This window comes from Shinella sp. GW821-FHT10F02, from assembly GCF_058809275.1.
Genome location: NZ_JBXASL010000002.1, coordinates 171,293 through 228,025, shown reverse-complemented (window position 1 = coordinate 228,025; position 56,733 = coordinate 171,293). Strand labels below are relative to the sequence as shown.

The 56,733-nt window shown below is 62.1% G+C and carries 49 protein-coding genes and 6 pseudogenes (2 of these 55 only partly in view); 33 read left to right on the top strand and 22 right to left on the bottom strand.

Annotated elements, in window-relative coordinates; all coding sequences use genetic code 11:
- The 4 genes from AC1RWL_RS07035 to AC1RWL_RS07020 form a co-directional block, all read left to right on the top strand.
- Positions 1–326 carry the 3' portion of an NAD(P)/FAD-dependent oxidoreductase gene (locus AC1RWL_RS07035; protein WP_493094033.1) on the top strand. The gene continues 964 nt to the left of window position 1, outside the view, so 326 of the gene's 1,290 nt are visible here — the last part of the coding sequence; the start codon falls outside the window, past its left edge; it ends in the stop codon at positions 324–326.
- Entirely contained in the window at positions 298–1,299 is a 1,002-nt protein-coding gene (locus AC1RWL_RS07030; RefSeq protein WP_493094032.1) for a 4-hydroxyproline epimerase, read from the top strand. Before AC1RWL_RS07035 ends, AC1RWL_RS07030 begins: the two co-directional genes overlap by 29 nt.
- Positions 1,296–2,603, top strand: a complete 1,308-nt coding sequence (locus tag AC1RWL_RS07025; protein WP_493094031.1) for a glucoamylase family protein — start codon at positions 1,296–1,298, stop codon at positions 2,601–2,603. The genes AC1RWL_RS07030 and AC1RWL_RS07025 overlap by 4 nt, the downstream gene beginning before the upstream one ends.
- A 215-nt stretch (positions 2,604–2,818) precedes the next feature.
- Positions 2,819–4,465: a choline dehydrogenase gene (locus AC1RWL_RS07020; RefSeq protein WP_493094030.1), complete on the top strand. Its 1,647-nt coding sequence runs from the start codon at positions 2,819–2,821 to the stop codon at positions 4,463–4,465.
- Positions 4,466–4,523: 58 nt separating this feature from the next.
- Here AC1RWL_RS07020 and AC1RWL_RS07015 read toward each other — a convergent pair whose 3' ends face one another.
- The 12 genes from AC1RWL_RS07015 to AC1RWL_RS06960 all read right to left on the bottom strand — a co-directional run bounded on the left by AC1RWL_RS07015 (position 4,524) and on the right by AC1RWL_RS06960 (position 16,701).
- Positions 4,524–5,207, bottom strand: coding sequence for a GntR family transcriptional regulator (locus tag AC1RWL_RS07015; protein WP_492649768.1), 684 nt, complete (start codon positions 5,205–5,207; stop codon positions 4,524–4,526).
- Between the two features lie 203 nt (positions 5,208–5,410).
- Entirely contained in the window at positions 5,411–6,439 is a 1,029-nt protein-coding gene (locus AC1RWL_RS07010) for a proline racemase family protein (protein ID WP_493094029.1), read from the bottom strand.
- 54 nt (positions 6,440–6,493) lie between these two features.
- Positions 6,494–7,174, bottom strand: a complete 681-nt coding sequence (locus AC1RWL_RS07005) for a GntR family transcriptional regulator (protein WP_493094028.1) — start codon at positions 7,172–7,174, stop codon at positions 6,494–6,496.
- 11 nt (positions 7,175–7,185) lie between these two features.
- Positions 7,186–8,271, bottom strand: coding sequence for an ABC transporter ATP-binding protein (locus AC1RWL_RS07000; protein WP_493094027.1), 1,086 nt, complete (start codon positions 8,269–8,271; stop codon positions 7,186–7,188).
- Between the two features lie 12 nt (positions 8,272–8,283).
- Positions 8,284–9,072, bottom strand: a complete 789-nt coding sequence (locus tag AC1RWL_RS06995) for an ABC transporter permease (RefSeq protein ID WP_256119972.1) — start codon at positions 9,070–9,072, stop codon at positions 8,284–8,286.
- Positions 9,073–9,900, bottom strand: coding sequence for an ABC transporter permease (locus tag AC1RWL_RS06990; protein WP_493158298.1), 828 nt, complete (start codon positions 9,898–9,900; stop codon positions 9,073–9,075).
- A gap of 123 nt (positions 9,901–10,023) precedes the next feature.
- Complete coding sequence (locus tag AC1RWL_RS06985) at positions 10,024–11,163, bottom strand: ABC transporter substrate-binding protein (RefSeq protein ID WP_493094025.1); 1,140 nt, start codon at positions 11,161–11,163, stop codon at positions 10,024–10,026.
- A gap of 265 nt (positions 11,164–11,428) precedes the next feature.
- Complete coding sequence (locus AC1RWL_RS06980) at positions 11,429–11,995, bottom strand: DUF1349 domain-containing protein (RefSeq protein ID WP_493094466.1); 567 nt, start codon at positions 11,993–11,995, stop codon at positions 11,429–11,431.
- Between the two features lie 68 nt (positions 11,996–12,063).
- Complete coding sequence (locus AC1RWL_RS06975; protein WP_493158296.1) at positions 12,064–13,029, bottom strand: ABC transporter permease; 966 nt, start codon at positions 13,027–13,029, stop codon at positions 12,064–12,066.
- The gene (locus AC1RWL_RS06970) at positions 13,029–13,994 is read right to left on the bottom strand and encodes an ABC transporter permease (protein WP_493094023.1); all 966 of its coding nucleotides are present in this window, start codon (positions 13,992–13,994) and stop codon (positions 13,029–13,031) included. Before AC1RWL_RS06970 ends, AC1RWL_RS06975 begins: the two co-directional genes overlap by 1 nt.
- The gene (locus AC1RWL_RS06965) at positions 13,991–15,541 is read right to left on the bottom strand and encodes a sugar ABC transporter ATP-binding protein (RefSeq protein ID WP_493094022.1); all 1,551 of its coding nucleotides are present in this window, start codon (positions 15,539–15,541) and stop codon (positions 13,991–13,993) included. The genes AC1RWL_RS06970 and AC1RWL_RS06965 overlap by 4 nt, the downstream gene beginning before the upstream one ends.
- A gap of 65 nt (positions 15,542–15,606) precedes the next feature.
- Positions 15,607–16,701 (bottom strand): substrate-binding domain-containing protein, encoded by a 1,095-nt coding sequence (locus AC1RWL_RS06960; protein WP_493094021.1) that lies wholly within the window; start codon positions 16,699–16,701, stop codon positions 15,607–15,609.
- Between the two features lie 233 nt (positions 16,702–16,934).
- Here AC1RWL_RS06960 and AC1RWL_RS06955 point away from each other — a divergent pair, with 233 nt between their 5' ends.
- The 9 genes and pseudogenes from AC1RWL_RS06955 to AC1RWL_RS06915 form a co-directional block, all read left to right on the top strand.
- The gene (locus AC1RWL_RS06955; RefSeq protein ID WP_493158294.1) at positions 16,935–17,885 is read left to right on the top strand and encodes a substrate-binding domain-containing protein; all 951 of its coding nucleotides are present in this window, start codon (positions 16,935–16,937) and stop codon (positions 17,883–17,885) included.
- A 72-nt stretch (positions 17,886–17,957) separates the two neighbouring features.
- On the top strand, positions 17,958–19,547 hold the full coding sequence (locus tag AC1RWL_RS06950; RefSeq protein WP_493094019.1) for a sugar ABC transporter ATP-binding protein: 1,590 nt from the start codon (positions 17,958–17,960) through the stop codon (positions 19,545–19,547).
- The gene (locus AC1RWL_RS06945; RefSeq protein WP_493094018.1) at positions 19,544–20,506 is read left to right on the top strand and encodes an ABC transporter permease; all 963 of its coding nucleotides are present in this window, start codon (positions 19,544–19,546) and stop codon (positions 20,504–20,506) included. The genes AC1RWL_RS06950 and AC1RWL_RS06945 overlap by 4 nt, the downstream gene beginning before the upstream one ends.
- Positions 20,507–20,552: 46 nt before the next feature.
- A complete protein-coding gene (locus tag AC1RWL_RS06940) occupies positions 20,553–21,410 on the top strand; it encodes a tetratricopeptide repeat protein (protein WP_493094017.1) in 858 nt (285 codons plus the stop codon).
- Between the two features lie 2 nt (positions 21,411–21,412).
- Positions 21,413–22,408, top strand: coding sequence for an ABC transporter permease (locus AC1RWL_RS06935; RefSeq protein WP_493094016.1), 996 nt, complete (start codon positions 21,413–21,415; stop codon positions 22,406–22,408).
- A 36-nt stretch (positions 22,409–22,444) separates the two neighbouring features.
- A complete protein-coding gene (locus AC1RWL_RS06930) occupies positions 22,445–23,908 on the top strand; it encodes an aldehyde dehydrogenase family protein (RefSeq protein WP_493094015.1) in 1,464 nt (487 codons plus the stop codon).
- Between the two features lie 28 nt (positions 23,909–23,936).
- On the top strand, positions 23,937–24,956 hold the full coding sequence (locus AC1RWL_RS06925; RefSeq protein WP_493094014.1) for a Gfo/Idh/MocA family protein: 1,020 nt from the start codon (positions 23,937–23,939) through the stop codon (positions 24,954–24,956).
- A 55-nt stretch (positions 24,957–25,011) separates the two neighbouring features.
- Entirely contained in the window at positions 25,012–25,479 is a 468-nt protein-coding gene (locus AC1RWL_RS06920; RefSeq protein ID WP_493094013.1) for a GFA family protein, read from the top strand.
- Between the two features lie 13 nt (positions 25,480–25,492).
- Positions 25,493–25,594 (top strand): annotated as a pseudogene (locus tag AC1RWL_RS06915) (LysR family transcriptional regulator); the annotation flags it as partial.
- A 98-nt stretch (positions 25,595–25,692) separates the two neighbouring features.
- On the opposite strand, the gene AC1RWL_RS06910 reads toward AC1RWL_RS06915, so the two are convergent.
- A complete protein-coding gene (locus AC1RWL_RS06910; RefSeq protein ID WP_493094465.1) occupies positions 25,693–25,929 on the bottom strand; it encodes a hypothetical protein in 237 nt (78 codons plus the stop codon).
- Positions 25,930–26,123: 194 nt separating this feature from the next.
- On the opposite strand from AC1RWL_RS06910, the gene AC1RWL_RS06905 reads away from it, so the two are divergent.
- Positions 26,124–26,627, top strand: coding sequence for a hypothetical protein (locus tag AC1RWL_RS06905; protein ID WP_493094012.1), 504 nt, complete (start codon positions 26,124–26,126; stop codon positions 26,625–26,627).
- Positions 26,628–26,856: 229 nt separating this feature from the next.
- Here AC1RWL_RS06905 and AC1RWL_RS06900 read toward each other — a convergent pair whose 3' ends face one another.
- Entirely contained in the window at positions 26,857–27,750 is an 894-nt protein-coding gene (locus tag AC1RWL_RS06900) for a LysR family transcriptional regulator (RefSeq protein WP_493094011.1), read from the bottom strand.
- Positions 27,751–27,903: 153 nt separating this feature from the next.
- Here AC1RWL_RS06900 and AC1RWL_RS06895 point away from each other — a divergent pair, with 153 nt between their 5' ends.
- Positions 27,904–28,557 carry a hydrolase gene (locus AC1RWL_RS06895; protein ID WP_493094010.1) on the top strand — a complete coding sequence of 218 codons (654 nt, stop codon included), beginning with the start codon at positions 27,904–27,906 and terminating at the stop codon, positions 28,555–28,557.
- Positions 28,558–28,655: 98 nt separating this feature from the next.
- Here AC1RWL_RS06895 and AC1RWL_RS06890 read toward each other — a convergent pair whose 3' ends face one another.
- Positions 28,656–29,555 carry an SDR family oxidoreductase gene (locus tag AC1RWL_RS06890; RefSeq protein ID WP_493094009.1) on the bottom strand — a complete coding sequence of 300 codons (900 nt, stop codon included), beginning with the start codon at positions 29,553–29,555 and terminating at the stop codon, positions 28,656–28,658.
- A 100-nt stretch (positions 29,556–29,655) separates the two neighbouring features.
- Between AC1RWL_RS06890 and AC1RWL_RS06885 the strand changes: the two are divergent.
- Positions 29,656–30,468, top strand: a pseudogene (locus tag AC1RWL_RS06885) (helix-turn-helix transcriptional regulator); the annotation flags it as partial.
- 448 nt (positions 30,469–30,916) lie between these two features.
- Here AC1RWL_RS06885 and AC1RWL_RS06880 read toward each other — a convergent pair.
- Positions 30,917–31,936 carry a GlxA family transcriptional regulator gene (locus tag AC1RWL_RS06880; protein WP_493094008.1) on the bottom strand — a complete coding sequence of 340 codons (1,020 nt, stop codon included), beginning with the start codon at positions 31,934–31,936 and terminating at the stop codon, positions 30,917–30,919.
- A gap of 239 nt (positions 31,937–32,175) precedes the next feature.
- Here AC1RWL_RS06880 and AC1RWL_RS06875 point away from each other — a divergent pair, with 239 nt between their 5' ends.
- The 6 genes from AC1RWL_RS06875 to AC1RWL_RS06850 all read left to right on the top strand — a co-directional run bounded on the left by AC1RWL_RS06875 (position 32,176) and on the right by AC1RWL_RS06850 (position 39,003).
- Positions 32,176–33,312 carry an aromatic ring-hydroxylating oxygenase subunit alpha gene (locus AC1RWL_RS06875; protein WP_493094007.1) on the top strand — a complete coding sequence of 379 codons (1,137 nt, stop codon included), beginning with the start codon at positions 32,176–32,178 and terminating at the stop codon, positions 33,310–33,312.
- Entirely contained in the window at positions 33,309–34,976 is a 1,668-nt protein-coding gene (locus AC1RWL_RS06870) for a choline dehydrogenase (RefSeq protein ID WP_493094006.1), read from the top strand. The genes AC1RWL_RS06875 and AC1RWL_RS06870 overlap by 4 nt, the downstream gene beginning before the upstream one ends.
- A 65-nt stretch (positions 34,977–35,041) precedes the next feature.
- The gene (locus AC1RWL_RS06865) at positions 35,042–35,752 is read left to right on the top strand and encodes a class II aldolase and adducin N-terminal domain-containing protein (RefSeq protein WP_493094464.1); all 711 of its coding nucleotides are present in this window, start codon (positions 35,042–35,044) and stop codon (positions 35,750–35,752) included.
- Between the two features lie 200 nt (positions 35,753–35,952).
- Positions 35,953–37,206, top strand: a complete 1,254-nt coding sequence (locus AC1RWL_RS06860) for an NAD(P)/FAD-dependent oxidoreductase (protein WP_493094005.1) — start codon at positions 35,953–35,955, stop codon at positions 37,204–37,206.
- Positions 37,203–38,006 (top strand): SDR family NAD(P)-dependent oxidoreductase, encoded by an 804-nt coding sequence (locus AC1RWL_RS06855; RefSeq protein WP_493094004.1) that lies wholly within the window; start codon positions 37,203–37,205, stop codon positions 38,004–38,006. The genes AC1RWL_RS06860 and AC1RWL_RS06855 overlap by 4 nt, the downstream gene beginning before the upstream one ends.
- Before the next feature lie 58 nt (positions 38,007–38,064).
- Entirely contained in the window at positions 38,065–39,003 is a 939-nt protein-coding gene (locus AC1RWL_RS06850; protein WP_493094003.1) for a choline ABC transporter substrate-binding protein, read from the top strand.
- 415 nt (positions 39,004–39,418) lie between these two features.
- Here the strand turns inward: AC1RWL_RS06850 and AC1RWL_RS06845 are convergent, their stop codons facing one another.
- Positions 39,419–42,487: a sensor domain-containing protein gene (locus AC1RWL_RS06845; RefSeq protein ID WP_493094002.1), complete on the bottom strand. Its 3,069-nt coding sequence runs from the start codon at positions 42,485–42,487 to the stop codon at positions 39,419–39,421.
- A gap of 342 nt (positions 42,488–42,829) precedes the next feature.
- Between AC1RWL_RS06845 and AC1RWL_RS06840 the strand changes: the two are divergent.
- Together AC1RWL_RS06840 and AC1RWL_RS06835 are read left to right on the top strand one after the other, a co-directional pair.
- Positions 42,830–43,467 (top strand): annotated as a pseudogene (locus AC1RWL_RS06840) (Mu transposase domain-containing protein); the annotation flags it as partial.
- Positions 43,460–43,875: pseudogene (locus AC1RWL_RS06835) on the top strand (ATP-binding protein); the annotation flags it as partial. The pseudogenes AC1RWL_RS06840 and AC1RWL_RS06835, both read left to right, overlap by 8 nt.
- 36 nt (positions 43,876–43,911) lie before the next feature.
- Here AC1RWL_RS06835 and AC1RWL_RS06830 read toward each other — a convergent pair.
- A complete protein-coding gene (locus tag AC1RWL_RS06830; protein ID WP_493094001.1) occupies positions 43,912–44,376 on the bottom strand; it encodes a MarR family winged helix-turn-helix transcriptional regulator in 465 nt (154 codons plus the stop codon).
- Positions 44,377–44,612: 236 nt separating this feature from the next.
- Between AC1RWL_RS06830 and AC1RWL_RS06825 the strand changes: the two genes are divergently transcribed.
- Positions 44,613–44,750 carry a hypothetical protein gene (locus tag AC1RWL_RS06825; RefSeq protein ID WP_493094000.1) on the top strand — a complete coding sequence of 46 codons (138 nt, stop codon included), beginning with the start codon at positions 44,613–44,615 and terminating at the stop codon, positions 44,748–44,750.
- A 261-nt stretch (positions 44,751–45,011) separates the two neighbouring features.
- Positions 45,012–45,772, top strand: a pseudogene (locus AC1RWL_RS06820) (M55 family metallopeptidase); the annotation flags it as partial.
- A 113-nt stretch (positions 45,773–45,885) separates the two neighbouring features.
- Here AC1RWL_RS06820 and AC1RWL_RS06815 read toward each other — a convergent pair.
- Positions 45,886–46,000, bottom strand: a pseudogene (locus AC1RWL_RS06815) (LysR family transcriptional regulator); the annotation flags it as partial.
- A 184-nt stretch (positions 46,001–46,184) separates the two neighbouring features.
- Between AC1RWL_RS06815 and AC1RWL_RS06810 the strand changes: the two are divergent.
- Positions 46,185–47,810, top strand: coding sequence for an amidohydrolase (locus tag AC1RWL_RS06810; protein ID WP_493093999.1), 1,626 nt, complete (start codon positions 46,185–46,187; stop codon positions 47,808–47,810).
- A gap of 75 nt (positions 47,811–47,885) precedes the next feature.
- Here the strand turns inward: AC1RWL_RS06810 and AC1RWL_RS06805 are convergent, their stop codons facing one another.
- The 3 genes from AC1RWL_RS06805 to AC1RWL_RS06795 form a co-directional block, all read right to left on the bottom strand.
- Positions 47,886–48,353 carry a MarR family winged helix-turn-helix transcriptional regulator gene (locus tag AC1RWL_RS06805; RefSeq protein ID WP_493093998.1) on the bottom strand — a complete coding sequence of 156 codons (468 nt, stop codon included), beginning with the start codon at positions 48,351–48,353 and terminating at the stop codon, positions 47,886–47,888.
- 223 nt (positions 48,354–48,576) lie between these two features.
- On the bottom strand, positions 48,577–49,749 hold the full coding sequence (locus AC1RWL_RS06800) for an aminotransferase (RefSeq protein WP_493093997.1): 1,173 nt from the start codon (positions 49,747–49,749) through the stop codon (positions 48,577–48,579).
- A gap of 31 nt (positions 49,750–49,780) precedes the next feature.
- The gene (locus AC1RWL_RS06795; RefSeq protein ID WP_493093996.1) at positions 49,781–50,800 is read right to left on the bottom strand and encodes a LysR substrate-binding domain-containing protein; all 1,020 of its coding nucleotides are present in this window, start codon (positions 50,798–50,800) and stop codon (positions 49,781–49,783) included.
- A gap of 178 nt (positions 50,801–50,978) precedes the next feature.
- Between AC1RWL_RS06795 and speB the strand changes: the two genes are divergently transcribed.
- From speB to AC1RWL_RS06765, 6 genes are all read left to right on the top strand, one after another.
- Positions 50,979–52,031, top strand: coding sequence for an agmatinase (gene speB, locus AC1RWL_RS06790; protein ID WP_493093995.1), 1,053 nt, complete (start codon positions 50,979–50,981; stop codon positions 52,029–52,031).
- Positions 52,032–52,202: 171 nt separating this feature from the next.
- Positions 52,203–53,291: an ABC transporter substrate-binding protein gene (locus tag AC1RWL_RS06785; RefSeq protein ID WP_305111061.1), complete on the top strand. Its 1,089-nt coding sequence runs from the start codon at positions 52,203–52,205 to the stop codon at positions 53,289–53,291.
- A 79-nt stretch (positions 53,292–53,370) separates the two neighbouring features.
- Positions 53,371–54,405 carry an ABC transporter ATP-binding protein gene (locus AC1RWL_RS06780; RefSeq protein WP_493093994.1) on the top strand — a complete coding sequence of 345 codons (1,035 nt, stop codon included), beginning with the start codon at positions 53,371–53,373 and terminating at the stop codon, positions 54,403–54,405.
- Positions 54,402–55,256: an ABC transporter permease gene (locus AC1RWL_RS06775; RefSeq protein ID WP_256116514.1), complete on the top strand. Its 855-nt coding sequence runs from the start codon at positions 54,402–54,404 to the stop codon at positions 55,254–55,256. Before AC1RWL_RS06780 ends, AC1RWL_RS06775 begins: the two co-directional genes overlap by 4 nt.
- Positions 55,253–56,050, top strand: a complete 798-nt coding sequence (locus tag AC1RWL_RS06770; protein WP_256116516.1) for an ABC transporter permease — start codon at positions 55,253–55,255, stop codon at positions 56,048–56,050. The genes AC1RWL_RS06775 and AC1RWL_RS06770 overlap by 4 nt, the downstream gene beginning before the upstream one ends.
- A gap of 8 nt (positions 56,051–56,058) precedes the next feature.
- Positions 56,059–56,733, top strand: partial view of a carbon-nitrogen hydrolase family protein gene (locus AC1RWL_RS06765; RefSeq protein ID WP_493093993.1) — the 5' portion only. The gene runs 108 nt beyond the window's last position; 675 of the gene's 783 nt are visible here — the first part of the coding sequence; the start codon lies at positions 56,059–56,061; its stop codon lies off the right edge, out of view.

Below are 56,733 nucleotides of genomic sequence, written 5' to 3'. Positions count from 1 at the left end.
TGAAACGATGCCAGGCTCTCCTTACGCTCGCGGCGAAATATCTGCCGGGCATCAAGGGGTGCACGGGGTCGGAGTGGAGTGGGCATAGGCCGGCCACGCCGGATTCTCTGCCTGTGATCGGTCGATCCTACAGGTCGTCGCGTGTGATCTACGCGTTCGGTCACGGGCATCTGGGGCTCACCCAAGCTGCCACCACCGGCAAGCTCGTTTCGCAACTTGTTTCGGGATTGGCGCCATCCATCGATCTTGCGCCGTTTTCTGCCAATCGCTTCGCCATACAAGGGGATCCGCGCCTCAATGACTCGCCATACGTTTTTCTGCATTGATGCCCACACCTGCGGCAACCCTGTGCGCGTTGTCGCCGGGGGAGCGCCCTTTCTTCCGAATGTCTCGATGGCGGAGAAACGGGAGCTTTTCCTTCGTGATCACGACTGGGTCCGTCGCGCGCTGATGTTTGAGCCGAGGGGACATGACGTGATGTCCGGGACGATCCTCTATCCGTCCTCCCGCCCCGACTGCGACGTCGGCGTGCTCTTCATAGAAGTGAGCGGCTGCCTTCCGATGTGCGGCCACGGCACGATCGGAACAGTCACCGCCGCGCTGGAAACCGGTGTGGTTACGCCCAAGCGAAACGGCAAGCTGTCACTCGAAACTCCGGCCGGGCGCGTCGACATCGAATATTCGAAGTCAGGCGGCAAGGTCGAGCAGGTGCGGCTTTTCAACGTCGCCAGTTATCTGCATGCGCAAGATGTCGAAATCGACGTCGAAGGCCTTGGAACGTTGACGGTCGATCTGTCCTATGGCGGCAATTATTATGTCATCGTCGAGCCTCAGGCGACCTGGCCGGGACTTGACCGAATGAGTGCAGGCGAGATCGTCGAGCTCAGCCCGAAGGTTCGCGCCGCAGCGCAGGCAAAGCTCAGCCCGACCCACCCGGACGATCAGCGTATCGCGGGCGTTTCGCATGTCATGTGGTGCGACAAGCCGCGTGATGCCAAAGCGAATGCGCGCAATGCCGTCTTTTACGGGGAGAAGGCGATTGATCGGTCACCGTGCGGAACGGGATCGTCCGCACGAATGGCTCAACTGGTGGCGCGCCAGCGCCTCAATGTCGGCGAAACGTTCGTCCATGAAAGCATCATCGGCACGATGTTCAATTGCCGCGTCGAGGCTGCGGCGAATGTGGGATCTTTCTCTGGCATTCTTCCGAGTGTATCTGGTTGGGCGCGTGTGACGGGGCATAACACGATCTTTGTCGACGACCACGACCCGCTTCGCCATGGCTTCCAGATCGCATGAATCATCATTCTTCCGGTTTTACGTCCCACCAGCCGACTTATCCGGGCGGCTTTCCCGACATTCCAAGGGAAAGCGCGCTTTCGGATGTGCTGGACATTGTCCAGTTGGCGCATGCAAATTACTTCGTCGAAGGCGCCAACGACGCGACATCGCTGCCCTACGATCGCCGGCCGGTGAAGCAGGGAGACCCATATGACCTTGTTTCCATTGGCGCCGTCGGTTTCGGAATTCTGGCAATCCTGGTCATGGCCTTCAGGCAATGGATCGCGCACCCGGAAGCATGCCGCCGTATCGACAGGATCTTGGATAGCCTTGAGCAGATTCCACGGTTTAAAGGCGCTTTCCCACATTTCGTTCGGGCAACGACGCTGAAGGTCGTGCAATGGATTCCGAGGGACGACGGCGCTGATCTTGTCGAGACGAGCTTGCTGATTCAGGGGCTCATCTGTGCCCGCGAGTTCTTTTCCGGTGATACGCCGCTAGAGAGCGATTTACGGGAGCGGATCAATCGCGTCTGCGATGCCGTCGATTGGTCTGGTTTCGTTCGCCCGGGTGCCCGGCCGTCCTTATACTGGCACTGGAGCCCTAAGCACGAATGGCACCTGAACATGCCCATCACGGGCTGGAACGAGGCGCTGATCGCTTACGTGCTGGCGGCAGGTTCCGAATCTTCGCCGATCGATCCGGAAGTTTACCATGTCGGCTGGGCGAACGAAGGCGGGCATCGAAACGGACAGTCCTATTACGGTCATGCCCTTCCGGTCGGCATGCCTTACGGCGGGCCGCTTTTCCTGTCGCAATATTCCTTCTGCACCCTGGACCCTCGAAATCTTGGAGACGACTATGTCGATCATTGGCAGCAGGTCGTCGCGCATGCGCGCATCAATTTCGAGCACTGCAAACGCAATCCGAAAGGTCACGGCGGCTATGGCGTGCACGGATGGGGCCTGACGGCTTCTGATGGGCCGCGCGGCTATCTGGTCAGCTGCCCTGAAAACGATCATGGGGTGCTGTCGCCGACTGCTGCCCTTTCGAGTTTCCCCTTTCTCCCGCTGGAAGCCGAAGCGGCTCTTCGTTCATTTCTTTCGTACGAGGATGGCCGTCTCTGGTCGAAATATGGCTTTGCCGATGCGTTTGCGCCGGGTGAGAACTGGATTTCAGCCTGGCATCTCGCGATCAACCAAGGCCCTATCGTCGCGATGATCGAAAACTATAGATCGGGGCTGCTTTGGCGCCTGTTCATGGGCGCTCCCGATGTGCAGCGCGGCTTGCATCGTCTTGGTTTTCGCGACACGCGCATCTGATCTTTTTTCGGGCTCCATCGCGCTGCGATTTCCCCGCGTCTACACTAGACGCAGCTTTCGGAATATAATAGATTGGATCCAATAATGGCTCATGCTTGTTGGTTTAGCGGGTCGCGCCGTGACAAATAGCGGATGCCACCGGTTTACGACAAAAGGCGACGTCAATCATGCCGGGTACGGCCAGCCTGACCGGAATTGTCAATTGGGGACATGAAATGCCAACTAAAACATACGATTACATCGTGGTGGGTTCGGGTGCTGCCGGGTCGGTCGTGGCTGCCCGCCTCGGTGAGGACCGCAACGTCCGGGTCCTTGTCCTGGAGGCCGGGCCGCATGACAATTCGATCTACGTGCGCATGCCGGCGGCCATGTCCTATCCGCTGACGGACAAGGCCCGCACCTGGGAATTCGATACCGGGCCGGAAGCCGCGCTGAATGGCCGGATGGTGCCCCATATCCGTGGGAAGATGCTCGGCGGTTCCGGATCGCTCAACGGGATGGTCTATGTTCGTGGCAATCCGCGCGATTTCGATCGCTGGGCCGAGGATGGTTTGACCAACTGGTCCTATGCCCACTGCCTGCCCTATTTCAAGAAGCTCGAGAACTACGACAAGGGGGCGAACCAGTATCGTGGCGGCGAAGGGCCAATCGCGATCACCACGCTCAAGGCGGAGCTTGAGCCCTTCCAGGCATTTCTCGAGGCCGGACAGCAGGCCGGCCATCCCCTGAATGCGGACTACAATGCCTTCCGCCAGGAAGGTGTGCATGCCTACCAAGCCAATATCGACAACGGCATCAGGGCAAGCGGGGGACGCGCCTATCTTCGGCCGGCGATCAAGCGCGGGAACGTGGAACTGCAACTCGGTGCGCTGGTTCACAAGGTCCTGTTCGACGGCAAGCGGGCCACCGGCGTGCGCTATGAACAGAAGGGGCAGATTGTCGAAGCGCGCGCGGCGCGGGAGGTCATCCTTGCCGGAGGTGCCTTCAACTCTCCGCAATTGCTTCTTCTGTCCGGCGTCGGCCCCGCCCATGAACTCGCGGAACACGGCATCACGGCGGTGTCGGACCTGCCGGGTGTCGGCAAGAGTCTCCAGGACCATGTCGCCGTATCCATCAAGTACCGGGCGTCGCGCAAGGGCGTTTCGCCGGCCGTGGACATGAACCTGTTCAAGATGGCGATGATCGGCGCGCAATGGATGTTCCTGCGCAGCGGCCTTGGCACGACAAACCTCTGGGAGGTCGGCTCCTTCTTCAAGAGCAGCGATAGCGTCGACTATGCGAACATCCAGCACGAGTTCCTGCCGATGCTGGGTGAACTCATGCATGGCAAGGTCAATATCGAAGAGGGCTTCCAATATCAGGTCTGCCTCGGCCGGCCGAACAGCAAGGGCGCGGTCACACTTCTGAGCGGCGATCCTCGCAAGCATCCGTCGATCGTGCTCAATTATCTTTCGGACCAAGAGGATCGCCGCAATCTGATCGACGGTGTCCGGCATACGGATGAGATCATTCAGCAGCGTGGCTGGGACAAGATCAGGGGCGAAGCGATTTTCCCCGGTCTGCGCAAGTGGAGCGACGAGGACGTGTTCGCCTGGCTGCAGGACAACATGGGCACGCAATATCACCCATGCTCAAGCTGCCGCATGGGCAACGATGACCTGGCCGTCGTCGATGACGAAGGCCGGGTGCATGGTCTTGAAGGCCTTCGCGTCGTCGATGCATCCATCCTGCCGCGCATCACCAACGGCAACCTGCATTGCCCGACGATGATGGTCGCCGAGAAGATTTCGGACCGGATCAAGGGTGTTCCCGCCCTCGCGCCGCAGTCCATCGCCTATGAGGGCCAGAAGCAAGCCGCCTGATCGGTCTCGACAGGAAAGTGTCCGCGCACATGGCGCGGGCACCCGTCGTGACAATGGACTAGGATGCGACCTTCGTGCCGCGGTGTTGAAGGCCGCGGATAACATCATCGCGCGCATCGGCGATGTGCTTCTTGAGAAGCTTTTGCGCGGCGCTGCTGTTGCCATCGGCAAAGTATTGGGCAAGCGCGCTGTGTTCCTCCAGGGCCTTCGTCTGCGCTGCCTTGGCGTCGATCTGGAGTCGGAGATACCGGTCAGCGGAATTGTAGAGCGTGGATAGCACGGACAGAGACCGTGGCCTGTCGGCGGCGTAGGAAAGCGCGATGTGGAATGCCCAGTTCAACTGGCTGAGGATCGCCGGGCTTTCGCCGGCCAGAAGCGCTTTCTCGTAGTCGCGATAGGCGCTCTGGACGCGTTCGACGTCCTCGGGCGTTGCCTTTTCCATCGCTTTGGCGAGGATGAACGGTTCGAAGATCAGGCGCGCCTCGAAAATGTCGACGGCATCTTCCGGCGTCAGCTTCGCGACCACCGCGCCCTTGTGCGTATGGATGACGACGAGCCCTTCCGCCTCAAGCTGAACCAGCGCTTCGCGCACCGGAATGCGGCTGACGCCGACTTCGTCGGCAATCGCCTCCTGGCGGATCTGATGACCACCCTCATAGTAGCCGGATATGATCCGGTCACGAAGCAGGTCCAGGACGGACGAGGTAACGGTGCGGCGCTTGATAGAAGGGGAGGCTTTCATCACGGACTCATTTACGATGCTGACCCGTATATTGAATACAAAGCCCTCGTTAAGCAAGCAACCGGCAGGCGGAATTTAGCGGATAGATCGATTTCAACACCGGATCCACACGCAGGACATGCGAAATGGCGCAGGAGACGCGCTTTCCCGATTGCTCCGGCAAGGCAGCCTGCCGGCGCAATCGGATTCGATTTCGTGGGGCCTCAGGCGAACCATGTGTCCGACAGGCGGTAGCCTTCCGGGAACGGATCCTCCGGATCCACCCCGTAGTGGCTGACACCCGTAAGCCATGCCCGACCGGAGATCTGGGGCGTGACGGCCGGGATTGGGCCGGCCGTGCCGGTTTCGAGGATTTCACAGTCGAATACCGTGTCGAGGATCGAGAGGTGGCGGAATGTCTCGCCGACCGCCAGGTCTCCGCGGGCATGAAGCAGGGCCATGCGGGCCGATGTGCCGGTGCCGCACGGGCAGCGGTCGAGCCGACCGGGCGAGACCACCACTGCGTTCTTCGAGGTTTTCACGCCGCCCAAGACCTGAAGCGGGCCGGCGAACTCGACCTGGTTTATCGTATGGATTTGCGGGTTTTCGGGGTGGATGGACGGCAACTGGCTTGCCGCCGCTGCCTTGATCTTTTCACCCAGTTCCACGAGCAGGCGGGCTTCGCTGCGATCGAGCGTCAGGTTCAGGTCCTCAGCGTCCACGATGCAATAGATCATGCCGCCGTACGCGACATCCACCCGCAGCGTGCCGAGATCGGGGACATCGATCGTCGCGTCGCGGTGCATCACGAACGAGGGGATGTTGCGGAAGGTGATGCGCTTGCACTTGCCGTTCCTGCATTCCGCGGTGACTTCCACAAGGCCCGCGGGTGTGTCGACCCGGACGATCGTCTGTGGCTCGATCATCGGGATCATGCCGGCTTCAAGTACCACCGTGACCGTGCAGATCAGATTTGAGCCGGACATGGGGACGAAATAGTCTGATTCCATCACGATCATGCCGATATCCGCATCGTCGCGGCATGGGGGCGTGATCAGGTTGACTGCGGCGTTGACGCTGCCGCGCGGATCGAAGAGCAGCATGTTTCGAAGCCAGGCGCCATCGCGTTCGAGGTTCTGCATCCTCTCGAACATGGTCTTGCCTTTGGGTGGCAAGACGCCGCCGGTGATCACGCGGCCAACTTCGCCTTCCGCATGGGCGCCTACGACGGTAATAACGCGATCAAGTTGCATGTCTTTCCTCTATTTCAAATGAATGCCGCCGGCGTGGTGAGTTGTCGGCGTGGATCACGGCGCCTTTTTCAGCATATTCAGGCTTTTCGTCACATCGTCTCGTGCGCCGGAAATATGCCGGGCCAGCAGGCGTTGCGCCAGCGCCGCGTCCTGCTGCACGAATGCGGCCGCGATTGCCCGATGATCCTCAAGCGCGTTTCGCCGGGCCTCGGCGTTGTCGATCTGCAAGCGCAGATATCGGTCTGCCGACTTGTAGAGAGATGATAGGACGGCGAGCGACCGCCAGCGTCCCGACGCGCTGGAAAGCGCCTTGTGAAACGCCCAGTTCAATTGGCTGAGTTGGGCTGGAGACGCGTCGTTGGCGACCCCGCGCTCGTATTCGTGCAGCGCCTTTCGTACCCGGTCGATGTCCTCTGCCGTCGCCTTCGTCACAGCCTGACGAAGAATGCTGGGCTCGAGGACGAGGCGTGCCTCGAAGATGTCGATGGCGTCTTCGACGGTCAGTTGCGCGACGACTGCACCCTTGTGCGTGTGGATCTGTACGAAGCCTTCCGCCTCCAGTTGAACCAGAGCCTCACGGATGGGAATTCGCGACACGCCGAATTCCTCGGCAATGGCCTCCTGGCGGATCTGCTGGCCGCCGGGATAGACCCCTTCGACAATGCGGTCCCTGATCAATTCAAGGACGGTCGCGGTAACCGTGTGGCGTTTTATGATGGAGGAGTTGGGAGTCATGTCGTCAACGCTCAGTGGCTGGGGGATGCTGGCAGCACGACAGACCCGTCGTGGGGCCAGCAGACATGCACACGGTCACCCACATTCGGTCTGTTCAGACCCGGCGTGTTCTGTACCTGGGCACGAAGCGCTTCTCCCCCGTCGCTGACGAGATGGTAGAAGGACCGGCTGCCGGTGAAGAGCACGTCGGTCACGGTTGCCGCAATGGCATTGTCCTGCGCGGGATCTTCGGCGAACAGCGAAATCGCTTCCGGGCGCACTGACATGATGGCAGCGCTCTTCGAGGCGATCTGGTTCGTGGGCTGGTAGTGGAAGCTGCCCTCCGCCGACCTGAACGCCCTTTTGCCGGACGCGTCTTCAACGATGGTTCCATGCAGGATATTGGTCTCACCTAGGAACTTGGCGGAGAAAAGACAATTCGGCCGGTTATACATATCCTGTGGCGTATCGACCTGAACGATCTGCCCGCGGTCGATCAGCACGACGCGGTCCGAAAGGATCATGGCCTCGTCCTGGTCGTGCGTCACATAGATGAAGGTCGCCCCGGTCTCTGCGTGGATGCGCTTCATCTCCGTCAGCATGTGCTGCCGGATCTTCAGGTCGAGTGCGGCGAGCGGCTCGTCGAGAAGGAGAACCTTCGGCCCGTTGACGAGCGCGCGGGCAAGCGCAACACGCTGGCACTGGCCGCCGCTCAGCTCGGTGATGAAACGCTGCTGCAGGTGATCCATCTGCACGATGCGAAGCATATTGCGGACCCGTTCCCGAACTTCGTCCTTGCCTATACCCTTCACCTTGAGGCCGTAGGCAACATTCTCGAAGACGTCCAGATGGGGGAAGAGGGCGTAGCGCTGGAAGACCATGTTGACCGGGCGCTTTTCCGGCGGAAGATTTGAGACGTCTTTTCCGTCGATCTTGAGCGATCCGCTCGTCAGGCTCTCAAAGCCGGCGAAGATGCGCATCAGCGTCGTCTTTCCGCAGCCGCTCGGGCCGAGCAGCGTGACGATCTCGCCCTGGGCGATGGAAAGATTGATGTCCTGAAGCGCCTTGAAGCTGCCGAAGGCCTTGTTGCCATCCGTGATTTCGATGATTGGGGACATGGGCGTTTTCCTTCAAGCGACGTCGCGGCTGGAGAGATTTGTCGCGCGTTTCATCGCGGCAATGGCAAGGGCGATGGAAATGATGGCGATGGTAAAAACCATCGCGAGCGTGGAAATCGCGTTGATGAGCGGCGTGACCGTGCGGCGCATCATCGACCAGATGTACATGGGCAGCGTCGTCTCGGTGCCCGATACGAAGGCCGTGACGACGAACTCGTCGAACGAAAGCGCGAAACTGAGCACGGCACAGGAAATGAGCGTCGGCGCGATGAGGGGGAGGGTGACCCGGCGAAACGTGAGGACCTGGGATGCCCCGAGGTCGCGCGATGCTTCCTCGAGGTTCGGATCGAACAAGGCGAGCCTGGCTCGCATGGCAATCATCAGCATTGGAAGCGCCAGGACCACATGGGAGAGCACGATGGTGATCATCGAGAGCTGCACGCCGACCTGGGAAGCGAGCACCAGCAGCGACACACCGAGGAACAGGCCGGGAAGGGCAATCGGGGTGATGCACAGGATTTCAAGCACGGTGCGGCCCTTGCGCCCCAGCCGCAGCCAGGCCAGCGACGCGGCAGCGCCGAGAAGAAAGGTGATGATCGCCGTCAGCGTCGCGATCCAGAAGCTCTTCCACAAGGCCGAACCGAGCTGCGGGTCCGAGAAGATCTGTGCATACCACCGCATGCTGTAGCCGGTGATGGGGAAGGTGAAGGAGGGGCTGGCGTTGAAGCTGAACAGAACGATCAGCGCCAGCGGGATGAGCAGGAATGCCAGGATCAGGTAAACGGTGATACGGAGGATCATCTACTTGTCCTGCTTTAAGATCGTCGTGCTCTTGCGGGAGCGGGTGAGGCCTGCCGCGCGGGCAAGTGCCGTGATGATCAGGTAGATCAGGATCGACAGGGCAAACATGATGAACGCCTGTGCCGCGCCGAGCGGCCAGTTGCCGGTCTTGCGGAACTGGTCGGCGATGAGGAGGCCGGTGGTCTGGCCCGATGAGCCGCCCACCATCTGCGGCGTCACGTAGTCGCTGGCCGCAAGAATGAAGGTCAGCATGAAGGCCCCGATCAGGCCTTGCGCGGCATTGGGTGCGACGACCCTCATGAAGGCGCCGATCGGGCTTGTCCCGAGGTCGCGGGACGCCTCGATCAGCTCCTTCTTGATTTCGCTCATCGCGGAAATCACCATCAGGACCGCGAAGGGTAGATAGATGTGCACGAGGGTCACGCCCACGGCGAAGGGGCTAAAGAGAAAGGCCTCGATGGGCGTTGAAATTATGCCCAATTGCAGCAGTGCAGCGTTCAGAAGGCCGTTCGTGCCGAGCAGCGTGCGCCACGCATATATCCGCACCAGATAGCTGGAGAACCAAGTGATGAGGATAAGGTAGAAGATCACCTTGGAGCGGGTGACGTAGGTCAGGTAGTAGGCGATTGGCAGCGACAGCAGCACCGAGATCGTCGCGGTGACAAGGCCGATGAGCAGCGCGTTGAGCGTGACCTTGAGAAACAGCAGGGACTGTATCGAAGAGAGATAATTCGTCAGGACGAAGTCCGGCACGATACGGAACGAGCTTGCCGTCCAGAAACTGTATGAAAACAGCAGCAGGCTCGGGGCGACGAAAAAAATCACCATATAGGTGACTGCCGGAGCCGCGAGGAACCCGCCCGATTTTTGTGAACTGACCACCGAAATTTACTCCTGATACCGTTGCATTCCGGGCCGCTTTGCAAGATGCAGCCCGGAATGCCGGTGCGCTTACATGCCGGCCTTGAACTGCTGCCAGGCCTGGATCCAGTCGTCGTAGCTTGCCACCTCGCCCTCCGCCTCGACGGGCGGAATGCCGGGAAGTCCCGCGGAGAAGATCTGGTCGATCTTTGAATAGTCGATGCGTTCCCGAGCGGCTTCGTCGAGGAGCTCGACCGCCTTCTTCGAGACCGGGGCCTGGTGGATGCTCATGCAAACATTTGCCTGCACCTGCGGGTCAAGCGATTGGTTGATAAAGGCATGCGCGGTTTCCACATTGTCCGCCGAGACGGGGATGAACCATGCATCGACCCACAGGACCGGGCCTTCTTCCGGAACCGCCATTTTCAACGGTACGCCCTGCGCGGTGACCTGCTGGATGATCTGCGGATCTGCCACCACCACGGCCAGCACCTCTTTGGAGGCGATGAAGTTCGCGACATCGCCCTGGTTGATGGCGATCAGGCGGGCCTGGTCACGGAAGGCGACGAAACCGTCGAACGCGGTCTTCAGCTCATCCTTCGTGAGGGCAGGGTATTTCTCGCCGAAACCGGCCAGCCGGGCAATCAGCGGCCAGTTGCCCGTGGCGTCGTCCATGATGGCGATCTTGCCCTTGAGCTCCGGCTTCAGCAGGTCCTTGTAGGATTTCGGCTCCTCCATCTCGGCGGAGTTGTAGAGGAGCGTGTTGAAGCCCCAGATGTAGGGGGAGCCATAGAGCGTCCCGTCCTTGAACCATGTCGGCTTGTCGAAGAAGACGCTGAACAGGTTGTCGGCGTTGTAGTTTGGGATTTTCGAAACATCGAGCGGCGAGACGATCTTGATCTGATCGATGTAAAGCTCGCTGTAGGCCTGGTTGTATTCGGCAAGGTCGAGCGGCGGCGGATTGCCGGCGATGAACTTGGTATGCACATCATCCTGCGACGCGATCGACGTGGTTTCGACGGTGACACCGTTTTCCTCGCGCCACGTCTTGAGCTCGTTCGTCAGGTCATAGCCTTCCCACGCCATGACCTGAAGAGTACCGCCCGTTGCGGCGGAGGCCGGCGTGGAAAACAGTCTTCCAAAGCTGACCGTCAGGCCGGCAGCTGCGCCGCCGATCAGAAGTGCCCGGCGGGCTTCGCTGAAGTTTGGAGTTGCGTATTTCGGTCCCATGGTCGTATTCCCCTTGTTTATAGGAGACAATATATTGGATACATTACGAGTGGTGTCAACGGTTTTTTAACGAGACCCTTGCCCCGAAATCTGGCCAGGAACCGATGCGCACGGTGATGTAGTGGCTTGGCGCCGGGCGGTTTCCGGCTCCTCCGAGTATGCGAAAAGTGAAGATTGGATATAATATAACAATAAGGCAATTCGAAATGCAATAGTCCGGCCCCAGCGGCATTGTTGATCCCGCCGGGGCCGGGTTGGTGCTTCTTCAATCGTGCAATTCGCGCGCGATCGGCGGCCCGATAACGAAATCCTTGAACCGGGCGGTGAAGCCGGCGCGCTGCGGCGAGCAGCACATGACGCCCACCTGCACCGTCTTCGTCGGCGGGAAATAGGCGAGGCGGACCGGTGTCCAGGCGCCGTTCTCGCTGTTGAGATATTGGACCCGGATCGCCTCGCGATGGCGGGTCAGCCGGATGCGGATTCCACCGGGATCGACAGGCACCTGGACCAAAGACCAGTCGGATTGGTTGTTGGTAACGACGACGGAGAAAAACATCCGCCCGTCGGTGAATTCGATGCCGGTCTTGATCCAGTGGCTCTCGCTCAGGCGCATCATCAGGCCGGCCTGATCGTAGAGAACCTCGTAGTCGCCTTGAACCGTGACCTCGGCGCTGAAATCGCCCTCGACGACCCGGGACAGGAAATGGCCGTCGTCGCGCCAGAAATCGTAGAAGGTTTCCCGCCAGTAATCCGTCTTGTCTCCGGTGACGACCTCCAAAGTGCCATCCTGGTAAGAGTAGGATGACGGTTCGCTGTACCATTCGAGCTTCATTCCAAACGCATCCATGCGGCTTCTCCTTGTGTTGATGGGGCGGGTAGATGGTTTCGTTCCGGGCAGGTTTATGGGTGGGCCTGTGCCCGCCTGTTGCTGACGAGCAGCATCAGGATGATCGTGCTGCCGTAGGTGATCAGTCGCAGCGCCTCGGGCGCCTGCATCAGGGAAAGCACATTCGAAAGGAGCGTGAGCGCGAGCACGCCCACGACGGTGCCGAGATATCTGCCCTCGCCGCCTGTCACCTTCGTGCCCCCGACGACGACTGCGGCGATGCTCGGCAGCAGCATGGGATCGCCCATGGCCTGAAAGGCCTGTCCCGAATAGCCCGAGAGCAGCACGCCCCCCACGGCGGAGCAGAGCCCGGCCCACAGGAAGGCGAAGAAAACCACGGCGCGCGTTCGGATGCCGGCAAGGTAGGCGACGCGAGGGCTGCGGCCCATCGCATAGATCCAGGCGCCAAGCGGCGTCAGTCGCAGGACGAGGACGAGGATGCCGCCGACGAACATCCAGACCAGCGCGGCCACGGGAACGACGTCGAACACGCGCCCGACGGCGAGGTGGCGCATCAGGGGGGAGGCATTCGTCTGCGGGCTGTAGCCACCCGCATAGACGACGGTCAATCCGAGCAGGATGGCGTTGACGCCGAGCGTCCACACCATGGATGGCGCGCGCAGGATGGCAACGCCGAAAGCGTTGAGGCCGCCGATGGCCAGGCCCAGTAGCAGGGCGACGGAGATTGCGGTGCCGTCGTTGGCCCAGGCCGCACCGCTGCTGAAAACCCCGCAGGCGAGCATGCCGGCCGCGGTTGCAGTCCAGGGCATGGAGAGGTCGATCTCGCCGAGCAGGAGGACCACCATCGCGCCGCTGGCAAGAATGCCCACGAAGGCCGCGATCTGCAGCTGCTGCATGTAGTAATTCACCGAGACGGTCGCCGGATACATGATGCCGATTGCGATGCTCAAAGCGAGTACGAAGAGGCAGGCGATCCAGATCGGTCTCTCCACGCGGAAAGCCACGGAAAACAGGTTCATCATTGGAATGCCTTCAGGCGGTTGGGGTCGCGGACCAGCGTGAGGGATGCGGCCGCCACCGCGGTGATCAGCACCATGCCTTCGAAAAGCGGTTGCGCGAGGGGCGGGGCACCGGTGAAAAGCAGCACGGCGCTGATCGCGCGTAGCGCATGTGCGCCGAAGATCGCGCTGAGCGGCGACCCCGCACCGCCCCGCAGTGACAGCCCGCCGATGACGATCGCGGCGATGGAGTTGATGGTATAGGGCACGCCGATCGTCGCATCGCCCGAAAGGGTCTGAAAGCCGAGATAGAGGCCGGCAAGGGCGGAAAACAGCCCCGAAAGCACGTAGGCGGCGATAATCGATCGCTCGATGCGAAGGCCGGACAGCCGCGCAGCCTGCGGCGCGGATCCGGCGGCGAATATGCCGCGCCCGAGGGATGCCCGCGATATCGCGGCCCAGGTGCAGGCGGCGATGATGGCTATCAGCAGCGTGGAGACCGGCAGGACACCGAACAGGATGGCCGTCATCGCGTAAGCGAGCCCTGTATCCACGTCGCCACCGGGAAAGGGCCTGATGAAGAGGGCGAGGCCGCTGAAGACCGCGCCGGTGGCCAGCGTGCCGATGATCGGCTGGAGACGACCATAGACGATGAGCGCGCCATTGAGCGCGCCGCAAAGCGCGCCCGCGGCAAGCACGGTCAGGACGCCGACGGCAATTTCGACGGGCGAACCCTGCACCAGTTCCGAGGCGAGTGCATTGGTCAGCGCCACCATTCCCCCGACCGAAAGATCAAGCCCGCCGGTCAGAACCGGAAAGGTCTGGGCCAGCGCGACAAGGGCGAGCGGCGCTGCCGAATTGGCGTAGGACTGGATGACGAAGCTGGAAATGCCGCGTGGATGCACAGCGAGATAGACCGCCAGCACGATGATGAAAACCGCCGCGCCAAGCAGGACCGGCATGTGTCGTGATGTCAGGATTTTCATGGCCGGATTTCCGTATCCGCGGGGTTTCGGGCGGTCTCGGGACGCGTCATGTTGAGCGACGCTTCCATGATGTTGACCTCGTTGATGGCTTCGCCTTTGAGTTCCCGCCTGATGGCGCCGCCATAGAGAACGAGCACGCGGTCGCACATGCCGATGAGCTCTTCGAAATCGGTGGTGAGAAAGAGAACGGCCGCACCGCGGTCCGCGAGCTCGCGAATGAGCGCATAGATTTCCTGCTTGGTGCCGACGTCGATGCCTCGCGTCGGATCCATGAGAATGTAGACCGCGGGCTCATTGAGCAGCAGCCGCGCGAGCAGAACCTTTTGCTGGTTGCCGCCGGAAAGCGACGAAACCGGCGCGTCGGGTGATGCAATCTTGATGGCCAGTTTCTGGGTAATCGCACGGCTACAGGCGGTTTCGGCAGCCTGGTCCCGCAGCCCGTATCTGCTGAGCTTCCCCGTCACGGAAAGTAGCATGTTGTCACGGATCGATTCCGCCAGCAGCAAGCCGTCCGTCTTGCGATCCTCCGGAAGAAGCATCACCGGTCGCTGGCCCGCAATGGCCGCCGCGGGGCCGGCCGGCTTGAACGGCTTGCCATCCAGTGTCACCGAGCCTGCCGTCGTGCGAATGGCACCATAGAGGGTTTGCAGGAGTTCCTTCTGGCCCTGTCCTTCGAGACCACCGATCCCGAGCACCTCGCCTTGCCGGAGTGCAAACGAGATGTTGCGCACCTTGTCGACTGCTGAAAGCCCGGAGACGTCCAGCACGATGGGCGCATCGGCCGGCACAGGACGCCGGGGCGGGAAAACCTGAGAGATCTCGCGGCCGGCCAGCATCCGGCATATCTCGTCATGCGAGCGCGCATGCGCGTCGAATGTCTCTATCAACTGGCCATTGCGCAGCACGCTGCACCGGTCGGCAATGCGCTCGATCTCGGTCATCCGGTGCGAGATGTAGATGACCGTGAGGCCCTCGCGCCGCGCGTCGGCGATGATGTTGAAGAGCCGGTCGACATCGTTGCCGGGAAGGGAGGCCGTCGCCTCGTCGAGGAGCAGGATGCGCGGCTTCTTGGCGAGCCCCTTGGCGATTTCCAGCAACTGTTTCTGGGTAAGGGACAACTGACCGACATGGGTGCCCGGATGGATGTCGCCCAATCCGACCAGGTCAAGCCAATGGCGCGATTCCGCACGCTGCCGGCGCAGGTCGATCCAGCCGAATTTCGACCGTGGCGGATTGGACAGAAAGAGATTGTCCTCGACCGAAAGATGCGGGACGAGGGAAAGCTCCTGAAATACTGTTGCAAGCCCGAGTGTCTCGGCAGCTTGCGGGCCGTCATGGTCGAGGCGCTTGTCGAAGAGATCGACAGTGCCCGTATCGGGCGCGAGGACCCCGGTCAAAATCTTGATGAGCGTGCTCTTGCCCGCCCCGTTTTCCCCGAGCACCGCATGCACCGTGCCGGCCTCGATATCGAGGCTGACATCGGCCAGCGCCCGTGTCGGCCCGTAGGATTTGCCGACGCCCCTCAATCGTATCGCATTCACCGTCATTCCTGTCCCTTCTCGTCGGTTCCGGCCAAAGCCGGCGGGCTTAGGCACAGCCCGCCGGCGCCGCTTCACTTGGAGGTCAGTTCATCCGCGGTGAAGAGCAGGTTGCATTCCTTGAAACCCGTCGCGGTGTCGAAGGAGGCCGGGAGTTGCGAGAAATAGGCGACGCCGTCCTTCCAGTCCGTCGATGGCAGCGACGGCGGTGGCAGCTTGATGCGCTGCGGCATCTGCTTTCCTTCGAAGGTCGAGAGGGCCGCGAGAATGGCCACTGCCGAAACCGAAGGCGAGGAGCCGATCGCAACGCCGGTGAAACCGTTTTCGGCGAGCATGCGAACGGCGCCGTTCATCGTGTCCGAACCGAAGGGCACGGCCGGATGCTTGGCGTCGAGCAGCGCCTGGATCGAGCCCATGCTGCCATAGGCATTGGCGACGCCGACAAATTTTCCGTGCGCAGCAACGGCTTCCGCCGTCACGCGCTGCGACGTGCCGACATCCCAGTTGCCGACGACCTCGACCACTTCAAAGGGCGTTCCCTGGAACACCTTCGTGAAGCTTTCGGTCTGCTGCTTCTCCGTTGCATTTCCCTGCAGGCCGCGAACCCAGAGCACCTTGCCCTCGGTGACGTTCTTCGCCTTCAGGTCATCGAGGATGGCCTGTGCCTTTTTGGCGGCGATGTCGCCGTGGTCGATATCGACGATGAGGTGGTTGTCGTTGAAGACGACATTGTCGAAGGAAACGAGAAGCGTGCCTGCCTGGTTGGCACGGCCGATCACGGCATCAAAGGCCTCCGGGTTGACGGCGATGAACAGCACCGCGTCGTAGCCGGCCGCAACGTAATTCTCGATCGCTGCAATCTGCGCCGCGACGTCGTTGCCAACGCTGACAGCCGTGAACTCCTTGATCTTCGCGGCAATCTCGGGCCGCTTAACATAGGACTCCGCAGCGCGGATCATCTGGATGCGCCAGTCGTTGCCGGCAAAGCCGTTGACCAGCGCGATGCGATACGGGCCATCGCGCGGCGTCACGGCAGACAACTGTTTCGTGTCGGCGTCCCAGGCCGCAAAGCATTCCGGAAAATAGCTCTCCGCAGCCTTTGCGCCTGACGCGCCAAGACTGATCGCCAGTATCATCGCTGCCGTCGTCGATTTCCAAATTTTTCCCATCTGAAAGCTCCCTCTTGTTGGTCGGCTCAGCCGTACGGGCGAGAGAATAATATCCAATATATTGATGTCAATATACGAAATTGGCAGAGCAAGGACATCGACGTGGACTGCTCGCAGGCATCACTTCCCCGTGAAATAAATGTCCGGACCGCTTGACATACGATAAAATTGGAGATTGGATGCAATCATACAATCAACAAAAATGAGGTGGAGCAATGAAAAAACTGCTTAAAATGACGACGCTTGCCGTTTCGGCTTTCTTTGCGGCCGTGGCCCCGTCGGCGGCTGCCGACAACCCCTACGGCGCACCGCCGTGGACCATTGGTTTTTCGCAGGACACAATGGACCACCCGTGGCGAGCCTTCATGGTGACCAGCGCCGAGGCGCAGGCGAAAAAATATCCTGAGCTGATCAAGCAATTCATCTACACCGACGCCAAGGGCACCAACGAGAAGCAGATCGCCGATATCGAAGACCTGATCGCCCGCGGCGTGGACCTCATCATGATGAGCCCGCGCGAAGCCCAGGCGCTCGTTCCGGCCGTCGAGGCGATCAAGAAGGCGGGTATTCCGCTCGTCGTGCTCGACCGCGAAATCGTCGGCGAGGACTACAATGTCTTCATCGGTGGCAACAATCTCTCGCTTGCCGAGGGCCTGGGCAAGCATGTGCTCGGCTCCGTCGGGGAGAAGTTCAGCTACCTCGAACTGGAAGGCATTCCAGGCGCCACGCCGACGATCCAGCGTCACCAGGGCTTTGCGGCTCAGCTCGAAGGCAAGGCTGATATCAAGCTGTTGGACGCGCGGCCTGCCAATTACGACCTCGCCCCGGCGATTCCGATCGTTGAAGACTGGCTGACGCGCTATCGCGACCAGTTCCAGGTCATCTATGCCCACAACGATCCCATGATCCTCGGCGCCATCAACGTGCTGAAGGAAGCCGGCTACAAGCCCGGCGACGTCTATCTCATCGGCGTCGACGGACAGCGCGAAGCGTTCCAGGCGATCAAGGACGGCTGGTTGCAGGCAACCTCGATCTACGCCACCGGCGGTGCGATCGGCCTGGACATGGCGGTGCGGGTGCTCAAGGGCGAGCCTGTTCCCAAGCGGATCACCACGGAAACGCCGATCGTCACCAAGGACAATGTCGACGAGTTCTACAACGCCGACCTTCAATACGTGCGCTGAGGATTTCCGCTGGAGGCGCGGGCTGCCGGTTGATACCGGCCGCCCGCGAACTCGCAGGAAGGTGAATTGTTGATGGCAAACAGAACCAACGGTCAGAGCCCGCATCTGAAGGCCGTCCCGAAGGGCGAGCCTGACGTGCTTTTGACGATGGCCGGAATCTCGAAGTCCTATCCGGGTGTGAAGGCGCTGTCGGACGTCGGCTTGCAGGTCCGGGCCGGCGAAATCCTGTCGCTGGTCGGCGAAAACGGGGCCGGCAAATCCACCATGATGAAGATCCTGGCGGGCGCGGTGAAGCCGGATGCGGGCACGATCTCTATCGACGGCAAGCCGGTCGAGCTCAGCGACACCTCGACTGCCCATCGCATGGGCATCAGCACGATCTACCAGGAACTGATGCTCGTCCCCCATCTCAGCGTGGTCGAGAACCTCTTTCTCGGCAATCTGGTCCGCAACCGCTGGGGCCTGCTCGACTGGAAGGGCATGCGCGCACGCGCCGTCGAGATCATGCGTGATCTCGGCTATCCGGGCTCGATCGATGTGGCGATCCGCGATCTGAGCGTCGCCGAGCAGCAACTGGTGGAGATCGGCAAGGCGATAACCCGGCCCTGCCGCCTGCTGATCATGGACGAGCCGACCGCGCCTCTCAACCGCGAGGAGGTCGAGCATTTCTTCAAGATCGTCCGCAAGCTTCAGAAGGCGGGCACCTCCATTATCTTCATCACTCACCACCTCAACGAGATCTTCGAAGTCTGCGATCGCGTCGTCGTGCTGCGCGACGGCCAGATGGTCGGCGAGTCCGACGTTGCGCACCTTTCCGAGTCCCAACTCGTCGAAATGATGCTCGGCCGCAAGCTCAGCCTCGAAAAGCGCGAGTGGGATCGAGGCGTGGCGCCGGATGCCGACGTCGTGCTCGAGGTCGATGGCCTGTCGACCGAGGAACTCCTGAAGAACGTCTCCTTCAGGCTTCGCAAGGGCGAGGTCCTGGGCCTTGCCGGCCTCATGGGCTCCGGCCGCACGGAAATCCTGCGCAACATTTTCGGCGTCGACAAGCCAAGCGCGGGAACGATCCGTGCCGAGGGCAAGCGTGCAATGTTTTCCGGCCCGCGACAGGCGCTGGAGGGCGGCATCGGCCTTGGTCCCGAGGATCGCAAAAGCGATGGCCTCATCCTGTCGATGCCGATACGGCACAATGTGACCCTCTCGTCTCTGGCGCGTTATGTGGGGCCTCTCGCGCTACGGCGGAGCCGCGAAGTGGCTGCGGTCAAGGATCTCTGCCAGCGTCTCCAGGTCAAATACAGCTCGACCGAGGTGCCTGTCGGCAAACTCAGCGGCGGCAATCAGCAGAAGGTCATCCTGGCGCGGCTGCTCGATGCCAAGGTCGATATCTTCCTGCTCGACGAGCCGACCCGCGGCATCGATGTCGGCGCGAAAGGGGCGATCTTCGACCTGATCCGCCAGCTTGCGGCGAGCGGTGCGAGCGTCATCATCGTCTCCTCGGTCATCGAGGAGTTGGTTCACGTCTGCGATCGCATCATCTGCCTCAATCTCGGCCGCGTGACAGGCGAACAGGCGCGCGCCCAGTTCGACATAGCCGAGATCATGATCAATGTTATGGGTGGGCATTCAGAGGCTCCCCAGGCGCGCGTGGGAGATGCGCGATGAAGGAACGTCTTTCCATAAACAGCAATCTCGTGGTCCTGGCCGTTCTGCTTGTCGTGGCAGGGCTTGCCTCGCCCTATTTCTGGACGATCGAGAATATCGTCAACCTGATCCGCGTCACCTCCCTCATCGGCATCATCGCCGTCGGGATGAACGTCGTCATCATTTCGGGCGGCATCGATCTTTCGGTTGGCTCTGTCGTGGCACTCGTCGGCACGCTCGCCGCCTCGCTCGCGACGGCAGGCTATCCGCTCGGCGTCGTCGCGCTTGTGCCCATCGCTGCCGCGCTCGTTGCCGGCCTCGTCAACGGCGCCCTCGTCGCACTGCTTGGCTTCCAGCCCTTCGTTGCCACGCTGGTGACGATGACCGTCTTTCGCGGTTCGGGCCTGGTCTACAGTGCCGGCCAGCCGATCTATGCGGATTATCCGGCCTTCATCGGCTTCCTTGCGCGCGGCACGTTCGGCGGCATCCCCGCGCCAGCCGTCCTGTTCCTCGCGATCGTTCTCGTCACCTGGTACGTGATGCGCTTTCGCGCCATCGGCCGCATGATCTACATGGTCGGGGCCAACGAGAAGGCTGCCTACTATGGCGGCGTGTCGGTATGGCGGGTGAAGCTTTTCACCTATGTCTATTGTGCCGCACTCGCCGGTATTGCGGGCCTTATCCTCACCGCGCGCATGGGATCCGGCGAGCCCGGGCAGGCCGGTGTTCTCTATGAGCTTGACGCGATCGCAGCCGTGGTGATCGGCGGCACGGCCCTTCAGGGCGGCCGCGGCTCGGTCTGGGGCGCGCTTGTCGGCGCGCTCGTCATCGGCGTCATGTCCAATCTCTTCAACCTGCTGGGCGTTGCGCCGGAGTGGCAGAATGTCTCGAAGGGCGCGGTCATCCTCGCCGCCGTCATCATGGCCGGTGCCGGCCCCTTCATCGGCGCGATCTTTGCCAGGAGGGCATCCAATGGCTAGCCCATACGTTATCGCATCTGCGCACGAGTCTTCCCTCCGGCGATGGGTGGCACCGTTTTCCCTGCTGCTGTTCCTTTTTGCCACCATGAACGGCGGCGCCTACCTCCTCGCGCCCGCGCTTTTCCAGGCGGACCAGGCGCGTGGACCCTATACGCTCGCCAACAACTACGAACTGACCCGCGTCTACAGCCGCTCGCTCGAAGGCTACCAGCAGATCGTGCAGCAGTTTCCGGAAAGTGGCTATTACGATGCGGCGCGCATCGGCATCGCCAATTCGCTGATGGGGCTTGGCCGCCGCGAGGAAGCCATCGCGCAGTACCAGCAACTGCTGACGACCCTCAGCGCGGGCGAAACCCTCAAGGCCAATCGCCTCGCTGTGCTGTCCAAGCTCGCTTCAGCACTCGAAGAAGCCGGCGACATGGCGCAATTCCCTGATGTGTACGCGCTTCTTGCGGTAGAATATCCCGATAGTCCCGCGACGGCGGACGCCAAACGATATGCGGACACCATCGCGGCGGCCACGGCAAATGCAACCGACTCACAATCGGTCGGCGGATCCGATCTCGTCGCGATCGACATCGCGCCCGCAGTGGTCGGGCAACCCTTTACGATGTCGGTACGCGTCGATCCCAAGGCAGTGCCCGCCGGCATCTTCTCCATCGCACTCAACAGCAGCTTCGTCTCGGCCTTCGACATCGTGTCTGTGAAGCCTGCCACAGGCGGCACCAGCGACTATTGGGGCAAACGCTTCTTCCAGTTTTCCATGGCCGGCGAGCCGCTTGAGGTGGTCTTCACGCTCAAGGCAAAGGCTGCCGGCAAGCAGCTTCTCGATATCGATCTGGAGAGCAATTTCACGCTGGTCGAACTCAACACGACCATGTCCGTAGACGTGGCGGGGCAATGACCATGGCAAATATGCGCGCATTCATCTCCAGCCAGCCGATCGTCCTGGTGCTCATTGCACTCGTTGCCGTGTTCACAATCGTTGCCGATGGCTTTGCCGACGCCGCCAATATCAGCAATGTGCTGCGCCAGACATCGATGCTCGGCATCGTCGCGATCGGCATGAGCATCGTCGTTCTGACCGGCGGCATCGATCTTTCGGTCGGTGCGGTGGTGGCGCTGGCAACGGTTCTCGTCGCCGGCATCGCCAACACCCATCCGCCGATCCTCGGCATCAATCTCGCGCTTATCGCCGGAGCAGCGGTTGGCTTCATCAACGGCATCCTGATCGCCGGCCTTCGCCTCCAGCCGATCATCGTGACGGTTTCGACAATGGCAATCGTGCGGGGCCTCGCCATGTGGCTGTCGGATTCGCGTCCCATTTTCGGCACGCTGCCAAAAGAGTTCTTTCAGCTTGCCGAAGGCCTGATCGCCGGCATTCCGGTGCCGGTCATCATTTTTGCCGTCCTCGCTGTCGCGACGATGCTTTTCCTGGGAAATACCCGGACCGGGCGTGCCATCTACCAGATCGGTGGCAACGAGGAGGCGGCGGTGCTCAGCGGCATCAAGGTGGGCGCGACCAAGGTGATTGCCTATACGCTCTGCGGCACGTTTGCGGCCGTTGCGGGCATCATCCTGACCGCCCGCATGCAATCGGGCGATGCGGTGCGGACCGGCATGGGCTGGGAGCTGGACGCCATCGCCGCCGTTGCGGTCGGCGGCATCTCGCTGATGGGCGGCCGCGGCCATCTCGTCGGCGCCATCTGCGGCGTGCTGATCATCGGGTTCCTCGCCAATGCCTTCAACCTCATGGGCATCAACCCCTATTGGCAGCGCATCGTGATCGGCCTCGTGCTGGCCGTTGCTGTGGTTGCCTACAACGAGCGCATCCGCGCGTTTCTGCTCTCCCGGCGGCGCGCGCAACCGCCGGCCCGGGGCGTGCCGGCGCCCGCGGAATGATCCTATCGAATTCTTGAAACCAAACAGGTGTTTGCAATGTCTCATCGTCAATACGGGCTCTGGATCAACGGCGCGGTCGAGCGGCCCGCGGAAAACCGGACCTATGACCGATACTCTCCGGCCACGGGCGAACCGGTCGCGAGCGTTTGCCTCGCCACGCCGGAGGATGTCGGCCGTGCGGTCGCGTCCGCCAAGGCAGCGTTCAAGTCGGGTGTCTGGTCGAAAATGCCGGCGATCGAGCGCGGCAAGATCGTCCAGCGCTTTGCCGACCTGGTGATGGCCGAACTCGATCACCTCAGCGTCATCGAGGCAGATGAGGCGGGCAAGACCATGGCGGCTGCCCGCGGCGAGATCGAATGGTCGGTGGAGCTCGCGCGCTTTGCCGCCACGCTTGCCTGGAACATCCCGGGCAGGGTGGTCAACCACGAAGGCGCCGAGAAGCTCGGCCTGGTGACCCATGAGGCACTCCCGGTCGTCGGCATGATCCTTCCCTGGAACTTCCCGACGGTCACGCTTTTCCAGAAGCTGCCCTATGCGGTGGTTGCCGGCTGCTCGGTGGTGATCAAGCCCTCGACCTTCACGCCGGGCACGACGCTGGAATATGCCCGCCTCGCCAAGGAGGCTGGAATCCCCGACGGCGTGATTTCCGTCCTGCCGGGCAATGGCGACGAGGTCGGGCGCACGCTTTGCCTCCATCCCGATATCGACATGATCTCCTTCACGGGCTCCACCAATGTCGGCAAGGAGATAGCCGGGCTCTGCGGGCAGACGCTCAAGAAGGTGGCGCTCGAACTCGGGGGCAAGGGCGCCAACATCGTCTTCGCCGATGCCGATCTCGACGCTGCCGTGGATGGCGCGCTCGCCGCCTTCACGATCAATCAGGGCGAGGAATGCTGCGCCGGCGCCCGCCTTCTCGTCGAGAAGGCGATTGCCGGCGATTTCGTCGAGCGCCTTGCCATCAAGGCCCGCGCCTTGAAGCTCGGTACGTCGAAGGATGCCGATGCGGATCTCGGCCCCATGATCCACGAGCAGCACCACGCCAAGGTGCTCTCCTATATCGAAACATCGAAACGGGAAGGCGCGACGCTCGTGACGGGCGGCGGCCGGCCTGCGGATCCGAGGCTCGATGCGGGATATTTCGTCGAGCCGACCATCTTCACCGGCATTACGCCCGAGATGACCATCTTCAACGAAGAGGTCTTCGGTCCCGTTCTCGGGGTCACGACCTTCGAAAATGAGGCGGAGGCGATCACACTCGCCAATGCCACGCCCTATGGCCTGGCCAACGGGGTCTGGACGAAGGATCTCGACCGCGCCATGCATGTATCCGCCGCTCTCGAAAGCGGCTTCGTCTATGTCAATTGTTATCTCGAAACCGTACCCCAGTTGCCGTTCGGCGGCGCCAAGGCGAGTGGGCTGGGACGCGAGAATGGCACGGAGGGCCTCCTGGAATTTATGCAGACCAAGTCGACCTTCATGCGCCTTCGCGCCACGCGCTGAGCACCATCCGACCTCAAGGACATTATCAATGAAGCCAGTTCGTTTTGGTATCCTCTCGACCGCAAAGATCGCACGGGATTGGGTCATCCCCGCCATGAAGGCGGTGGACGAATGCGAGGTCGTCGCGATTTCCTCGCGCGACCCGGAGCGCGCGGCCTCCGTCGCGTCCACGTTCGACATCCCGCAGCACTATGCGTCGCTCAGCGAGATGCTGCGCGACGATAACGTCGAGGCCGTTTACATTCCGACGCCCAACAACTGCCATGTCGATGAAGCAATCGAAGCGCTGGAGGCGGGTCGGCATGTGCTCTGCGAAAAACCGCTCGGGCTCGATGCAAAGGAGGCCGAACGTCTCCAGGCCGCCCAGCTGGCCACCGGCCTCCAGGTCTCCGAGGCCTTTATGGTGCGCTACCACCCCCGCTGGCTTGCCGCACGCGACATCATTCGCAGCGGCAGGCTCGGCCGCGTCACGCAGATTCACGCCACCTACAGCGTCATGAACGACAATCCGGAAGATATTCGCTTTCGACCGGAACTGGGCGGCGGCGCGCTCGGCGATGTCGGCATCTATCCGATCACGGCCGCGCGCTTTCTGTTCGAAGACGAGCCGTTCGCCGCCACCGCGACCTTCGAACGGCAGTCTCCCGATGGCGTCGACATCGCCGTCGCCGGCATGCTGGAATTTCCGGGCCACCGCAATCTGCTCTTTTCAGGCGCGCTGCTCCAGGCCTGGTCGCATTGGATCATGGTGACGGGCACCGAGGGATGGATGGAGTTGCCGGTGTCCGTCTGGCCGTCCGCACAGCAGGAAACCGTCATCCGCCTGCGCGGCCGCGACGATCTCTATGACCAGAATGTGGAGACGATCCGCTTTCCGCCGACTAACCAGTATGAGCACGAGGTCCGCACCTTCGCGAGAGCCGTGCGCGGTGAAATCGAACAGCCCTGGCCCATCTCGAATGCTGTCTCCGGCATGCGGGTGCTCGATGCAATAAGGCAATCAGCCGCCACGGGCGCGCGAATCCGGATCGATGGCAACTCAGCCTGATCACGGGCTTACGATCCCGCGGCGGCTTCGTTCGAGTGGAAGAGGGGAATGGATCTTGGGCAAACCACTTCGCGGATCATGCCTGTGTGGAAAAGTAGGCATCGAAGTGTCCGAGCCCGCCCTGATAACGATGGCCTGCCATTGCAGGGGATGTCAGAAACTGACATCGAGCGCCTTTTCGCTGTGCGCCTCAATCCCGACCCCCGGTTTTAAGGCAACCGGCATCGAGCCGGTTGTCGGCGCTCTGCACGGCGACACAAGGCACCTCTATTGCCCACACTGCAAGACGTGGCTGTATAGCCTGCCAGCGGGTGTCGAATCCTACGTGAATGTGCATCCGACGTTGTTCGATCATGTCGAATGGCTATTTCCGTTCGTGGAAGTCCACACCGCAGAAAAGCTGGCCTGGGCCACCACGCCGGCAATCCATAGCTTCACGGGTTTCCCGGAGCCCGAGACATTTCGACAACTGGTTGAGGAATTCCAGGCTGCGGCATCCTCAACAAATGTAAATTCCATTTGATGGATTTCTTATTCGGTCACGCAATGCAATCGAGCCAGTCCTTCGCCTTTCCTTGCTTCTTACGATCCGCCATGCCGTCCGGGCGGGTGTCGGCGCCGGACATCTCCCTATATCGGCCGACGAGAGTGCTTCAAATCTCTTCCAACTGCCGCGGTCTGGTTTTAGGGCAATGGAACGTTATCAGATCGGCGGCGATGCCTGACGCCACAAGGCTCAAGATGCCGAATATTTCACCGTTACGCCGCGTTGCCGGAAATAGGCCTGCATTAGCTTCCTGCCGGATCGGTTGTTGTGTGCGAGCCTAGCCGGGTCGAATGTTGCCTCTTTCAAACCCGCCCGCGTCAACGCTGCCTTGAGGGTCGCTATATGCGTGTCGATGTCGGCGTTGTCCGCCTGAAGCGATTCATAGATGCGGTTTGTTGCATCTGCCACGGTCGGTTCGCTCACCAGTACACTCCTGCTATTGTTTGACTGCGCTTACCACATTTTTCCGATTGGCCAAATTGTGAGTTCGGTACACCGCGTCCGGGATTGCAAAAGACCTCCCTCCGGCAGACATTTCAGCACCTAAAGCCTTTTTTCATAGAACGCCTGGGACCGGACTGCTGCAAAGCCGGGGCAGGCTGATTTTCAGAGAACGGAAAATGGCGAGCGAAGAGCACCAGAACAAATCCTTGGCGGCCAAGGCGGCATGGCCGCTGCTCGTTCTCACGGCTGCGCTACAGGTGTATGTGGGTCTGTCGTCCGTAGCCTACGTCTTCATGGGAGTGGCGAACCCGGCCTCTGGGCTCGGTGGGTGGACAACGGCGACCATGGGCGGGCTTCAGTCTATCGTCGCCGTCGCAGCTTTCGTGCTGGCCGCCCGACGCGATCTTCGCGGCACTACCCTTGCAGTGGCCGGCAGCATAGTCCTGGGCTGGCTTTCGACGTTGCCGTCCTTCGTTGAGCAAGGGCTCGACTTTTACGGCGACGACAGAGTTACACCCGTCTACTTCGTCGTATCGCCCCTCTTGGCAATCGTTGCAGCAACGCTTGCATGGCGCAACGTCTATCCGATCGCGGCCGCCCTCATCGTGAGCGCGATGACCTTTTTAGGCATTTTGATCGTCATCGCCTTCGCAATCATCATCGCGGTATACGGCTTCTGAGATCAGCCTGAGGAACAGCAAGGTGTGCAGCATTGTATACGGATGGTGTGGGCGATTTGGCTTGATGGGGCGGGATTTATCGACTTCTGTCGCCTAACATCATCTTGAATCGCGTGACTACAGCCCGACCTTCTCCCGCCGAGACGCATGATGTGAGCCTTCGATTTCAACATCTGCACAGGCAAGAGCGTAAAACGCATTCTGCAATAAGACTTCGCTCTGTTTCTGTTTAACCGTCCCAACCCCAAACGTCCCGGTTTTGGGCGAAATACTCGATCAGCATTTCAATGAGCACCCGGACTTTGCGCGCAGGGTGCTTACCCGGCGGTCGGACGACATAGGCACCTGCTGAAGGTGGGGGGTAGCCTGTCATCACCGGAACGAGCGCGCCGGAGACCACATATTGGTGTGTGATGCAGTCGGGGAGCCAGGCGATGCCCAGTCCTGCTGCCGCGGCGGAAGCAAGCGCAGTCGCATTGTCGGCCTTGAACCTGCCCTGCGGCTGAACCGTGACGATCTTTTCGCCATCCATGAACTGCCAGGCTTCCGTTCCCTGCATGAGGGCCTGATGGTCGGCGAGCTGTTCCACCGTCTCCGGTGAACCGTGCGCTTTGATATAATCCGGGCTTGCGACAAGCTTTCCATAGATCGGCCCGACGCGCTTCGCGATCAAGTTGGAGTCCTGAAGGTAACCAACCCGGATCGCGCAATCGAAACCTTCGGCGACCAGATCGACAAAGCGATCGCTGTAGGCGGCATGGATGTGGAGCTGCGGGTGGCGCTGCGCCATTTCCGCAAGCACGGGGGCGAAGTGGGTCGGGCCGAAAGAGAGCGGCATCGCCACCCTTAGGCGGCCGCGCAGCTCACCGGTCGGCAGGATCGCTTCTCTCGCCGTATCGATCTCGGCGCTGGCCCGGGCCGCATGGTCCCTGAACGTCATTCCCGCTTCGGTGAGCGCCGCGCCGCGGGTCGTGCGTGCAAGAAGCTGGACACCAAGCTCCGCCTCAACCCGAAAGAGCCGCCGACTGACGATCGACTTGGAAACGCCGAGCCGGCGCGCGGCGGCCGAAACACCCCCTGCATCGGCCACGGCAACGAATGTCTGCAGGTCTTCGATGTCCATTCCGCGTTCCTCTTTTCGCTACACAGCTTGCCTGATTATGGCACTACCGCATCACGAAAAGGAACGGCAAATTGTGTTCCGGCGACGTCACCCACTGGCGCATGTCTCCCGTGAACCCAATGCCGCCCATAGCGGCAGAGAAAGGAAATATTGATGACCCTTCGTAACGGCCTCGATTCGCTTCTTCGTCCCGAAGACTCGGTCCTCGTTCTGATCGACCATCAACCCTACCAACTCGCAAACCTCAACAGCCACGACCCGCAAGCTGTGGTCAACAGCACGACCGCGCTGGCGAAGCTGGCAAAAGCCTTCAATGTTCCGACCATTCTCACCAGCGTGATCGCGGCGCGGGGTGGACTTCTCTTTAAGCAGATCACCGACGTATTTCCGGGTCAGGACGTCATCGATCGCACATGGGTGAACACTTGGCAGGACGAGAATGTGGTGAACGTCGTCAAGGCGACCGGCCGCAAGCAATTGATCATCGCCGGCCTGTGGACCGAGGTTTGCGTCGCAATGCCTGTGATCCAGGCCGCCGGCGAAGGCTGGGACGTGACCGTGATCACCGATGCGTCGGGCGGGATTTCGAAGGAGTCTCACGAAGTTGCCATCCAGCGGATGATCACGGCCGGCGCGAATGTGATGACCGTGATGGCGCTCGCCGGCGAATGGCAACGCGATTGGGCGCGCACAGAGCATGTCGAGGCGCTGACCGAGATTCTCATCCAGCACTTTGGCGGCAGCGGCATCGCCTACTTGTGGGAACAACAGCTGCTCAACACGCCGGTGCCCGGCGCCGCCGGCTGATCTCCGCTGCGGATGACCAGGATTTCGAGCAACCGTCCGCTCGTCGACCTGCGTCATCCGCATGACCTTACTCGTATTGATGTCGAACGCGTCAGACGTCAGGCCGTCTTCACGGAATAATCCATCTGCCGCAGGTCCTCGATCAGGCTCGGGCCTGCCGGCACCCAATCCAATTTCTCCCGCGTCTGGGCGCTGGATGCCACGATATCCGCCCCGGCGAACATCGCGAACCAACCAAAATGCGGCGCCGCCTCGTCCGGCGAAAGAGAGACAACCGGAAGATCGAGGCCTGCAGCGACCACCTCGGCTATGTCCCGCGCCGCCACGCCTTCTTCGGCGACAGCATGGTAACGGGCACCCGCCTCGGCGCGATCGAGGGCAAGCACATAGAGCTTCGCCACATCGCGTACGTGGCCGGCCGCCCAACGGTTGGCGCCTTGCCCGACATAAGCGACCACGCCCTTCTCCCGCGCCATCCCGATATAGGGGGAGATCAAGCCCTGCTTGAAGGTATCGTGCACCTGCGGCAGCCGCACGACGGACAGATTGACGCCTGCTTCGAGCAAGGCCTGCCCCGCCAGTTCCGACGCGATGCGCGGATTGAAATGATGTGCATCGAAAACGTCTTCCCTGGCAGGCCGACCATCGCCTGGGTCCCCGATGCCAACGCCCGATGTGATGAGCAGCGGCCGATCCGACCCCTTCAGTACAGACCCGAGTGCGGCAATGACACCGCGATCCTTTTCGCAATTTGCCACGAAATTCGTGAAATTATGATCAAAGGCAGTATGGATGATGGCGTCGGCGTTCCGTGCTCCATCCGCGAGGCCGGTTGGGTCCTCCAGCGTTCCGAGATGAGCGCTTGCGCCTGCCGCTGCCAAAGCGTCCGCGCCTGCCTTGGAGCGGGTGAGGCCAATGACTTCATGGCCGGCGGCTAGCAATTCGGGAAGAATCCGGGATCCGATGAAGCCTGTGGCACCCGTTAGGAAAACACGCATGGGAAAGTCTCCGATATTGACGTAGCGCCTGATCCCATGAAAAATTGTCCTGTTAAAGTAGTGACTTTATCATGGTATAATCACCAACAGGATCATCAGCGTGAGCGATTCCGAAAATATCCTGGGCACGTTCTTGCGCGACCGGCGCATGCGGCTTGATCCCGCGACATTCGGCTTCCAGGTAGGACGCCGCCGCACGCCGGGCTTGCGTCGCGAAGAGGTCGCCCAGCGCTCGAATATAAGCCCGACCTGGTACACTTGGCTGGAGCAGGGGCGCGGCGGAGCACCATCAGCCCATGTGCTTGATCGGATTGCCAGCGGGCTCATGCTGACCGAGCCTGAACGCGACCATCTTCACATTCTCGCTTTCGGCCATCCGCCGGAGGCGCGATACCGCCAGCCCGAAGGCATTACCCCGCGGCTCCAACGTGTCGTCGATGCAATGCCCCTCAGCCCTGCCATTATCAGGACAGCCACATGGGATGTGGTGGCGTGGAATGCGGCAGCAACCGTGATCCTCACGGACTATGCCAAGCTCCCCAAGGATAAGCGCAACATCCTTCGCATGATGTTCTCTGACGAACGGGTTCGCGCGGCGCAGGACGATTGGCAAAGTGTCGCGCGCTATGTGGTCGCCGCTTTCCGAGCCGATGCCACGCGCGCAGGTGCCGGCGCGGAAATTCAGCAATTGGTGGATGAGCTTTCAGCCAGCAGCCCGGAATTCAAGGCACTCTGGGAGGACAATGAAATCGCGGGGTTCCGAGACGGCGTCAAGCGCCTCCACCATCCTGTTCTGGGGCCGATAGAACTTGAATTCTCGAATTTTGCGGTCGAAGGCAGATCTGACCTCAACATGATGGTTTACAGTCCAGCGAACCCTGAGGTGATGGAGCAGTTTCGCTCGCTTATTTCGCGGACGTGTCGCGGAGGCAGCATGTCTGATAAGACCGCTCCTATGATAAATGGAGCCTCCGCGGTACCTGTGCAGGAATCAACGGAACGTCGACCCTCGGCACTAACATCGCCTCACAAGACGACACCCGAAATGGCCGCTATCTTTCGATGTCGAAGGGGAACTTGGAATCGTTTAGCAGAATGAACGCAGCGGCGCGCGTGACGAGACCTGAACGGAAACGGCCCGTTGTCTTGCGCGCTCGATCTCCGCGCGCTTTGTCAGAGTACGTTATGAGCTAGGGTGGCCGACGCGTCAGGCGGCACAACGGCGTGCCGGGCAAATTGTGAGACTTTATACCGTGGAGATAGGTCGCTCTTAGCTAACGCATATTGCTGATCCAGGTTCACGACGCCGTCGGTGCGCTGAATCAAGCCGATAGGCCCGAGATTGATGAAGCCGTGAGAAATTAAATAGAGTTTTGTTGGACAAGATGTGGGTGCCCAAAGCGAAAGACGCTGCTGTCCAGGGACTGCCGCCGATCACGGCTGGGCGGGACGCCGAAGGTCTTCTTGTAGGTGCGTGAGAAGACTTCCAGAGAGGAGAAGCCACAGGCAACGGCAATCTGCGTGACGGACAGGTCGGTCTGTTGAACCAGCTGATGGGCTCGCTCCATCCGCAGCATGTGTTGGACCTGCGCCATGCCGGCGCCGAGCTGCTGCTGGAACAGGCGCTGCAGATGGCGTTCTGAAACGCCGACCATCTCGGCGATCCGCGCACACGTCTTGGGCTCGTCAATCGTAGAGAGCATGATCTGGCGCGCGCGGGCGACGGGATCGCGCGCCGCCGTGCCCTGATCGCCGATATCGAGCGCCTGCTGGCGGTCGCTGCCGTGGCGCTTCTGCAGCAGCAGGTGCTGGGCAACCTCGGTTGCCAGTTCCTGTCCCGCCGTGCGAGCGATGAGCGCCACCATCATGTCGAGCGTCGCGCTCGCGCCCGCCGAAACCGGCCGCCTTGCATTGAGGCTGTAGAGCGTGTTGATGACGTTCACGTCTGGGTAGCGCTCCCGCATGCCCTCGATATTGTACCAGTGGACGGGCGTGGCGTGGTCCTCCATCATGCCGGCTGCGGCCAGAATCTCGCTTCCCGTCTCGACGCCCCCGACTTCGGCGCCCGCCCGCTCGGCCCAGCGCAGCCATTTGAGCAGACGGTTGTCCGTCGCGGCCTGCCTCGCGTCGAAGCTCGCCAGCACCAGCACCGCATCGAAACGCTCCGTGGTGCCGAGCGGATGATCCACGGGGGTCTGGACCCCGCTGCTCGCCGTCACCGCGAAACCGTCGGTCGACAATGTGCTCCAGGAGAAGAGCTTGCGCCCCGCGACCCAGTTGGCGATGAAAAGCGGCTCTATCACCATCGCCATCGCCAGATGGGAGAATCCCGGTACGAGCACGAGGCCGAAGCGGTAAGGGCTGGAAGGTTCGAGCGCCATTTGAAGCCTTTGATAATATCGGACATGAGACGTCATTCTGGGTCTAATCTTCAAGGTCATTTGTCCGGTTGCCCTGAAGTTTCTTTTAAATATCTAAAAATATTGCTGATTTTTGATGGTCGTCAATAGTGACTAAGCGCAAATTATGGCGGATATCGTCAAGCGCCTGCATATATCCGGTCTAGCATTCTCCCCTAGCCGGGCCTTTCCAAGGGCCGCACCGTTAGCAGGAGGGTGAGATGACCATAGCGCAATTGACCTGGGACTACAGCGATCCGCGGACGTGCACGTCGATGCCGGCCCCGTTCTTCTTCGACAAGGGTGTGTTCGACGAGGAGAAGGCCAAGATCTTCATGAACTGTTGGCACGTCGTCGGGCACGTCAACGAGTTTGCCAAGCCCGGCGACTTCGTCGTGCAGGATATTTTCGAACAGAGCGTCATCGTTATGGTCGGCCGCGAAGGCGAGATCACTGCCTTCCACAATGCCTGTCGCCATCGTGGCAACAAGCTGATCGAGGAGCGTCGCGGCAACAAGGCCGGCGTGATCCGCTGTGGCTATCATTCCTGGTGTTACAATCAGAATGGCAGCCTTCGCGGCGCGCCGCGCACCGAAAACCTCCCAGACTTCGACAAGAAGGATTGGGGCCTGAAACCCGTCCGGATGGAGATCTACGCCAGCTTCGTCTTCATCACGCTTGACGAGAACGCACCTCCGGTCGCGGAGATCGCCAAGGGCGCGGAAGAGGAGATGCGCCGGTTCCTGCCCGACCTCGACAATCTCGTGCTCGCCTCCGAGACGGACGTCATCGTCGACGCCAACTGGAAGGTCATTCAGGAAAACTCCATTGAGGGCTACCATTTCGACCTTTCTGGCCCCGTCCACAAGGACCTCGCTGCGCTGATCGACTTCGAGGGCTATGCGCTGACACCCTATGGCGACTGGTGGACCTATATCGGCCCGCCGAACAAGGGCGCCAAAGAAGCCTACGGCGTGCCGCTGGAAGGCTCGACCTGGCAGACCGACTGGTTCTTCAACGTCGGCATCTTCCCCAACACGACCTTCTACTCCTTCCCTTACACCGACATGGTCGGGGCCTTCATCATGATCCCGCTCGGGCCGGAAAAGTCGCTGCTGCGCTTCGGTTACTACACGCCAAAGGACCGTGAGATGCCGCCGGTAACGAAGGCGGCGATCGAGTGGATGAACACCCAGCTCGGCCCCGAGGACATCGAACTCAACATCACTAACCAGAAGGGCTTGCATTCGCTGGGCTTCGGCTCGGGCAGGTACTTGATCGATCCCGCCCGGCCGAACCAGAGCGAGAACCTCGTCCATCATTTCCACACGCTTTGCTACAAGGCGATCCGGGAATGACCGAGAACGCCGGCATGTCCTGGGATTATGTGATCGCCGGCGCCGGGTCGGCGGGCTGCGTGCTCGCCGCTCGGCTGTCGGAAGATCCGACCTGCCGGGTCCTGCTGCTGGAGGCCGGTCCCGAGGACCGGTCCCTGTGGCTGAAGATGCCCGCGGGCATGTCGCGTGTCGTCTGGGGGGATCGCTACAGCTGGGCGTTCACCTCCGCTCCCGAGCCGCATCTGGAAAACCGGCGGCTCGGCCATCCTCGCGGCAAGGTCCTGGGTGGTTCCTCCTCCATCAACGGCATGGTCTGGCTGCGCGGCCACCCGCGCGACTTCGACGGCTGGGCGCAGCTCGGCGCGCGGGGCTGGAGCTATGACGATGTTCTGCCGTACTTCTGTCGGTCGGAAACCGCCCCCGCCGATACCGATGCGCTGCGCGGAAAGGAAGGGCCAATCCGCATCACGCGCGGCAAAGTCGACGCCTCGCCTCTGGCGAAGGCCTTCGTCGAAGCCGGACTGGCAGCAGGTTATCCGAAGACATCGGATTTCAACGGTGGCCAACAGGAAGGCTTTGGTGCGGTCGAGCGTAGCACCTGGCGCGGCCGGCGCTGGAGCGCGGCGCACGCCTATCTGAAACCAGCACGCGAGCGGCCGAATCTGACCGTGATCACCGGCGCGCATGTGCTCGGCGTCGAGCTGGACGGCAAGCGTGCGACGGGACTGCGCTATGAGAAAGACGGGCGCGAACAGATCGCCAGGGCGGCGCGAGAGGTGATCCTCTGCGGCGGCGCGATCGGCTCGCCGCATATCCTGCAACTTTCGGGTATCGGCGCACCGGAGCATCTTGCGGCGGCCGGCATAGCGGTGCGCCATGCACTGCCGGGCGTGGGCGAGAACCTGAACGACCACCCCGACCTCGTCATCCAGCACGCCTGCAAGCAGCCGGTCTCGCTCTTTCCGGTGACCCGCGCGCCGCGCAGCTGGCTTGCCGGCGTGGAATGGATACTGAAGGGCACAGGCCCGGCGGCGACCAACCATTTCGAGGCGGGCGGCTTCATCACCAGCCGCCCGGAGCTGGAGCACCCGGATATCCAGTACACCTTCATGCCGCTGGCCGTCGTGCCCGGCGGGGTGGACGTGCTGGCCTCACACGCCTTTCAGGTCCATATCGACCTGATGCGGCCGCGCAGCCGCGGGCATGTGCGCGCAGTCAGCAGCGATCCCCGCCAGGCGCCGGAGATCCTCTTCAACTATCTGGACGATCCGCAGGACCTTGCTGATTTGCGCGCAGGCGTCCATCTGCTGCGCAAGGTTCTGTCCCAGCCGGCGCTTGCGCCTTACGCTGGCGAGGAGCTGTTTCCAGGGCCTGGCATCACGACGGACGACGACATCGACCGTTGGATACGCCAGACGCTGGAGACCTGTTATCACCCAGTCGGCACCTGCCGGATGGGTGCGACGGACGATCCGAGCGCCGTTGTCGATCCGGACTGTCGCGTGCGCGGGCTGGACGGCCTGCGCGTCGTCGATGCCTCGATCATGCCGGCCATCGTCAGTGCCAACACCAATGCCTCGACCATCATGATCGCCGAAAAGGCGGCCGACATCATCCGTGGCCGTGCGCCGTTGCGTGCAACTAACGCCACATCCCATCAGCAAGCACGGAGGACCAACGCGTGAACGCCATCAACACCCTATCGACCGTAACCCCGGATGTGCTGCCGGACAAGGAGACGCTGGACACGATGCGGCAGGACCTCGCTGCCTCGTTCCGCTGGTTCGCGCGGCTCGGCATGCACGAATCCGTCGCCAACCATTTCAGCCTCGCCGTGGAGCCGAGCGGGCGCTACTTCCTGATGAATCCTCGTGGCAAGCATTTCTCGCGCATTAAAGCGTCGGATCTCATCCTGCTCGACACCGAGGACGCATCGACCATGGACCGGCCGGACGCGCCCGATCCGACCGCGTGGTACATCCACAGCCGCATTCACACGCGCTGTCCGCAGGCGCGCTGCGTCATGCACCTGCACCCGCGCTACGCCACGGCGCTGGCGTCGCTGCAGGATAGCCGCATGCCCCCCATCGACCAGAACACCATGCGCTTCTTCGGCCGGCTCGCCATCGACGACGGTTTCGGCGGCATGGGCCTTTCCGACGACGAGGGCGATCGCCTCGCGGGGCTGCTCGGCGACAACAACGTGCTGCTGATGGGCAATCACGGCGTGCTGGTCGCGGCCGATACGGTCGCCGCCGCGCTGGACGAGATGTACTACTTCGAGCGCGCCTGCGAGACGCTGGTGATCGCCTACGCATCCGGCAGACCCCTGCGAGTCGTTTCGGACAACGTCGCCGCCGTCACCCAGCAGCAATGGGCGGAATACGGGCAGCTGGCGATCGACCACCTCTCCGAAGTCAGGGCGATCCTCGACGTCCAGGAGCCTGAATACCGCAGTTAGGATCAGCCCGAAACAGAAGCAAAGTGGAACGATGTGATCATATTACATTCGATTCTAATCGCCCGCATCGTGGCCGTCTGGCGACAGAACAGCAGTTCCGACCAGGACAGGCCCGCGTGCGGTAGCTGCGACGGCGAACATGGGCCGGCGCCTCAGGAAAGGAGCCCGAAGGGATCGGGTTCTGAGGCGTCCCCCCGCTGATGGATTCGAGCAACGAGGCCGCCCAGATGGACAAGACGGAAAGACTGGTGATCGTCGGCGCGGGACAGGCGGGCTTTGCCGCGGCAGCGAAGCTGCGCGCGCTGAAGGATGACCGCCCGATCACCATCATCGGGGCGGAAGACGTCCTGCCCTATCAGCGGCCGCCGCTGTCGAAGAAGTACCTCATAGGCGACATGAGCTTCGACCGGCTGCTGTTCCGCCCTGAGGCGTGGTATGTCGACAACAACGTCGAAATCCGCCTTTCGACGTGGGTGGAGCAGATCCGGCGCGAGGAAAAGCAGGTTCTACTGCAGGACGGAACGGTTCTCGATTATGCCGCTCTGCTTCTGGCGACGGGGTCGACACCCCGCCAGCTTCCAGCGGCCATCAGCGGAGACCTCGGCGGCGTTTATGTCATGCGCGACAAACGTGACGCCGATCTTCTGGCCGAAGCGATGCAACCCGGCCGCCGCGTGCTCATCATTGGCGGCGGCTATATCGGGCTCGAGGCGGCGGCGGTCGCGCGTCAGCGCGGGCTTGAAGTGACCGTCATCGAAATGGCCGACCGCATCCTTCAGCGCACGTCCGCAGCCGAGACCGCCGATATCATCCGCTCCGTGCACGCGGCGCATGGCGTCACTATCTGCGAGAAGACCGGCCTCGACCGCCTCGTCGGCACGGACGGCCATGTCAGCGCCGCGCGCCTTTCTGACGGCAGCGAGATCGCGGTGGACTGCGTCATCGTCGGCATCGGCGTCGTCCCGAACGACAGCCTCGCCGACATGGCCGGGCTGGAGGTGAGGAACGGCATCGCCGTCGACGAATTCGGCCGCACGTCCGATCCGTCCATCTTCGCCGCCGGCGATTGCGCCTCGTTTCCGTGGAAGGACGGGCGTATCCGCTTCGAATCCGTCCAGAACGCGCTGGACCAGGCGGAGGCCGCAGCGGTGGCCGTGGCCGGCGCGGGCGCGCCCTACCGTCCGACGCCATGGTTCTGGTCCGACCAGTACGACGTCAAGCTGCAGATCGCCGGCTTCAATCTCGGCTATGACCGGACCTTGCTGCGGCCGGGCAGCCGCGAGGGCGCCTGTTCGGTCTGGTACTTCAAGGGCGCCGCCTTCGTGTCGGTCGATGCGATCAACGACGCCACCGCCTACCTGATCGGCCGAAAGATGCTCGAACTCGGCATAAACCCGGACCCGGCGGCGATCGCCGATCCATCCAGCGACCTCAAGCAGATGATCCGCCCATGACGAACACTCTCAAGGGCCGCAGCGCAGTCGTCACCGGCGGACTGACCGGCCAGGGCCTCGCCATCGCCGAGGCGTTCGCCGCCGAAGGGGCGAGCATCGCCATCGGCTCGCGCGGGGTTCCGGCAGGGGCCGAGCCGGAGCATATCGCGGAGATAAGGAAGCGGCTGTCCGCCTTCGGCGTCCCCGTCCATATCGGCCGCCTCGACGTCGGCGACAGCGCGGGGGTCGAAGCGTTCGCGCGTGCGGCGGAAGCCGTTTGCGGCCCGGCCGACATCCTCGTCAACTGCGCGGGCATGACGGCGGAGCAACCCGTCTGCGGCCATTCCGATGAACTCTGGCTGAAGATCATCGACACCAACCTCACCGGGGCCTTCCGCATGACGCGGGCCTACCTGCCGGGCATGATCGAGCGCCGATGGGGCCGGATCATCAATATCGGCTCGACGGCGGCGAGCGTCGGCTGGAAGGACAACCCTGCCTATTGCGCCTCGAAATCCGGCCTGCTCGGCCTGACCCGCTGCGTCGCGCTCGAAGGCGCGCCCCACGGCGTCACCTGCGTGATGGTCAGCCCCACCTGGGTGGAGACCGAGCTGATGCGCACCAACGTGCAGGAGCTCGTTGCGCGCGAGGGCAAGGGGCGAACGGTGGACGAGGCCTATGCCGACATCGCCGCGCAGAACCCGCAGAACCGCATCATACAATCCGGGGAGGTGGCCGCGCTCACGGCCTTCCTCTGCACGGAGGCGGCGAAGGGCATCACGATGGAGAACATCCAGATCACGGGCGGCGCACTTTGGTGAGCCGCCTTTTTCGTTTCGCAGTGCATACCAACCCAAATCAACAAAAGGGAACACGACAATGCTGAAACAGACACTGGGACTATTTCTTGGACTGACCCTGACGGCGGGCGCGGCGTCCGCGGCCGAGCCCGAGAGCTGTCGCACGGTGCGCTTCGCCGACGTCGGCTGGACGGACATCACCTCCACCACCGCCGTCGCAACAACCCTGCTCGAAGCGCTGGGTTATACGGCCGAGAGCCAGCTGCTCTCCATCCCCGTCACCTATACGAGCATGCAAAACAAGGACATCGACGTCTATCTGGGCGACTGGCAGCCGAGCATGGAGGCCGATCGCAAGCCGTTCCTCGAGGCGAAGGCGATCGAGGTGATCGGACCGAACCTCACAGGTGCGAAATATACCTTCGCTGTCCCGCAATATGTCGCCGACGCCGGCGTCAAGGACTTCGCCGACCTGCAGAAATTCGCCGACAAGTTCGGCCGCAAGATCTATGGCATCGAGCCGGGTAATAACGGCAACCGCATCATCACGGACCTGATCGACAAGGGCGATTTCGGCCTGAAGGACTGGGAACTGGTCGAATCCTCCGAGCAGGGCATGCTGAGCCAGGTCGACAAGGTGACCAAAGAGAATGAATGGATCGTCTTTCTCGGCTGGGCGCCGCACCCTATGAACACTCGTTACAAGATCGAATATCTCTCCGGCGGCGACGCCTATTTCGGCCCGAACTACGGCGGCGCCGACGTTTACACCAACCTGCGCGCCGGCTATAGCGCCGAATGCTCCAATGCCGCGAAGTTCGTATCAAACCTGCGCTTCACGCTGGACATGGAAAACCAGATCATGAACGGCATCCTCAACGAGAGCAAGGACCCGAAAGTCGCTGCGACGGAATGGCTTAGGGCTAATCCCGACGCCGTGAAACCATGGCTCGAAGGCGTCACGACCTACGACGGCAAGCCCGCCGCAGAGGCCATCGAAAGCGCGATCAAGGGCTGATCCCCGCCGGGCATCGGGAGCGCCGATACTTCCGCTCCCGACGTCTACCAATCCGATTGCCGTCCATGAATTGGGACGGCAATCGCGGATGCACATTGTGGGGTCATTTGCGGAAGAGGGCAGAACGCTAAGCTCTCTCCCGCAAACGACCTCCATGAGAGAGTATCATTTTGTCCCCAGCCGGAACCGACTCCGCACAGCCCTTCCGCGTATTGGTGGAGCTGGCGACCTCGACATATAGCCGCGGGCGCGATCGGTGAGATTCTGCAGAGGCCCGGCCGGGGCGTCCGCCGCCAAAAGCGGCTGTGGCAAGACATCGTCGGGGAGAGCCGTGTCGGCAGCGAGATTTTTTGTGTTTTGCGGGATGATTCGGGGCATTCTTTCTGCGAAGACCATCGCAAGCGATAATGCAAACCTATCCCGCAACACTGTTAAGCAGGATAGGTACCTTGCTCGCTGAACGCGCCTCGATGGACAGGAAGGCCTGAAGCCTTGCGTCGCGATCAAGCCGGAGGATCAGTTTCTTGTCGCGCCCGATGGATGAACCGTCTGGTCGCTGTGTGCTCAGAGCCGCTTCGAGCTTGGCGATTTCCTCAGCGCGCTCATGGCCCTGACGCTCCAGCGCGCGGCGGGTCTGCGCGTCGATCAGGATGAAATCGACAGGCCAGGCCTCACGCCCACTCGTGGCATTCTCGCCGACTAGCTGTCCGTTCGCGGCAATCATGACGCCGAGCTTCTTCAGCTCCTGGAGTTCGTGCCGGATATGCTCGATCATCGTATGGCTGACGCCGCGCTCGATGCTGAGCTCGAGCCGCTCTGCCGGTAGTCCGGATTCCCGCAGGGCAAGGCGCACCGATCCCGGCAGATCGCCGCTCAGGAACTGGACCGGCGAAACGGTGACGGAGACCGTAATCATCGGCCAGTCGAGGGCCGCCTTGCAGCTTGCGCGCAGAATCCAGTCGCCCAGTGGCACGATCAGGCCACTCTGCTCGGCAAGCGGCACGAAACGATCGGCCTTGATGCGACCGCGCTCGGGGTGGTTCCACTCGACTTCGGCCTCGACAGCTTCCAGCGCGCCGTCTTCAGCCTTGAAGCGCGGGCGGAAGAACAGGGCGAACTGGTCCGCCTTGATGCCAAACTGCATTTCATGGGCAAGATGGCGGTCAGCCTCTTCGGTCTGCTCCCGGGCGTCGGAGAAGAAGCTGTAGGTCCCTCGCTGTCCCCCCTTCGACCGGTAGAGGGCAACGTCAGCGAAACGCAGAAGCTCTTCCTCGTTTTCGGAATCGTGCGGCGCCTGTGCGATGCCGATCGAAAGACCGACAGTAAGGCTGTTCTTGTCGTGGCGGATGGGATCCTTCACCACTGTGATGAGCTTTTCCGCCAGCAAGGCTGCTGCCTCGCGGGACAGGTCCGGGGCGGCGACGACGAACTCGTCGCCACCGACGCGGGCCACGATCTGATCGCTTTCCAGCGCCAACTGGAGACGTGCGGCGATTTCCCGCAGCACATGATCGCCGATGTGATGGCCGAACGTGTCGTTGATGGGCTTGAAGTGATCGAGATCGAGGTAAAGCAGGGACAGCTTCGCATCGAGCGACCGCATCGCGCGCGTCATGAAGCTCGCGAGACCCATCCGGTTCGGCAGCCCGGTCAGGACATCGTGCAGAACCTCCTTGCGGGCCTTCGTCAGGTCTGCGGCAAGCGCCACGTCGGCCGTGATGTCCGTCGCGATCTTGACCACCTTGAAGGGTTTGCCGTTGAGATCGAAGATCGGATTGTAGGACGCCTGGATCCAGACCTCCCGACCATCCTTACCGCACCGACGGAACTTCGAGGAGAGGAACGTGCCTTTTTTCAGGCTGTCCCAGAACTGCAGGTACTGGTCGCTTTCGGCGTGGCTCGGCTCGACCAGAAGCCGGTGATGGCGCCCGACGAGTTCATCGAGGCTGAAGCCCATGGCACCGAGGAAGTTGTCGTTGGCGTCCAGTATCAGCCCGTCCATGTCGAAGCTCACGACGCACTGCGACCGGCTGATCGCTGCGATCTGGCCCTCATGGTCGCCCTGGCGGAGTTTTTCTGCCGTCACGTCCACGGCATTCTTAACAACCTTGAAGGGGCGGCCGTTCATGTCGAAGATCGGGTTGTAGCTCGCCTGCAACCACACCTCACGGCCATCGCGGCAGATGCGCTTGAATTCGCCGCTCTGATGCTCGCCCATGGCAAGCCGGCGCCAGAATTCGGCATAGACGACGCCGTCGCGTTCGCCCTCGGCGAGGAACATGCGGTGATGGCGGCCGCGCACGTCCGACAAGCGGTAACCCGTCAGTGTGAGGAAATTGTCGTTCGCGTCGAGGATCGTGCCATCCAGCGTGAAGGACACGACACTCTGCGACTTGTGAATGGCTGCGATCTGGCCCTGATGATCGGCCTGGCGGAGTTTCTCGCGGGTGATGGCGGTCGCGTATTTGACGACCTTGAAAGGCTTTCCCTCCTGATCGAAGACTGGATTGTACGTGGCCTGCAGCCAAATCTCGCGCCCGTCCTTGCCGACACGCTTGAACTCGCCGGAGCGATGACGCCCACTCGCGAGGTCGCTCCAGAAGATATCGTATTCCAGTCCATGGGCGTAGGAGGGATCGACGAGCATGCGGTGATGGCGGCCTTCGATCTCTTCATGCGAATAGCCGACAGCTTGCAGGAAGTTCTCGTTCGCGTCCAGGATCGTGCCATCGAGATCGAAGGTCACGACACACTGCGACTTGTGGATGGCGTCGATCTGACCTTCGTAATCCGCCTGCCGAAGCTTTTCGGACGTGACGTCGATCGCATATTTGACGACCTTGAACGGATGGCCGTTGACATCGAGAATGGGGTTGTATGTGGCGCGCAGCCAGACGGGCGAACGGCCTTTCCCGAGCCGTCGGAACTCGCCGGAATCGTGGCGACCCTCACCGAGCCTCTGCCAGAAGGCTTTGTATTCGGCGGAACCGGCATCCTCTGGTTCCAAGAATATACTGTGATGGCGGCCGACGATTTCGCTCAGGTCATAACCGGTTGCGCGAAGGAACATCGTATTGGCATCGAGAATGGTGCCGTCGAGCGAGAAATGGATGACGGCCTGCGATGTGTTGATCGCTGCGATCTGGCCGCCCTCGTCGGCGGCGCGCTGCTTCTGCGAGGTAATATCCCGCATGAGCACGATGACTTCTTCGACAGCACCCGCGGCGTTCTTCACGGGGTGGTATATGGCATCCGCGACGAACTCGCTGCCATCGCGCTTCACGCGAATGACCTCGGCCTGAAACGGCGTGCCGTCTTCAAAGGCAAGGCGTATGCGTTCTTCCGTGGCGGCGTCCGGCGTGTCTGGCACAAAGATGCTTCGGTTGCGTCCCGCAAGATCCCATGCCCGGTAATCGAACATGGCAAGAAACAGCGTGTTCGTTCTCAGGATGGTTCCATCCGGCGAGAATGCGACCCGTGCCATAGCCTGGTCCAGAGCAGCATGATCATTCGGTGTCGACACGCTCTCGGTGATCTGCTGCAGCATTAGGATGCCCTGGGGGAATATTCGTTTCGCGGTTTGTACGGTGAACCAGAAGTCGAATTTCAACCCAGTTCAAACACATGACATATCAAATAGAACTGTAAAATCTGTAAATATGTCGCTCTAACATGCGGTCGGTTCTCATCCATTCAATTTCAAGTGAGATCGACGGAGCGAAAGTCGTCCACGGTAGCGGCGGAATAATCCGGCCGCGGGCGGCGTAAAATCCAGCCACCTATTTCCTTTCTGCAATGAAGGCAGAAGGGACAAGGGACCCACATCGTGAAACTTTATCTGAAGGTTCGCCTTGCTGTTTCCGAAGGGATGACGCGGCGACAGGCAGCAAGGCATTTCAACATATCACGCGGCGGCGTTGCGAAGATGGTGTCCTATTCGACACCACCTGGCTATCAGCGGCGATCACTGATCCGGCGTCCGAAGCTGGATGCGTTTGTTTCGACGGTCGAGCATTGGCTCGACGAGAATCTGAAGGTGCCGCGCAAGCAGCGCCATACGACCGTCCGGGAAAGGGTACTGACAAGGGGAATGTCGAGGGTCTGACCGGCTATGCCCGGCGTAACTTCATGGTGCCGATCCCGCGGTTCGCGACATGGGATGCCTTCAACGTCTGGCTTGAAGAGCCATGCCGCAAACGCCAGTGTGACAGATTGCGCAGCGAAAGCGAGACGATCGGCAAGCGGCTGCAGCGTGATCTGGCGGCTATGCGCATGTTACCGCCTGCGCCTTTCGATGCCTGCGATCAGGCCAGCGCCAAGGTGACGGCACGGTCCCTGGTACGCTACAAGGCCAACGATTATTCCGTTCCTGTCGCCTACGGCCACCAAGACGTCTGGGTCAGGGGCCATGTCGACGAGGTGGCAATCCGCTGCCGTGGCGAGATCATTACCCACCATCCTCAAGCTGAACAAGATGCAGGTGTTGGAACTGACACGCTGCGAATGGATCGAGTGCCGGGAGAACGTTATCGCTCTCGGCCCAGGCGGTACGGGCAAGACGCACGCCGCGCTCGGACTTGGCCTGGCTGCCTGCCAGGAGGGTCTATCCGTAGGCTTTACAACGGCCGCCGCGCTGGTCAGCGAGATGATGGAGGCCCGTGGCGAGCGGCGCATAATCCGGTTCCAGAAGCAGATAGCCGGCTACAAGCTCCTCATCATCGATGAGCTGGCTTCGTACCACTGTCGAAAGCCGGCGCGGAATTGCTGTCCGAGCTGATCTCGCAACGCTACGAAAGTGCCGCCACCCTAATCACCAGCAAGCTTCCCTTCGACGAATGGACGAAAACCTTGGGTTCCGAGCGTTTGACCGGTTTTCCGGGCGCGGGTCCCCAAATTGAGTTATCTCTGTCAAACATCATCATCATCAGAGACTTTGCGCAAAAGATAGAGCAATGCGAAGCGTTCGGCCGGGTTAAGGTTTTTCAGGGTGAGTTCGGTGATCAGATGCGCCTTGGGATACATCTCTTCTAAAAGTGCTTGCCCTGATGGTAGCAATGACATGATCACCTTTCTGCCGTCCTGCTTGTGCTTGGAAATATCGATAAGGCCACGCGCATTCAAGCGATCGATGATACCTCTTATGGTTGCCTGATCTACCGCGGTAGCTTTGACGAGTTCAGTCTGGGAACTCGGACCGTTGTCGCGGAGGGCGCACAGTGTGACGAACTGGACTGATGTCAGATGAGGATCGCTTGCATTTTCCTGGAAGATTGCAAGATGCTTTTGGTAGGCCTTGCGCATGAGGTGGCCGACCTGATCTGTGAACCTGTAGCCACCAGTCTGCCAACCCGGCTTGTCCTGTTCGTCCGACATCTGGTCAGCCCTTTCAAATCACATGTTTCCGAATTGACGGGAAGCCTCGGCAAATGTTGACGGGGCCTCCCGGCCTGTTGCTCTAAATCGCCCTTCCCGGAAGGGCAATCTCCGACATCAGTCTAAAGCGGGTCATAATTTTTCGGAATCGGGGTGGGATTCCACAATCGGTGTACCGGATACGATTCCGTCAAACCAAGAAATGCTCCAGGAACAGGGTGAATGGAGAGACGGACATGCAGACAGCGCGCGAGTTGGGGCTGATGCCCGCAGGCCGGCTGGAGCCAAGGCCGGGCAATGCCATCACCGACATGCCGGGTGTCGCGTTCGGCCACCGGTCGCTGGCCCGATCCCCGTGCACGGGAAAATCCTGAGCATTGCTCTGTCATCGTCGTCATGACGACGGACCTGCCGCTCGGCGACCGGCAATTGCAGCGGGTCGCCCGGAGCGGCTCGGCGCCTTCAGGGGGCACGGCAGCGGCGATGCCGTGCTGTGCTTCACCACCGCCGATCCGTTGGAGCACGACCCGGCCTAGCCCTCCGCCTCGCGGGAGCGGCTCTCTGGCAGCTACCTCGACATCGCCTTCCGCGCCGCCGCCGAGACCACGCGGGAGGCGGTGCTCAACGCACTCTGCATGGCCCCTGCAACGCGGGCCCGAAATGGTCGCATCTACCCCCGCCCTTGCCGACTGGCTGAAGGAGAATCCGATCCTATGAAAGTTTTCATTTCCGACGACATTGAAGGCACCGCCGGCATCACCCATTGGGACGAGGCCGATCGCAACCATCCGGACTGGGCGGAGTTCCGCGCCCTGATGACTGCGGAGGTGATCGCCGCCTGCGAAGGCGGGCGCTGCAAGGGCCACGGAAGTGGTGATCAAGGACGCCCATTCTAGCGGCCGCAACCTGATCCTCGACCGTCTGCCCGACTATGCGCGCATCGTACGCGGCTGGTCCGGCCATCCGGATTCTATGATGTTTGGCATCGGCGCAGGTTTCGCCGCGGCGATCTATACCAGCGATCATTCCAAGGCCGACAGCGAGGCCAATCCGCTCGCCCATACCTCCACCCTGCGCATCTCGCGCCTGCTGCTGAAAGGCGACCTCGGAATTCACCATCAATGCGCGCCGTGCAGCGGGTTATGGCGTGCCCTCCGTTATCCTGTCCGGCGACGCCGAAATCCGTGCGGAGGCACGGGCGACGGTGCCGGGCCTTCCCACGGTGGAGACGCTGGAGGGCAACGGCGCCGCCTCGACGTCGATCTCGCCCGCCTGGTCGCGGCGGCTCATGCGCGGGCGTGTGGCCGCCGCACTTTCGGGCGATTTCACAATGGCGCTTCTCGCACGCGCGGATCGCTACGAGGTGGTGATCGAGTTCAACAACCCGACAGATGCCTATCGGGCTGGATGGTATCCCGGCGCCACATTGCACGGCCCCCGCGCCGTCGCCTTTGCCGAGATCCTGCGCGTCAGTCTTCTTGGAGGTGTGAACAGCGTTGCGCCCAGTCAGGCTTCGAGTTGCTTGCCCCGGCGGCTGAAGGCCGGCTGCGTGACGTTGCGCGACTTTGCCGCGCGAAAAGCTCGACGTGTCGGTGAGTATCACGAAATCCTTCGGCCACTTGATCTCGACGTCCCGCTACCCGATGCTATCGGTTTGGGCAGTCGATCATAAGTCTTTTAATTGAAATGAGTATGCCGATTTCGCGTGGGGTTCTGCCAAAAGCGAATTGGCCAAGCCGGCCGCAAAACCTCACCTTGCGTCTGGAGGAAACGGTGCCGCCCGTTCGGCGCTTTGGAGGGAGCATTGCATGGCAGTCCGAATTGAAGCCGATCTCATCCTGCACAATGGCCGGATCTGGCGCGGCCGGGAGGAGGGCATCAGCGCGGCCGTTGCCGTGTGGCAGGGCAAGGTGCTGGCCACCGGCAGCGATGCCGACATTCTGGCGCTCCGGGGACCCGCCACGGAGGTCATCGATCTCGAAGGCCGTTTTGCCAGCCCCGGCCTCATCGACAACCACCTGCATCTGATTGCGACCGGCATCGCCATGGGCTTCGTCGACGCCACGCCCGCGGCAGCCCCGACGCTCGCCACGCTGATGGCAGCGATCGCCGAGCGCGCGGCGGCGACGCCGAAGGGCGGCTGGATCTGTGCCCGGGGCTACGACCAGGTCAAGCTCGACACCGGCCGCCACCCGACGCGCGAGGATCTCGACCGTGCCGCCCCCGATCATCCGGTCTATTTGACGCGAGCCTGCGGCCACATCTCGATCGCCAATTCCCGTGCGCTGGCGCTTGCCGGCGTCGACGAGGCGACACCCGTGCCCGACGGTGGCGTAATCGGCGTCACCGATGGCCAGCTGAACGGTTTTCTTGCGGAAAACGCCCAGAACCTCATCAAGGCCGCCATGCCGCCGGCGACGACCGAGGACCTCATCGACGCCATCGAGCGGGCAGGGCGCCATCTGCTCTCCTTCGGCATCACCAGCTGCATGGATGCGGCGGTCGGCCATGTTGCCGGTTTTGCGGAAATCCAGGCCTACGAGATGGCGAAACTTTCCGGGCGTCTGCCGGTGCGCGTCTGGCTGACGCTGCTCGGCGATCCCGGCGTCTCCATCGTCGAGGATGCCTGGCGGGCCGGGCTGCTTTCCGGGGCCGGCGACGACATGCTGCGCGTCGGCGGGGTCAAGATCTTCCTTGATGGTTCGGCGGGCGGACGCACCGCCTGGATGACGAAACCCTACGAAGGCGAGCCCGACAATATCGGCGTGCAGATGCTGCCGGACGAAACGGTCGAGGCGGTGGTCAGGGATTGCCATGACCGCGGCTACCAGATGGTCTGCCACGCCATCGGCGACGGGGCGATCGAGCAGCTCATCACGGCCTATGAAAAGGCGCTCGCCGCCAATCCCGATCCCGACCGCCGCCACCGCGTCGAGCATTGCGGCTTTTCCACGTCGGCACAGAACGCGCGCATGCAAGCTGCCGGCATCCTGCCGGCGCCACAGATGGCCTTCATCCACGATTTCGGCGACAGCTATATTTCCGTGCTCGGGGAGGCGCGGGGCAAGCCGTCCTACCCGATCGGAACGTGGATGCGCATGGGCCTGAAACCCTCCACAGGCTCGGATTCGCCGGTCTGCTCGCCGAATCCCTTCCCGAACCTGCACGCCATGATCACGCGCCAGACCGGCAAGGGCACGGTGATGGATGCATCAGAACGGCTGAGCCCGGAGGAGGCCCTTCAGGCCTACACGGAATACGGCGCCTGGTCGCAGAAGGCCGAGGCGGCGAAGGGGCGGCTGGTGCCTGGCCAATGGGCTGATATCGCTGTCTTCGACAACGATCTTCTGACTGCCGAGGCCGAGACTATCCTCTCGGGCACACGCTGCCTGCTGACCCTGCTCGCAGGCCGTGTCGTGCATGATGCGCGCTAGAGGTCTGCAAACCTGAATCGAAGGCGACGCCCACCCACACCTATATGCGCGGCTGATCGACCTAACCGTGGCACATCACCCGATCAACCGGGAGAGCAACGTCAGGAACTGCTCGCGGGCGCGCAGGCTGCCGAGCCGTTCGAGGCAGTCGGCCTCGAAGTCTGCCTCGGCGCGCCGGGCGTCCGCCAGCAGGTGTTGGCCGGCGGGGGTGAGGTAGAGCGCGTAGGAGCGCCGGTCGTTCGGGGCGCTGCGCCGCTCCGTGAGGCAGCGGCTTTCGAGGTCGTTCATCAGCGACACGAAATTCGCCCGTTGGATGCCGAGCGCTGTCGCAATCTCCGATTGTTTGCGTCCCGGCCGTTCGGCGATCAGTGCCAGCACGCAGAATTCGGCGGGGCGCAAATCGACCCGGGAGAAATGGTGGAGGAAGCGGTGGACGAACTGCCCGTGCGCGCGCCTTAACTGATGGACGACGCTTTGCGCGACGGCGGAGGCTTCAAGCACGTCTGCAATGCTGGACTCGTAAGTTTGGCTTATCTTTTCCATGGCTTGGCCATCTTTCTCCCACCCGGCGGCGTTTCCGGCTTACGGCCTGCCATAGAGCATAGGAGCAAGTTTTCCACGCGCAAGATGCGGGATTGATGATTGCAGGAATTTTCTACGCGCAATCAGGAGGCGAGAAATCATTTTGCTGAATTTCGCCCATTGGTCGATGTCCCGAGCCTGCGTCGGGGCATCTTTGCTCAACCCAGGGATAGGTTAGGCAACCTCAGTCGAGTGCGAATCGGTTGAGGCGGTCCTTCAGCAACGCGATCGTCTCGACGTCGGCATTGGCGAAGGCGAAGCGCAGGTAGCCTTCCTGCCGGGCGCCGAAATAGCTGCCGGGCAGGCAGAGGATGCCGGCTTCCTTGGCAAGCTTTTCCGCCACGCGGGCGGAGGGTGCGGCGCCGAACGGGTGGCCGATGAAGGCGAAATAGGCGCCGACCGCGCCGACGCGCCAGGAGGGCACGCCCGCCATCGTCGAAAGAAGCCCCTCGACCCGCCGGGCGATCTCGCGGCGGTTCTCTTCGCGCCAATCGGCCAGAAGCGGCAGCGCGGTGGCGACGGCGGCCTGGGCGGAGCGGGGCGGGCAGATTTGCAGGTTGTCCATGATCTTCGCCACCTGCGTGACGACATCGATGCCGGCGGTGATCGCGCCCAGGCGATGGCCGGGAATGCAGAAGGATTTGGAGAAGCTGTAGAGGCTGATCAGCGTGTTCTCCCAGCCTGCGCGGCTGAACAGGTCGTGCGGCCGGCCGGCACCCGCCGGCAGGAAGTCGCGATAGGTCTCGTCGAGGATGAGCCAGACGCCGCGCGCGGCGCAGAGATCGTAGATGGCCGCAAGCAGCGCTGGCGGATAGACCGCGCCGGTCGGGTTGTTCGGCGAGACGAGGGCGACGGCGCGCACATCCGGGGTGATGGCTGCGGCGAGGGCATCGATATCGGGCAGGAAACCGTTTGCGGGATCGCAGGCGGCGAACCGGGTCTTGATGCCCAGCATGGCAAGCGTGGTTTCCTGGTTGAAATAGTAGGGATCTGTCATCAGCACGGCATCGCCGGCACCCGCGACCGCCATGGCGGCGCAGATGAAGGCCTGGTTGCAGCCGGCCGTCACATGGATGTTGCCTGCAGAAAGGCTGACGCCGTAGGTCTCGGACACATGGCCGGCATAGGCCTTGCGCAGGCTGTCCTCGCCCTCGATCGGCCCATAGCCGGTATAGGCGCGCGAGGCGGCGTTTTCGCCGAGCAGGCGCAGCATGTCGGGATGCGGCGGATAGCCGGGCACGGCTTGCGACAGGTCGATCATCGGGCCGCTGCGGCCGTCATAGGCATCGCCCCAGGCGAAGACGGCGGGGATCGGCGGCGGGGCGAGGGATTCGACGAGCGGGTTGAAGCGAGGCATGGTGATGTCCGTAAAATCGGGGTCGCGAAGATCAGGCGCGGGTCTTGCGCTGGGTGGGAGTGGTCCGGCGCTTGGCCGGGGTCGGGGTCGCAATCGGGCGAAGATTTTCCGCCGCGCGGCCGCTGCGCCCGCGCAGGATCATGCGGGCGGAGGTCTGCGGCTCGGGCATGCTCTCCTCCAGCGAGGCGAAGAACCAGTCGATGAACACCTTGACGATCGGCGTCTGGCGCACCGCCTGCCGGCAGGCGACGTAGAAGGCGTCGTAGGCCGGCACCGTGAGGTCGAAGGGCACGACCAGCTCACCGCGGGCGATCAGGTTGCTGGCGGTGATGGTGTCGCCGAGCGCGATGCCCTGGCCGTGCAGGGCGGCTTCCGTGGAAAGGCGCGCGTCGCTCATGAAATGCTGGCGGCCGCGCACCACGTCCACGGCATCGGCAGCGGAAAGCCAGGTGTTCCATTCGCGCCCGTCGTCGCCATGAAACAGCGTGTGGTCCGAGAGGTCGCGGAGCGAGCGCAGCGGCCGGTTGTTCAACAGCGTCGGGCTGGCAATGGGGAAGAGTTGAAGCTTCGACCACAGCCGCGTCCAGCAGTCCGGCCAGTTGCCGTCGCCGTAGAGCAGGCAGACATCCGTGTCGAGCGAGCGTAGGTGGTCCGGATCGTTCGACGCGATGAGCGTGACGCGCACGCCCGGAAACTGGTCGGTGAAGGCGTTGAGGCGCGGGATCAGCCAGAGCGACAAAAGCGCCGGCACGCAGGTGATGGTGATGTCGCCGCTGGTCTCCGGCTGTTTCATCAGCGCGGTCGCCGCCGCGATCTCGCCAAACGCATTGGTGACGGCCGGCAGAAGCAGCGCGCCCTGCGGCGTCAGCTTCAGCCGCTTGCCGCCACGCTCGAACAGCACGGTGCCGAGCGACTCCTCCAGCGCGCGGATCTGGTGGCTGACGGCGCCATGGGTCACGTTCAACTCCCGCGCGGCGGCCGAAACGGCACCCCGGCGGGCAGTCGCCTCGAAGGCGCGAAGCGGGTTGAGCGGTGGCAGGCGCGAGGCCATTGGGAACCTGATCCGTGAGTTTTTCTCACATCAAACGCTATAACAATATCAATTGATTTTCCAGACGTTTTATTACGATAATGTGAAAAACGAGGGCAAAGCCCCGGGGGAACATAGTTTAGACGCTTCTTGCACCGGCCCCCGGTCTGCCCGCATTTCTGACTGTGAGGTAGCGACGATGGACGGCAAAAAGCTCGACGAACTCAAGGCGAAATATGGCGCAAGCCACGGCGGCGAACTGTTCGATCCCGCCTTCCGCAAGGTCGCCGACAAGATCTTCACCAAGAACGGCACGCGCCTCGCGCCCTTTGCCGGCGTGCCGACCTTCCTCTCCGCCCCCTACATGCCGGTGGACGCCAACAAGCCGGACTTCGGCAATCTCCAGGTCGCCATCACCGGCGTGCCGATGGACCTCGGCGTCACCAACCGTCCGGGCTCGCGCTTCGGACCGCGCGCCATGCGCACCATCGAGCGCATCGGCCCCTACAATCATGTGCTCGACTGCGCGCCGGTGCAGGACCTGCGCGTGGCCGATATCGGCGACGTGCCGTTCCAGAGCCGCTACCGGCTGGAACTCAGCCATGACGACATCGAGAAGCGCTTCAACCAGATCGTCGATGCCGGCGTGATCCCGCTTGCCGTCGGCGGCGACCATTCGATCACGCACCCGATCATGAAGGCGGTCGGCAAGAACCAGCCGGTCGGGATGATCCATATCGACGCCCATTGCGACACGGGCGGCTCCTTCGACGGCACGAAGTTCCACCATGGCGGCCCGTTCCGCAACGCGGTGCTCGACGGCGTGCTCGACCCGACCCGCACCATCCAGATCGGCATTCGCGGCTCGTCGGAATATCTCTGGGAGTTCTCCTACGAGTCCGGCATGACGGTCATCCATGCCGAAGAAGTGAACGGCCTCGGTATTCCGGCGATCATCGAGAAGGCGAAAGCCATCGTCGGCGACGGCCCGACCTATCTTTCCTTCGACGTCGACAGCCTCGACCCGAGCTTTGCGCCGGGCACCGGCACGCCGGAAATCGGCGGGCTGACGACGCGCGAGGTGCTGGAACTGATCCGCGGCCTCAAGGGCGTCAACCTTGTCGGCGGCGACGTTGTAGAGGTCGCCCCGCAATATGACGCGACCACGAACACCGCCCAGGCGGGCGCGCAGGTGCTCTTCGAAATTCTGAGCCTGATGGTATTCAGCCCTTCCGTGGCGCGGACCGCCTGACACGAGCAATTCCAGCAAAAGTGCGAAGCGGTTTTGCGTCCGGTATTGCGTAAAAACAGGAAAACAGACCATTTTCGCGATTCGGAGAAGCGCGGAAATGTTCTAGAATAGCAACAATGGGAACGCGCCCGGCGAGAAGCAACCCGCCGGCCTAACAGGAGAAAGACGACTATGCGTGACATCCTCAAGACCAATGTCAGCCGCCGCGCCGTGCTCGGCGCCGGCGTCGCCGGTGCATCGCTGCTCGCCATGCCGGCGGTGCTGCGTGCGCAGGACAAGTCGCTGAAGGTCGGCGTCTACGGCGGTTACTTCAAGGATTCCTTCGACAAGAACATCTTTGCCGATTTTACCAAGGAAACCGGCATCGCCGTCGAATCCGTCGCCGAGCCGACCGGCGAAGCCTGGCTCGTGCAGCTCGAACAGGCCGCCAAGGCCGGCCAGGCGCCCGCCGACGTCTCGATGATGTCGCAGGTCGCCATGCTGAAGGGCCAGACCACCGAGCTCTGGGCGCCGCTCGACACCGCGAAGATCCCCAACGCCACCAACCTCATCGACCATTTCGTCAACAAATATCCGGATGGCCGCGTCGCCGGCATCGGTGCCGTCGCCTGGTACATCACGCTCGTCACCAACACGGATGTCTTCAAGGAAGCCCCGACCTCCTGGAACGCGCTGTGGGATCCTGCCAATGCCGACAAGCTCGGCCTGCTGGCGCTCGTCTCCAACTCCTTCCTGCTGGAAGTGACGGCGAAGACCCACTTCGGCGGCACCAACGCGCTGGACACCGAGGAAGGCCTCCTCAAGGCCTTCGAAAAGCTCGCCGAAGTGAAGCCGAACGTTCGGCTGTGGTATCGCGACGAGGCACAGTTCGAACAGTCGCTGAAGTCGGGCGAAATCCCGATGGGCCAGTATTACCATGACGTGACGGGTCTTGCCGCCGCTGATGGCCAGCCGGTCCGCTCCACCTTCCCGAAGGAAGGCGGCATCATGGATTCCGGCTGCTGGGCGCTGTCGCGCGCGTCTGAAAAGGTCGAGGAAGCCCATACCTTCATCAACTACATGAGCCAGCCGAAGATCCAGGCGATCCTGTCGCGCAAGGTCGGCACGGCGCCGACGGTCAAGCGCGACCTCATCGACCTGACGGCCGAGGAATTCGCGGCCGTGTCGTCCGATATCGAGCCGATCATTCCGCGCTACGACCTCTACACCACCAAGGCCGACTGGCTGAACCAGAAGTGGACGGAAATGATCGCAGGCTGAGGCCTGTCCATTGCCGAAGACACCGGCCGGCTGAAAAGCCGGCCGGTCAAGAAACCAGAAAACGCCGCGCGGGGAACCCATGTCCGGACTGACTCTCCAGAATATCGTCAAGCAGTTCGGCCAGTTTACGGCCGTCAAGAATGTCGAACTGACCGTGCCGCACGGCACCTTCGTCTGCCTGCTTGGCCCCTCCGGCTGCGGCAAGACCACGCTGATGCGCATGGTGGCCGGCCTCGACCTGCCGACGAGCGGGGCGATCCAGCTCGACGGCAAGGACATCACCAATGTGCCGACGCACAAACGCGATCTCGGCATGGTCTTCCAGTCGCTGGCGCTCTTTCCGCACCTGACGGTCGGCGAGAACATCGCCTATTCACTGCGCATCCGCGGCATCGGCAAGGAGGAGCAGAAGAAGCGCGTCGACGAGCTTCTCTCGATGATCCATCTCACCGGCTATGCCGACCGCCCGGTCGCCAAACTTTCCGGCGGCCAGCGCCAGCGCGTCGCGATTGCCCGCGCGCTCGCCATCTCGCCAAAACTCTTCCTGCTCGACGAACCGCTCTCTGCGCTGGATGCCAAGCTGCGTGAAGCGATGCAGGTCGAGCTTCGCCAGCTCCAGCAGCGCCTCGGCATCACCACCATCGTCGTCACACACGACCAGCGCGAGGCGATGACCATGGCCGATACGGTCGTGGTGATGAACAGCGGCGAAATCCGCCAGGCCGCCGCCCCGGTCGAGATCTACCGCCGCCCGGCCGACACCTTCGTCGCCGATTTCATCGGCATGACCAACCTCATCGATTTTTCCGCCGACAACACCAGTGCCAACGTTCTCGGCACGCCGGTCACCGGCCTTGCCATTCCCGCCGGCCTCAAGTCCGGCGTGCTTTCGGTGCGCCCGGAAGACGTGCACCTGACGGCGCCCGGCAACGGCGCGATCTCCGGCACCGTCACCTTCGTGCGTGATCTCGGCGGCACGATCGAGACCTTCGTGGAGGCGGGCGGCAAGCAGGTCGTCGCCGTCTCCATGCCGAATGCGCGGCCGGACGTCACCGTCGGCCAGGCTGTCGGCATCCAGCTCAACCCGGCCGATTGCGTGGTGCTCAAGTCATGAGACGAGAGCCCCCACAAAAACTCACCGATTATGGCCCGCTGTTCTTTCCCGCGGGCATGCTGATCGTCTTCTTCGTCGTGCCGTTCGCGACGATGATCGCCGTCTCCTTCTTCCGGCGCGATCCGTCCGGCTTCTACACGCCGGATTTCGTCTTCGACAATTATGCCCGCTTCCTCAGCCTGTTCTTCGGCAAGGTGCTCGGTTTTTCGCTGTTCCTCGCGGTCATGGTCGCGATCTGCTGCGTCGTGCTCGCCGTGCCCTTCACCTATCTTCTCTCGCGCGCCAAGCGCCGGACGCAGGTGCTCTGGCTGGTGGCGCTGCTCTCCATCCTGTCGCTCTCCGAAGTCATCATCGGCTTTGCCTGGTCGACGCTGTTCTCGCGCACCGCCGGCATCACCAATCTCCTCGTGATGCTCGGCGTCATGGAGCAGGCGGTGGCGCTCAACCCGAGTTTCAGCGCGGTGCTGACCGCCATGGTCTATCAGGCGCTGCCCTATACCGTGCTCGTGCTCTATCCCGCCCTCGTTCGGCTCGACCCGACGCTCACGGAGGCCGCGCGAACGCTGGGTGCCTCGCCGATCAAGTCCTTCTTCACCGTCGTCGTGCCGGCGCTGCGCAACACCATCGTGGCGACGCTGATCATGGTCTTCATCTTCGCGCTCGGCTCCTACCTGCTGCCGCAGATCCTCGGCCGACCGCAGCACTGGACGCTCTCGGTGCTCATCACCGACCAGGCGATCTACCAGTCCAACATGCCGTTCGCCGCCGCCATGGCCGTGTTCCTCGTGCTTGTCACGCTCGGCCTCGTCGCACTCACGGTCTATGCCGGCCGCAAGGGAGAAGCCGCATGAACACGTTTCTGCAAAAGGCCTATTTCGGCCTGATCGGCCTCTTCCTGTCGCTGCCGCTCATCGTGGTGGCCGGCGTCTCGGTGAACGAGAAGCAGGACCTCGCCTTCCCGCCGAAGGGCTTTTCGCTCGGCTGGTACGCAGAGATCTTCACCAATGTCGAATGGCGCAACGCGCTCTTCGCCTCGATCACGCTGGCGGCGCTGTCGGCGGCCGTCGCACTCCTCATCGCGCTGCCGCTTGCCTGGTTCCTCTGGCGGCGCCATGCGCCCTGGGCGAACATCTTCCAGCTGCTCGGCGTCGCGCCCTTCACGCTGCCGCCGGTCATCACGGCGCTCGGCCTCCTGACCTTCTGGGCGGCGACCGGATTCTACGGCCAGCCGGCGACCGCCGTCATCAGCCATGCGATCTTCTTCGTGACGCTGCCGCTGGTGACGCTGTCGCTCGGCTTCTCCTCGATCGACCGCTCGCTGGTGGAAGCGGCCGCGACCATGGGCGCCGACGACCGCACGATCTTTCGTACCGTTGTCCTGCCCCTGATCCTGCCCTACCTCATCTCCGGTTATGCGTTCGCCTTCGTGCTGTCGCTCAACGAATACATCGTCGCCTACATGACGATCGGCTTCACCATGGAGACGCTGCCGATCAAGATTTTCAATGCGTTGCGCTACGGCTATACGCCGACGATGGCCTCGGTCACGATCCTCTTCGTCGCGATCGCCGCCACGATCTTCGGCCTCGTCGCGCGCTTCGGGGATCTGCCGAAACTGCTCGGCGCGATGTCGACAAAGGACTAGGAGCAACCATGCGCATTGCCGCCCTTCAGATGCATGCGATTGCCGGCGATGGCGACGGCAATCTCCAGCGCATCGCGGCTGCTGCCGCCGATGCGGCGGCGGGCGGCGCCAAGCTGCTGATCGTGCCCGAACTCGCCGTCACCGGCTATGGCGCGGGGGAGACGGCCTTTGCCGGCCTCGCTTCGCCCGCCACCGGCGACGTGGCGGAGCGCCTCGGCACGATTGCGCGCGAGAGCGGGCTTGCCATCGTCGCAGGTTTTGCCGAGCAGGAAGGCCGGGATATCTTCAACAGCGCGCTCTTTACCGACGGCATCGGCACCAATGCCGTCTACCGCAAGTCCCACCTCTACGGCGACTATGAGCGCAACGCCTTCCGGCCCGGCGTTCCCGCCTCCGTCATGGTGGAACTCGGCGGCATCCGGCTTGGCATGCTGATCTGCTACGACGTGGAGTTTCCGGAAAACGTGCGCCGCCTGGCGCTTGCCGGCGCCGATCTCGTCGTGGTGCCCACGGCGCTGCCGAAGGGCTCCTCCGGTACCTTCATCGCCAACCACATGATCCAGGTGCGTGCCTTCGAGAACCAGGTCTTCGTCGCCTATATCAATCATTGCGGCGCCGACGATCATTTCACCTATGCCGGCCTGTCGCGCATCGCCGCACCCGACGGCAAACTGCTCGCCGAG

What these genes read in the sequence shown, in the direction of transcription:
- AC1RWL_RS07030 (WP_493094032.1), top strand. Translation starts at nt 298, where the DNA reads ATGACTCGCCATACGTTTTTCTGCATTGATGCCCACACCTGCGGCAAC.
- AC1RWL_RS07025 (WP_493094031.1), top strand. Translation starts at nt 1,296, where the DNA reads ATGAATCATCATTCTTCCGGTTTTACGTCCCACCAGCCGACTTATCCG.
- AC1RWL_RS07020 (WP_493094030.1), top strand. Translation starts at nt 2,819, where the DNA reads ATGCCAACTAAAACATACGATTACATCGTGGTGGGTTCGGGTGCTGCC.
- AC1RWL_RS07015 (WP_492649768.1), bottom strand. Translation starts at nt 5,207, where the DNA reads ATGAAAGCCTCCCCTTCTATCAAGCGCCGCACCGTTACCTCGTCCGTC.
- AC1RWL_RS07010 (WP_493094029.1), bottom strand. Translation starts at nt 6,439, where the DNA reads ATGCAACTTGATCGCGTTATTACCGTCGTAGGCGCCCATGCGGAAGGC.
- AC1RWL_RS07005 (WP_493094028.1), bottom strand. Translation starts at nt 7,174, where the DNA reads ATGACTCCCAACTCCTCCATCATAAAACGCCACACGGTTACCGCGACC.
- AC1RWL_RS07000 (WP_493094027.1), bottom strand. Translation starts at nt 8,271, where the DNA reads ATGTCCCCAATCATCGAAATCACGGATGGCAACAAGGCCTTCGGCAGC.
- AC1RWL_RS06995 (WP_256119972.1), bottom strand. Translation starts at nt 9,072, where the DNA reads ATGATCCTCCGTATCACCGTTTACCTGATCCTGGCATTCCTGCTCATC.
- AC1RWL_RS06990 (WP_493158298.1), bottom strand. Translation starts at nt 9,900, where the DNA reads ATGGTGATTTTTTTCGTCGCCCCGAGCCTGCTGCTGTTTTCATACAGT.
- AC1RWL_RS06985 (WP_493094025.1), bottom strand. Translation starts at nt 11,163, where the DNA reads ATGGGACCGAAATACGCAACTCCAAACTTCAGCGAAGCCCGCCGGGCA.
- AC1RWL_RS06980 (WP_493094466.1), bottom strand. Translation starts at nt 11,995, where the DNA reads ATGAAGCTCGAATGGTACAGCGAACCGTCATCCTACTCTTACCAGGAT.
- AC1RWL_RS06975 (WP_493158296.1), bottom strand. Translation starts at nt 13,029, where the DNA reads ATGAACCTGTTTTCCGTGGCTTTCCGCGTGGAGAGACCGATCTGGATC.
- AC1RWL_RS06970 (WP_493094023.1), bottom strand. Translation starts at nt 13,994, where the DNA reads ATGAAAATCCTGACATCACGACACATGCCGGTCCTGCTTGGCGCGGCG.
- AC1RWL_RS06965 (WP_493094022.1), bottom strand. Translation starts at nt 15,541, where the DNA reads ATGACGGTGAATGCGATACGATTGAGGGGCGTCGGCAAATCCTACGGG.
- AC1RWL_RS06960 (WP_493094021.1), bottom strand. Translation starts at nt 16,701, where the DNA reads ATGGGAAAAATTTGGAAATCGACGACGGCAGCGATGATACTGGCGATC.
- AC1RWL_RS06955 (WP_493158294.1), top strand. Translation starts at nt 16,935, where the DNA reads ATGACGACGCTTGCCGTTTCGGCTTTCTTTGCGGCCGTGGCCCCGTCG.
- AC1RWL_RS06950 (WP_493094019.1), top strand. Translation starts at nt 17,958, where the DNA reads ATGGCAAACAGAACCAACGGTCAGAGCCCGCATCTGAAGGCCGTCCCG.
- AC1RWL_RS06945 (WP_493094018.1), top strand. Translation starts at nt 19,544, where the DNA reads ATGAAGGAACGTCTTTCCATAAACAGCAATCTCGTGGTCCTGGCCGTT.
- AC1RWL_RS06935 (WP_493094016.1), top strand. Translation starts at nt 21,413, where the DNA reads ATGGCAAATATGCGCGCATTCATCTCCAGCCAGCCGATCGTCCTGGTG.
- AC1RWL_RS06930 (WP_493094015.1), top strand. Translation starts at nt 22,445, where the DNA reads ATGTCTCATCGTCAATACGGGCTCTGGATCAACGGCGCGGTCGAGCGG.
- AC1RWL_RS06925 (WP_493094014.1), top strand. Translation starts at nt 23,937, where the DNA reads ATGAAGCCAGTTCGTTTTGGTATCCTCTCGACCGCAAAGATCGCACGG.
- AC1RWL_RS06905 (WP_493094012.1), top strand. Translation starts at nt 26,124, where the DNA reads ATGGCGAGCGAAGAGCACCAGAACAAATCCTTGGCGGCCAAGGCGGCA.
- AC1RWL_RS06900 (WP_493094011.1), bottom strand. Translation starts at nt 27,750, where the DNA reads ATGGACATCGAAGACCTGCAGACATTCGTTGCCGTGGCCGATGCAGGG.
- AC1RWL_RS06895 (WP_493094010.1), top strand. Translation starts at nt 27,904, where the DNA reads ATGACCCTTCGTAACGGCCTCGATTCGCTTCTTCGTCCCGAAGACTCG.
- AC1RWL_RS06890 (WP_493094009.1), bottom strand. Translation starts at nt 29,555, where the DNA reads ATGCGTGTTTTCCTAACGGGTGCCACAGGCTTCATCGGATCCCGGATT.
- AC1RWL_RS06880 (WP_493094008.1), bottom strand. Translation starts at nt 31,936, where the DNA reads ATGGCGCTCGAACCTTCCAGCCCTTACCGCTTCGGCCTCGTGCTCGTA.
- AC1RWL_RS06875 (WP_493094007.1), top strand. Translation starts at nt 32,176, where the DNA reads ATGACCATAGCGCAATTGACCTGGGACTACAGCGATCCGCGGACGTGC.
- AC1RWL_RS06870 (WP_493094006.1), top strand. Translation starts at nt 33,309, where the DNA reads ATGACCGAGAACGCCGGCATGTCCTGGGATTATGTGATCGCCGGCGCC.
- AC1RWL_RS06865 (WP_493094464.1), top strand. Translation starts at nt 35,042, where the DNA reads ATGCGGCAGGACCTCGCTGCCTCGTTCCGCTGGTTCGCGCGGCTCGGC.
- AC1RWL_RS06860 (WP_493094005.1), top strand. Translation starts at nt 35,953, where the DNA reads ATGGATTCGAGCAACGAGGCCGCCCAGATGGACAAGACGGAAAGACTG.
- AC1RWL_RS06855 (WP_493094004.1), top strand. Translation starts at nt 37,203, where the DNA reads ATGACGAACACTCTCAAGGGCCGCAGCGCAGTCGTCACCGGCGGACTG.
- AC1RWL_RS06850 (WP_493094003.1), top strand. Translation starts at nt 38,065, where the DNA reads ATGCTGAAACAGACACTGGGACTATTTCTTGGACTGACCCTGACGGCG.
- AC1RWL_RS06845 (WP_493094002.1), bottom strand. Translation starts at nt 42,487, where the DNA reads ATGGCACGGGTCGCATTCTCGCCGGATGGAACCATCCTGAGAACGAAC.
- AC1RWL_RS06830 (WP_493094001.1), bottom strand. Translation starts at nt 44,376, where the DNA reads ATGTCGGACGAACAGGACAAGCCGGGTTGGCAGACTGGTGGCTACAGG.
- AC1RWL_RS06825 (WP_493094000.1), top strand. Translation starts at nt 44,613, where the DNA reads ATGCAGACAGCGCGCGAGTTGGGGCTGATGCCCGCAGGCCGGCTGGAG.
- AC1RWL_RS06810 (WP_493093999.1), top strand. Translation starts at nt 46,185, where the DNA reads ATGGCAGTCCGAATTGAAGCCGATCTCATCCTGCACAATGGCCGGATC.
- AC1RWL_RS06805 (WP_493093998.1), bottom strand. Translation starts at nt 48,353, where the DNA reads ATGGAAAAGATAAGCCAAACTTACGAGTCCAGCATTGCAGACGTGCTT.
- AC1RWL_RS06800 (WP_493093997.1), bottom strand. Translation starts at nt 49,749, where the DNA reads ATGCCTCGCTTCAACCCGCTCGTCGAATCCCTCGCCCCGCCGCCGATC.
- AC1RWL_RS06795 (WP_493093996.1), bottom strand. Translation starts at nt 50,800, where the DNA reads ATGGCCTCGCGCCTGCCACCGCTCAACCCGCTTCGCGCCTTCGAGGCG.
- speB (WP_493093995.1), top strand. Translation starts at nt 50,979, where the DNA reads ATGGACGGCAAAAAGCTCGACGAACTCAAGGCGAAATATGGCGCAAGC.
- AC1RWL_RS06785 (WP_305111061.1), top strand. Translation starts at nt 52,203, where the DNA reads ATGCGTGACATCCTCAAGACCAATGTCAGCCGCCGCGCCGTGCTCGGC.
- AC1RWL_RS06780 (WP_493093994.1), top strand. Translation starts at nt 53,371, where the DNA reads ATGTCCGGACTGACTCTCCAGAATATCGTCAAGCAGTTCGGCCAGTTT.
- AC1RWL_RS06775 (WP_256116514.1), top strand. Translation starts at nt 54,402, where the DNA reads ATGAGACGAGAGCCCCCACAAAAACTCACCGATTATGGCCCGCTGTTC.
- AC1RWL_RS06770 (WP_256116516.1), top strand. Translation starts at nt 55,253, where the DNA reads ATGAACACGTTTCTGCAAAAGGCCTATTTCGGCCTGATCGGCCTCTTC.